This is a genomic window from Halorussus marinus (assembly GCF_004521895.1).
GTDB classification, from domain to species: Archaea; Halobacteriota; Halobacteria; order Halobacteriales; family Haladaptataceae; genus Halorussus; species Halorussus marinus.
The window spans coordinates 1-55668 of sequence record NZ_SBIR01000015.1 but is presented as its reverse complement, the minus strand read 5'-3'; the positions used below and the strand labels follow the sequence as shown (position 1 = coordinate 55668).

Genomic DNA, 55668 nt, shown 5'->3' with positions numbered 1-55668 from the left:
CCGCCTTCCTCGGCGGGATGCACGACCCAGAGATCCTTGACGAGAGCGACGAGACGCTCGGCGAGATCGCGGCCGCCGAGTTCGAGCAGGTGACGGGCGCGCCGACCGAGGTCGTCGAAGTCCATCGCCACCGGCGCGGGTTCCCGGCCTACGACGACTCGTGGACCGCGCTCGACCGGGTCGAACTCCCCGAGGGCGTCCGGCTCGCGACCAACTACACCGACCGGATGGGCGTGCCGAGCAGGGTCCGAGAGGCCGCCTCGCTGGCCGCCGAACTCGCCGGAGAGTGAGCTGCGCCCTTACTCGGGGGCCGCGTCGAGCGCGTCGGCGACCAGCCGTGACTCCGCCTTCCGAAGGTGCTCGGCGACCGTGCTCGGCGCGAGGTCGAGTTCGGCGGCGACCTCGTCTTGGGTTGCTCCCCGCGGGTTGTCGTAGTAGCCGAGGGCCGAGGCGGCCTCCAGGACCTCGTGCTGGCGATCGGTGAGGTGCCGACTCGGCTCGCCGCCGGTCCATCCGTCGCCGACGGTCGCCACCGTCACTTCCGCGAGGTCGCTTGCGCGCTCCACCGCGGAGCGGAGGTCGTCGCTCGCGCCGACGAGCGTGAGTTCGACCCGGCCGTCGGGACGGTAGCGAATCGGGAGCGTGGCGACCAGCGTTCCGGCGGTAAACAGCTCCGCGAACTTCCGCTGGTCGTCCCGTCCGTCCTCCCGAACGTAGACGTACGTCGCGTCCGCTTCGACCGTCGTCACGTCGAACGACCGAACCCTCTCGCAGTCGGCGAGGGCGGCCCGGACCGCGGCCTCCCCGCCCGCGATCGAGAACAACTCCGTGGGATCGTCGGGGTCGATGCCGCCCGAGAGCAGTGTCGCCACGCCGAGCCCGTCGGTCGATTGGACCGCGCCGTGGACCGGGCTGGTCGCCGAACGCGGCGGGCGGACGCGGAGTCGAGCGCGTTTCATCGGGCAACCCATCGTTGGATGTATATAAATAACCGGCTATACTCGGCAGCACGCCCTCCCACCGGACGCGATTACGTCCGCGTATGAGCGAGTCACGAGACGCCCCTCCCGGTCTCCCGGTGATCGGTCACGCCTACGACTACGCTCGCGACCCCCTCGGGTTCGTGGAGCGAACCGTCGCCGAGTACGGCGGCGCCGTTCGCCTGTCGGCGATAAAGCGGGACGCGGTGTTGCTCGCCGATCCCGCGGCGATCGAGCGCGTTCTCGCGAGCAACGCCGACAACTACCGCAAGGGCGAGTTCCAGAAGCGGGAACTGGAGGGACTGCTCGGGGACGGCCTGCTGATCAGCGAGGGCGAGCGGTGGAGCCGCCAGCGCGACCGAATTCAGCCCGCGTTCTATCCGGGTCGGATCGCGAGCTACGCCGAGACGATGGTCGAGTGCACCTCTCGTCACCTCGACCGATGGGCCGATCGCGGCTCGATCGACGCGACCGAGGCGCTGCCCGCCCTCACTCTCGACGTGCTCGGGCAGGTTCTGTTCGGCGCCGACCTGCGGGACGCCACCGAGGTCAGAGAGGCCGCGGCGGCCGTGACTGACCGGTTCGCGCCCGATTCGAGGACGCCGTTTTACGTCCCCGACTGGGTGCCGACGGCGCGGAACAGGCGCTACCGTAGGGCGGTCGCGCGCCTCGAATCGTTCGTCGCCGACCTCGCGGACTCCCGTCGGAGCGGCGAGGGGGACGACGACCTGCTCTCGACGCTCGTCGAGTCCGGCGCGGGCGACGAAGAGATCCGCGACCAGTTGATAACGTTCCTGCTCGCGGGCCACGAGACGACGGCGCTGGCGCTGACGTACGCGCTGTTCCTGCTCGGGACCCATCCCGACGAACAGGCCCGGGTCGCCGACGAGATCCGCGACCTCGACCGGCCACCCGCGCTCGGCGACGACCTGCCGCGGACCGATCGTGCGATTCGGGAGGCGATGCGGCTCTATCCGCCGGTCCCCGTGGTGATGCGGGAAGCGGTCGGCGACGACGCGGTCGCGGGGTGCGACGTGCCCGCGGGCGCGTTGGTCCTCTGCTCGCAGTGGGCGACCCACCGTCGACCGGCGTTCTACGACGACCCGGAGGCGTTCCGACCCGAGCGGTGGATCGACGACGAGCGGCCGGCGTACGCCTACTTCCCGTTCGGCGGCGGCCCGCGCCAGTGCATCGGCCGCCGGTTCGCACTGGTCGAGGCCCGCCTCGTGCTCGCGAGTGTGCTCCGGCGGTTCCGAGTCCGAACCGCGGCGCCCGCGGAACTGGATCTCGTGGCGTCGATGACGCTGGCCCCCGCCGACACTGTGGAACTCGCGCTCCGCGAGCGGGGGTAATTACCGGTCGACTTCCTTCGCGGTCTCGACGAACGCCGTCGCGTTCTCGACCGGCGTGTTCCGGTTGATGCCGTGGCCGAGGTTCAGGATGTGGCCCTCGGGGCCGGCCTTCTCGATGACTTGGCGGGTCTTCTCGCGGACGAACTGCTCGTCGCCGAGCAGATACGTCGGGTCGAGGTTCCCCTGGACGGGCACGTCGCCGAGTTCCGCGCGGGCGTCGGCCACGTCCACGGTCCAGTCGAGGCTCACCACGTCCGCGCCCGAGTCGGCGAGCAGATCGAGCTTGCCGCCGGGGTTCCGCGAGAAGACGATCGACGGCACGTCGACGGCCTCGAAGATGCGCCGGTGGAGCGGCTGGACGAACGCGGCGTAGTCGTCGGGGGTCAGCAGGCCGGCGTAGGTGTCGAACAGCTGGATCACGTCGGCGCCCGCCTCGACCTGAAACTCCAGATAGTCGACGACCACGTCGGCGAAGCGTTCGAGCAACTCGGCGAACGCGTCGGGGTGTTCGACCCGGAAGCGCCGGATCGGGAGCTGTTTCTTGCCGGCTGGCTCGCCGGCAACCGCGTAGGCCGCGAGCGTGAACGGCCCGCCGGCGAAGCCGATGAGGCTCGTCCGGTCGCCGACGCTGTCATCGAGGCGTTCGAGGAGCGCACCGACGTAGTCGAGTTCCTCGCGGACGTCGGCGTGACCCGCGGGCACGTCGTCGGGACCCTCGACGGGGTCGGCGATCACCGGGCCGACACCGCTCTCGATGCGGTAGTCGAGCCCGAGCGGTTCGAGGACGGTCAGGATGTCCGAGAACATCACCAGCCCGTCGGGCTCGAAGATCTCCCACGGGAGCAGGGTGATTCGCTCGGCCACCTCGGGGGTCGAGATGGCCTCCTTGAACGTGTAGTCGGCGCGAATCTCGCGGTACTCGGGGATGTACCGGCCGGCCTGTCGCATCAGCCACACCGGCGGGCGTTCGGTCCGCTCGCCGCGAGCGGCCCGGACCAGAAGGTCGTTCATGGTTCCGACGTTGGCTCGGCGGGGGCTAATGGCTTCTGCATTCGGCGCCAGACGACACGACCTCGCGGGGGCGACCCCGCCGAACGGCGCCGAGGGGCTCTCAGTCGGTCGTCTGGCTGTACGTCCGGACCCACTCTTCGAGCGTGATCCCCATCGCCGACTGGGTGATCGCGTTCGAACTCGCGGCGTTGGCGCTCTTGACCAGTTCGGCTTCGAGGGTGCGGTCGGGGACTTCCCCGAGGAAGTGTGGGATGGCACGCTGGACCGCGAGCGGACAGCCGACCTCGTGGGCCAGCGCGTACCCCGACAGCGAGTGGGGGATCTCCTCGCCGGCGTAGGTCGGGTCCGGCTCCCCGAGCGTCTCGTCGTCGACGTGGTCGACGTACTCGTAGCACTTGCCCACGTCGTGGAGCAGACAGGCCGCACGGATCACGTCGAGGTCGGGGTCCGCGCCGTGGAACTCCCGCTGTTCGGCGGCCGACGCGACCGCGATGCGGGTCACCCCGCGGACGTGCTCGACGTTCGAGACCTCCTGAATGTTCCACGCGTAGGGGACGTCGTGAACGTCGCGCCAGCCGCCGCGTTCGAGGCCGAGCGTCCACGCCTCGACGACTCGGTCGCGGAGCGCCGGATCGTCGATGTCGGCGAGCTCCGGGAGCGCGGAGCGGACCTGCGCGTCGTAGTCTGGCTCTGCCATGTGCCCGAGTCGTCGCGTCGGACCGTAAGCGTTGGCCCGGCCACAACCGTTTCCCGCGACCGCGCCGTCTCTCCGGTATGCGAACCGTGTTCCACCTCATCACCGGCGAGGAGGCCCAACAGCAGACTGCGCTCACCGTCGCGGAGAACCTCTCGAAGGACGAAACCGTCGAGATGGACGACATCGCGGTGGTCGCGCAGGCGGAGGGCATCGAGCCGCTCACAGCGGGCGGGGACGGGAGCGAGACGGTCGCCGACCTGCTTGCGGCCGGGATCTCGTTCAAGGCCTGTTCGAACACCCTCGACACCATGGACCTCTCGGAGTCCGATCTCGTCGACGGCGTCGAGACGGTGTCCTCGGGCGTCGGCGAGCTCACCCGACTCCAAGACGACGGGTACGCCTACATCCGGCCGTAGCCGGTCGTCGACACCGACGAACCTACGAGCGGTCGTCTTTCTGGACCGTCTCTCGACCGATGAATCGGGGTCGCTCCTCGACGGCCAGGAAGTTGTCGACGTCCTCGCGGGCCGCCTTCGCGGTCCCTTTCTCGGGGTCGTAGTCCCGCGAGCCCTCGCTTCCCAGCGCGTCGTGGAGCGCATCGAGGTCCTCGAAGTAGAGTTCGGCGACGCCGTCGAACTCCGCGTTCTCCGGGTCCGTCGGCAACACGGTGGCGTACCGGACCACGCCGTCGATCTCGCGGGCGATCGGGGTGTGTTCGGTCTGCCAGTGGTCGACGAACTCCTCGTGGGTCAGCCCCTCCTTGCGGACGAGAAACGCCGAGTGCTTGTAGAGGCCGTCGGTGTCGCCGTCGACGTCGTCTCTCTGGACGACCTCCTCGCCGACGAATCGGGGCCGCTTCTCGACGGCCAGGAAGTTGTCGACGTCCTCGCGGGCCGCCTTCGCGGTCCCTTTCTCGGGGTCGTAGTCCCGCGAGCCCTCGCTCCCCAACGCGTCGTGGAGCGCGTCGAGGTCCTCGAAGTAGAGTTCGGCGATCCCGTCGAACTCCGCGTTCCCCGGGTCCGTCGGCAGGACGGTCTGATAGCGCCTGACGCCGTCGATCTCGCGGGCGATCGGGGCGTGTTCGGTCTGCCAGTGGTCGACGAACTCCTCGTGGGTCAGCCCCTCCTTGCGGACGAGCAGGGCGACGTGTTTGTACATAATTCGGTGGTCGTCGGGAGCGGTGTTAAAACTACGCGCGAACCCGACTCCGCGTGTGCAGTGGACGCGTCCGGCCCGGACGGCCACTTACTTTCATTACAGACCTCGGCGTACGGACGGTCATGGGTTTCTATCAGCGCGATTTCATGGAAGGCACGCGGGGCACGATGGCGGTCGACTGGGAGGAGCGCATCGACTTCCAGCGACTGCGCCGCGAGCGCAAGGCGCGGGCGCTCGAACGGATGCGGGAGGCCGGGCTCGGGAGCATGCTGTTGGTCGACGATCCCAACGTCCGGTACGTCACCGGCCTCGCGATGACCGGCGGGTCGGGCGCCGACCACTACACCCTCCTCACCGAGGACGGCGACGTCGTCCACTGGGACACCGCCGACCACGCGAGCAACCAGCGGTACAACTGCCCGTGGCTCGACGACGTGCGGTACGCCGCGCCCGGGCTGGGCAACGTCCCGCGGGCGTCGGGGCGCGAGTCGGCCCGCGACTGGCTCGCGGGCAAGATGGCCGACCTCGTCGTCGAGGCGGCCGAGGAGTACGGCGTGAAGAACGAACCGATGGGCATCGACGTGGGCAACCGCTCGCTCATCGGGAAGTTCGAGGACCGCGGCGTGGACGTTCGGCCCGACGAGTGTACGCAGGCCATGGCGGACGCCCGGAAGATAAAGACCCGCGACGAGATCGAGTGTCTCCGGATGGTCGCCGCGCTCTGTGAGGCCGGCTTCCAGCGGATCACCGAGACCGCAAAGCCCGGCGCGCGCGAGTCGGAGGTGTGGGGCGCGGCCACCGAGGAGCTCTGGGGGCTCGGTGCGATGGTGCAGGGCGGCTACGTCACCTCCGGGCCGAACACCTGGCCCAAACATCAGGCCAACACCACCGACCGCGTGATGCGGCCCGGCGACCTCGTGTACGCCGACTTCTACAACGTCGGGTTCAACGGCTATCGGTCGTGTTACTACCGGACGTTCAGCCTCGGCGACCCGACCGCGGCCCAGCGGGAGGCCTACCGGAAGGCCCGCGACGACCTCTACGACGTGCTCGAACGCATCGAGCCCGGCGCGACCACCGACGAGATCTGTCGGGGGTTCCCCGACGAGGACGGCGAGCAGATGGAGTGGTACGGCGCCGAGGAGTTCTGGGAGATGACCACGAACCACTGGGCCCACGGGCTCGGGCTCCAGCTCTACGAGGTGCCGCTGATCTGGCGCGGGCTCTCGCCCGACCACCCGATCGAGATCGAGGAGGGGATGACGATGGCCGTCGAGACGATGCGTCCGGCCGACCGGCAGGGCGTCCGTGTCGAGGAGATGGTGGTGGTGCGCGAGAGCGGGGTCGAGATCCTGAGCCAGTGGCCCGTCGAGGAGATCACCACAATCGACTACTAGCCGGTCCCGACAAACTAAGTCGACGGCCAGCGACCACGGGGTATGGAGATCGGCACGGGGCTTTTCACCTGTCAGCGCCGACCCGACGACGACAGATCGACGAGCGACATCTACGAGGAGATGCTGACTCTCGGCCGGGCGGTCGACGACGCCGGCCTCGCGAGCGCGTGGGTCTCCGAACACCACTTCGCCGAGGACGGCTACCTCTCGGCGACGATGCCCGCACTCGGCGCGCTGGCGACCGCGACCGACGACGTCGAGGTCGGGAGCTGTATCGCGCTCGCACCGCTGTACGACTCGGTCCGGCTCGCCGAGGACGCCGCCACGGTCGATCTGCTCGCGGACGGTCGGCTGACCCTCGGGCTCGCCATCGGGTCGAATCCCCGGGAGTTCGAGGAGTTCGGCGTCCCCCGCGAGGAGCGCGTCGACCGGCTCCGGGACGCCACCGACCTCCTGCGCGCGGCGTGGTCCGACGGCCCGCTCGAGTACGACGCGCAGTTTCACGAGGTCTCGCCCGACGCGACGGTCACCCCCAAACCGGACGAGTCGATCCCGATCATGTACGGCGGGGCGGCCAAGCCGGCGGTCCGGCGGGCCGCCCGCGTCGCCGACGCGTGGTGTGCGCCCTCCGCGCTCTCGATCGGAGGGGTGCGAAAGCGCGTCGAGGACATCCGGCGGGTCCGCGACGAGGAGGGCCTCGACGGGGAGTTCGACGTCTACGTCCTCCAGCACGGCTTCGTCGGCGATTCCCGCGAGGAGGCGTGGGCGACGATGCGGGACGGCTACCTCTATCTCCAGCGCCGGTACGCCGAAATCTTCGGCGACGAACCGGTCGCGGAGCTGTCCGACGAGCGCCGAACCGAACTCCGCGAGCAGGCCATCTACGGGTCTCCCGAGGACGTCGTAGAAGAGCTGACCGCGTACCGCGAGGCGCTCGGCGACGACGTCCACTTCATCTTCCGGACCTACCACCCCGGGATCGGCACGGACGCGATGGTCGAGTGCATCGAGCGCCTCGGCGGCGAGGTCGTCCCCGCGTTCGAGTGACCGGGCGGGCCGGCGACCCACGCACGTTTAACATCTCAGGGACCTTCGACAGTCGTATGACATCGAAGTGGCGACAGCTCCTGCCGCAGTTCGTGGCGATGATGCTGCTGTACTTCGCGTCCGTCGTCGTCCTCGCAGCGGTCGGCGTCGACGGGTTCGTCCCCCGGATGATCGCGGCGCTGACCATCGCCTTCGGCTACCCCTCGGTCCTGCGGCGGTTCGACCTCGAACCCGAGGTGTGGAGACGGGAGTGAGTCCGGGGCGTCGAGCTCCACGCCGACGCGGCCGGCGGTCAGGTCGAGAGCACCGCCACGGCCCCGACCGCGAGCGCGATCCCCACCGCGTCGCGGGCGCCGAGCGACTCGCCGAGAAACAGGACCCCGAGCACCGCCGCGACGACGAAGTAGAGGGCGGTGATCGTCGAGACGACCGACGCGTCGCCGTACTGGAGCGCGGCGTAGTAGCTCACGCCCCCGACGCCCGAGAACAGCCCGCCGGCGAGCGCGTAGCCCGCGCCGATCCCGGTGACCGCGGGCGCGCCGCCCTGCGAGAGGATGTACGCGACCGCGACGCCGGCGCCCGCGAGATACGAGATCGCCATCGCGATCTCGGGTTCGAGCGTCCGGGTGGCGAGGTCCGCCAACACCACCCACGCGCCCCACGTTACCATACCGACGCCGGCCAACAGGAGAGCCGTCCGGGACATGGCCGGACGCTCGCAGGGAGTCAGTTTACGCTTTTGGATGCGACAGGCTCCGCCTACGCCCGTACAGCCGGCCCATAACAAACACCGTCGAGCGTCGAGTGACGCGCATGAGACTGCTCACAGCGGTGCTGACGGCGCTCGTCGTCGGCGCGGGGCTGGCCGCCGCCCTGCCCGCGATCGCCACGAGCGCCGCCGACGCCGGCCACGGAGACGCCGAGACGCTCGCCCGCCCCGACCTCCCCGAACAGTGGCAACGGACCCACGGGGGCGAGGGCGACGACACCTTCGCGGACCTGGTCCGAACCGACGACGGCGGCTACCTCGCGGTCGGGTGGGCCAGCGGCGAGGACCGCGACGGGTGGGTCGTCAAGACCGACGCCGAGGGCGAGATCGAGTGGGAGCGCACCTACGGCGAGTCGGGCACCGACCGCTTCTACGGGGTCGCGCGAGCCGAGGACGGCTACGTTCTGGCGGGCCGGACCGATCGAGAGGGGAGCCCGCGGGGCTGGATCGTCGAGGTCGGGCCCGACGGCGAGGTCGTCGCGGAACGGACGCCGTCGGCGGGCGCTTTCTACGCGCTCGAAGCCGACGATTCGGGCTACCTCCTCGCGGGGTGGACCCGGAGCGACCGCCGCGAGGGCGTGGCGCTCAGGCTCGACGAGAACCGATCGACCGAGTGGACCGAGGCGTACCCGACCCCCGAGCGGTACGGCGACGGCTACCTCCGCGCGATCGTGCCCCGTGAGTCGGGGTACTACCTCGCCGGCAAGGTCGAGGGCGAGACCGACGACGGGTGGGCGCTCGCGATCGGCGCCGACGGCGCCGAGCAGTGGCAGACGACCGCGGGCGGGGCCAGCAGGGACGACGTGTGGGCGGCCGCGCCCGCCGACGGCGGCTTCGTGTTCGCCGGCGAGACCGAGAGCAACGCCACCGGCCCGCGCGACGGGTGGCTCGTGAAGGTCGGCGCGAACGGCTCGGTCGCGTGGGAGCGCAGGCCGGGCGGGAACGGCACCCAGTGGCTCGACTCGGCGATGCGGACCGAGGAGGGCTTCCTGTTCACCGGAAGCTCGAACGCGGGTCCCGACGGGAGCGCGGACGGCTACGTGGTCGCGACAGACGCCGACGGTCGGGTCACAGACGAGTCGTACTACGGCACCTCGGGGTGGGACAAGCCGTGGCCCGCGATCCGCGGCCACGACGGCGGCTACCTGCTCGCGGGCCAGACCGGCGGCGCCGACGCCGACGGCCGGGACGGCTGGCTGGTCCGGATCGGGTCGCCGAACGCGACTGACGCCGAGACGACCGAGCGAGCGACGACCGACACCCCGGGCGGCGACGATCCGTCGACCACGGCGCTCCGGGCCGAGACGGCGACCGCGACCGAGACGCCCTCGACCGGCGTCCCCGGGTTCGGTCCGGTCGTCGCGGTGGTCGGGGTCGTCCTCGCGGTGCTGATCGCGCGACGGTAGACCCCCGATCGTCGGGGCCCAACGCCGGGGTGTTCGGTCGCGACGGCGGCCGTCATCGATCCGACTCACCGCCGCCGTTTAACCGTGGGGCGGCCGTAGCGGCGGGCATGGCCGACCCCCTCGATCCGTTCCCCGACGTCGACGACGAGGCCGACCGTGCGCTCGTCGCCCGCCATCAGGAGGCCGTCCGGGCGCTCCCGGCTCTCTCGGTCGAGGATCTCGTCTACGACTACCGGACCCAGTTCCACCGTGACCCGCTCGTGGCCCGGACCGACGCCGCGTACTACCTCTCGGTCCGGAGCCACGTCTGGGCCGAGTTCGGCGAGCGGCTCGACGCCGGACCCGACGGGCTCTCGCGGCTGAAGGCGATCCACGCCGAGCAGTTCCGCGAGCACGTCGGCGAGCAGGCGGCCGACGACGCGATGATCCTGACCAGAGAGTGAAAGGCCCCGAGTCGATGCGCTGACAGCCTCGGAGTCGACGGGCTGAGTGGTCCAGAGTTAGCGCGCGAACCCCGGCCGCCGGCACGCTACCGGCAGTAATTTCCGGTGGTGAGCCGATAACGGTAAACGCGAACCGAGGGTTTTTTATCAGATACCGTAGTTCTCAGATGCTACGGAATCGGGAGTTCGGCTGTCCGTATCTAACTATGAGAGACGCGACGACACACTACGTGGAACGCGAACCGTCGCTCGACCGCGGCGAGCGGCCGGCGTACCGAATCGCAACCGACGCCGACGATCCGGCCGTCAGCGTCCCGCGGGCGGTCGCGGCGATCACCGACTGCGAGCCGACCGACGAGGAGTTCGTGCTGTACGACGTGATCGATCCGGACGCCCTCAGGCGGTTGTTCGACGACCGGTGCGACGGACGGCCGCGGACTCGGGGACGGGTCGTGTTCGAGTTGCGGGGGTGCCGGGTCGAGGTCCGGGCCGACGGGAACCATGTCGTTCACGGACCCCGTCCCGACGTCGAGGAGTCCGAGACGGTCGCCCCCGAGTCGGCGTGATCTGACCCGCGTCTCTGACGCGTCGACCTACGCGTCGGGGTCGTGGCGCTCGAACCAGTCGGTCAGCTCTTCGAGCCGGTGGATCGCCCGGTCGGGGTCGCCGATGGCGTGGTGCTCGTCCGGGTAGACGACGAGTCGAGCCGGCACGTCCTGTTTCTTGACGCTGACGTAGAGCTGTTCGGACTGGGAGGGCGGACACCGCCAGTCCTCGCCGCCCGCGGTCACCAGCAGGGGGGTGTCGATCTCGCCCGCGTCGACGAGGCTGGAACTCGCGTCGTAGCCCTCGGGGTTGTCCCACGGCAGGCCGTAGTCGTTCTCCCACCAGACGTGGCTGTCGTCGGTGCCGAACGACGACCGGAAGTCGTAGATGCCGTGCTCGGCGGCGGCCGCCGCAAACCGGTCGCTCGCGGTCACCAGATACCCCGTCGTCATCGCGCCGTAGGAGAACCCGGTGGCGAAACACCGCTCGTCGTCGACCCAGCCCCGGTCGACCAGTTCGTCGACGGCCGCGAGCACGTCGTCGCGCTCGCGGGGCCCCCACTCGCCGCGGATCTGCTCGCTGAACTCGCGGCCGTACGAGGAGCTCCCGCGGTAGTTCGTCCGGGCGACGACGTACCCCTGACCGGTCAGGTGAGCGTAGTCGAACGAGAACGTCGGCGCATCGTACGCGATCGGGCCACCGTGGATCGAGGCGACCAGCGGGCGGGGGTCGGCGTCTGGGTCGTCGAGGTCGTACTCCGGGGGCAGGTAGGCCAGCACGTCGATCTCGGCCCCGTCGGATTCGACGGTGATGCGACGACACTCCGGCGTCCGAGCGGCCCCGACGAGGTCCTCGTTGACCGCCGAGACGCGGGTCGGCTCCGCCGAGTCGAGATCGACGGCGGGCGCGCTGAACACGTCGGTTCCGGCCGCCGGGTCCGAGAGCACGACCGCGGCGCGACCGCCCCGGAGGTCGAACCCCTCGATCGTTCGATCCCGGCCCTGCGCGTCGAACGTCCGCTCGGGGTCGCCCTCCGGGGTGAACCGTGCGAGTCGGGTCAGTCCCTCGTCGCCGATCGGCACGATCACGTCGTCGCCGTCCCAGCCCGGCGAGCCGTAGCGGGCGACGGTGCGGTCGAGGTCGCCGGATCGCGACGCCGGCGCGCCGAGCCGACCCGCGTCGGTCTCGCCCGAGGCGTCTGCCGGGGCGTCGCGCTCGGCGACGTAGACCCGGTCGGGGTCGTACCAGTTCTCGGGGTCGCCGCCGACGAACGCGAGCCGGTCGCCGTCCGGGTGCCACCGGAGACGCGACGCGGTGAGGTCGCCGTCGGTCACCCGCCGGAGGTCCTCGCCGTCGGGTGCGATCGCGTACACGTCCATCACGTAGTTGTCGTCGGGGCGGTCGGTCCGGTTCGAGAGGAAGGCGATCGTCGATCCGTCGGGCGACCACGCCGGTTGGAGGCCGATCGCGGGCTCGTGGGCGCCCCCGCCGTAGGCGTCGTCGAGCCGGTCGGCCTCCCGGCTCTCACAATCGACCACGAACAGATAGGTCCGCACCTCGTCGAGCCAGCCCTTCCCGTCGTACTTGTGCTGGAGGCGCTCGGTCTCGATCGGGGCGTCGTCCTCGCGGCGGGCAGTCAGGTACTCGCGTTGGTCCTCTGTCGGGTCACGGGCCGCGACCGCGAGCCGCTCGCCCGCGGGTCCCCAGTCGAACGACTCGACGCCCTCCTCGAAGTCGGTGAGCTGGCGGGCGTCCCCGCCGCGCTCCAGATCGAACGCCCAGACCTGCGGTTTCGGCTCGTCGGCGCCGGCGTCGACTCGCTCCTCGTCGTCCGACGGCTCGTCGTCGTCACCGTCGGCCCGCGAGACTGCGAGTTCGGCGTCGGTCTCTCGGGCCGCGACGAACCCCAGTTTCGTGCCGTCCGGGCTCCACGCGGGAGCGCTCGCGTCCGACGCCCGCGAGAGCCGCGTGGGGTCGCGTGCGCCGTCGGCGGGCGCGACGAAGAGCGAGCTCCGGCGGTCGTCTTCGGCGCGGTCGAACTCGTCGGCGACGAACGCGACGCGCTCGCCCGTCGGCGAGACGGCCACGTCGGTCAGGAGGGTCAGCCCGTAGAAGTCCTCGACGTCGAGGGGTTCGCTCATACCGATCCGTGGGATGCGTGCCACATCAGCGTACGGGCACGAGCAAACGCCGCCGGGGAGCTTCCGTCTCGCTGTCTCCCGGGCCCGGCGTCGCCCCCGAAACCGACCGCCTGCACCGCCGACGCTCCGTGGGCGGGGTCGGGACCACCATCGGCGATCGTCAGTATTGCAGGAAATTTGCACAACAGTTAATGCCGTCGGGCGACAAGTACGGACGATGACCGACGACGAACTCGAAGCCATCCGCGAGCGAAAGCGCGAACAGCTCGCCGGCGAGCGCTCCGACGCCGGCTCCGAGACCCGAACCGATGCGACCGACGGGGTGGGATCGACCGACGAACCCGTCCACGTCGAGAGCGTCGAGCAGTTCTCCGAGATCACGAGCGGCGACGGCGTCGTGCTCGTCGACTTCTACGCGGACTGGTGTGGCCCGTGCAAGATGCTCGAACCCGTCGTGGCGTCGGTCGCCGAGACCACCCCGGCCACGGTCGCGAAGGTCGACGTCGACCAACACCAGGGGCTCGCGTCCCAGTACGGCGTCCGGAGCGTTCCGACCCTCGTCGTGTTCGCCGACGGCGAGCAGGTCGAACAGCTCGTCGGGATGCAGGACGAACAGAGCCTGACCCGGGTAGTGGAGCGCCACGCCTGAGATGGGGTTCCACACGTTCGACGCCGACCGTGCCGACAAGCTCGAAGACGAATCGCGCTACCGCTACCTCTCCCGCGAGGAACTGGTCGAGGCGATCGACCCCGAGCCGGACGCCGCGCTCGCGGACCTCGGGAGCGGGACCGGCTTCTACACCGACGACGTGGCCCCGTTCGCGGGAGAGATCCGCGCGGTGGACGTCCAGTCCGCGATGCACGACGCCTACCGCGAGAAGGGCCTCCCGGAGGACGTCTCGCTCGTGACGGCCGACGTCGCGGACCTGCCGTTCAGCGACGGCGACCTCGACGGCGCGTTCTCGACGATGACGTTCCACGAGTTCGCGAGCGAGGCCGCCCTCTCGGAAGTCGCACGCGTGCTCCGGGACGGCGGGCGATTCGTGGTCGCCGACTGGTCGGGGGCGGGCCGCGGGGAGAGCGGGCCCCCGGTCGCGGAGCGCTACGATCGCGACGAGGCGGTCGAACTGCTCGAATCCGCGGGCTTCGACGTGGAGCGGGCGGACGAACGTCCCGAGACGGTGCTGATAGTCGCGTCGCGGTAGCCGACCGATCGGCCCTTTTGTCCCACCGTGTCACGACCCCGCCGTTTCCGCTGTCTCGAAGCGATCGGAGCCGTTCGGACCGGAGCGATCGAAGCCGAACGTAACCCCACGATTTCCGCTGTTTTGGGACGGTTCCGTGTGTCGTGCCAGTTGGCTTACGGCGTCGAGACCGGACGTTCAGCCTCGCGATTTCGACACTATCGAGGCTACCCACCCGACGATACGACGAGGAACGCCGCCAACTGAGGCGGAAGATCGGCGGCGCGTCGGTCTCCACGGGTCACGGTAACACCACCGTTTCCGGTGTTTCGGTCACGAGACGAGCCTCGTTTTGGGTCCGACTCACGGCCACCAACACCGCGGTTTCCGTTGTCTACGGTCGCTCGTTCGAGACCCACTGGCCGGCTGAGCCCGATTTCGGCCGGGAAAGACGTCGAGAGAGGTCGACAGTTGGTCGTGGGACTGACGCTCACTCCGTCGTTTCCGCTGTCTCGGGGCGGCGGGTGCGGAGACGGGGCGAAAGGGCGGCCACACACCCACCCCACTGTTTCCGCTGTTTTCCGCGAGAACAGTGGGGAGGGGGTTGGGACGCCACAATCGGCCCGCCACGATCCGACGGCTGTTCGTCGGAGATCAAATACTGTCAATATTAGCGAGGTATCGTCTTCGCTTCCTAGAAAATACGTACAGCAAACCGAGAGATATAATAGTCTATTTGACTAATTGTACTACGGATATCTTTTGTTGTCTTGGGTAATAAAGGTTCCCAAATTAAATACCGACTCGAACCCCCTCCTACCGATCCCGTCGAAGACTCCGGAAACGATGGGGTGGGTGTGTGTTTAAGTCAGATCCGACAACGGAAACTACGGCCTCCGGGAACGACGCCCCAACTTAAAAAGAATCGAACAGAAGAAACAGCGGACACCGCAGTCGCCCTGTGGATTTATGTGGTCGTCCACCCAACGACAGTTCATGTCATCGTTCAGTTTCGATCGGGACAACTCCCTCTACAAGAACCGCGACGCCTTGCTGGAGGAGTACACCCCGAACAACCTCGTCGGTCGCGACGACGAGTTGGAGGAGTACCACGCCGCACTCCAACCCATCATCAACGGCGAGGCCCCGTCGAACATCTTCCTCTACGGCAAGAGCGGCGTCGGCAAGACCGCCGCGACCCGATTTCTCCTCAACCGTCTCCAGGACGACGCCGCCAAGTACGACGACATCTCGTTGAACGTGATCGAGATCAACTGCGACGGTCTCAACTCGAGCTATCAGGTGGCAGTGCGACTCGTCAACACGCTCCGAACCCCGTCCGAACAGATCAGCAACACCGGCTACCCACAAGCGCAGGTGTACAGTTTCCTCTGGGAGGAACTCGACAAGGTCGGCGGAACTATCATCGTGGTCCTCGACGAGGTCGATCACATCAACGACAACTCCATCCTCTATCAGATCCCGCGCGCACGGAGCAACGGCTACCTCGAAGACGCCAAGATCGGGCTCATCGGCATCTCGAACGACCTCTCGTTTCGCGACTCGCTTTCCGCGAAGGTCCGGTCGTCGCTCTGCGAGAAGGAGGTGTCGTTCCCGCCGTACGACGCCACCGAACTCCAGAAGGTGTTGAGCCAGCGCGAGCAGGTCGCCTTTCACGAGGCGGCGCTCGCCGAGGACGTGATCCCGCTCTGTGCGGCCTACGGCGCACAGGACGCGGGCGACGCCCGACAGGCCCTCGATCTCCTGCTGGAGGCCGGCGATCTCGCCCGGAAGGAGGCCGTCGAGCAGGTCACCGACGAGCACGTCCAAGAGGCACGCGAGAAGCTCGAACGCGACCGCATCATGGAGGGGGTCGCCGACCTGACCGAGCACGCCCGACTCATCCTCTATGCGCTCACCTCGCTCGAGGCCGAGGAGACGACGCCCGCTCGTTCGCGCGACATCCGACCCCGGTACGAACAGCTGTGCAACCACGTCGGCACCGAACCGCTCACCAGCCGTCGGATGCGCGACCACCTCGCCGACCTCGCCATGCTCGGGGTCATCTCCTCGACCGAGAAAAACGAGGGGATGTCCGGGGGCAAGTACCGCGAACACGCCCTGAAACAGGACCTCCAACTGGTGGTCAGCGCGCTCGAAGAGACGATCGAGTTCGCCGGCGTCCACGACAGCATCAGGCCGTACTACCAGACCACGTTCGGCGACATCGAGGAGTGACCCGCGAGCGACCCCGAAAATCACTCGTCGGCCTCCCCGTCGCCCCAACCCCACGATTTCCGCTGTTTCGATCGCCGAACCGAACCCCACCGTTCCGCCGTGTCCACGACCCGTCAATTACCCCGGCGTTTCCGCTGTGCCCACGACCCATCAATTACCCCACCGTTTCCGCTGTTCGACGCTCTCGACCCCGTATCGGTCCGGGAGTCTCGTCGACCGCGCCGAACGCCGGTCGCGCTCGCGGAGTTCGGCTCTCGCCGTCCGGTCGCGTTCGGCCGGGCGAAACAGCGGAAACTGCGGAGTGATCGGGTCGCGGAATAAACACCGGAAACATCGGTGTCGCGACGAACCGCAGACCCGCCGCGGGCCCGGCGACGAAACAACGGAAACATCGGTGTGGACCGGCCGCACGCCCCGTGAGGGCAGACAGCGGAAACGACGGGGTCGCGGGCGACCGCCCGACTCGGCGACTCGACCGGACCGATCAGAACTCCGGGGTCCGGTCGCCCGCCACGCTCGCGTGCTGGAGTCGCAGAATCACCGCACTCCCGTCGGTCCGGTCGTCGTCGAACGCCAGTTCGCCGCCGAACTTCTCGACGATCCAGTTCGCGAGCCAGAGCCCGAGGCCGCTCCCGTGGTGGAGCGCGGTCTCTTTACCCTCCGAGAGCACCTCCTGTTCCTCTTCGGGGATGCCCGGTCCGTCGTCGAGCACCGCCAGCTCCACCCACCCGCTCTCGTCGACGGGCCGGGAGACGCACACGGTGACCGACGGGGACTCGCAGTCGGTGTGTTCGATGGCGTTTTCGAGGACTTCGCTGATCGCGGCGTCGATGGTTTTGTCGGCGTACGCGTAGACGGAGTCGGGACAGTCGACGAGTATCTCCGTCTCCGGGTACGACTGGCGAAACTCCTCGACGGTGTGTTCGATCGACTCGGCGAGGTCGATCTGGGTCCGGGTCTCGTCCTCTCGGTCGAGGGTCTTCCCGACCTCCCGGGCCTTCTCGCTGATCTCGATGAGTTCGATCACCTTCCGCTTGATCACGTCGACGTCGGCTTCCGAGCCCGGATTCTCCTCGAGGAGGTTCTCGGCGTGGCCCAACACCACGTTGAGGTCGTTGCGGAGGTTGTGCCGGAGGATCCGGTTGAACACCTGAAGTCGCTGTTCGCGTCTGACGAGTTCCTTTCGGGTCCGGACCGAGTCGATCGCGTAGGCGACGCTACTGCCGAACTTCGAGAGGACGCGCCGCTCGGTCTTCCCGAACGCGCCTCGGGTGACCGACCACAGGCTCAGCGTGCCGTAAATCGTGCTCTCGTACACCAGCGGCACCACGGCGACGACCGCCGATTCGCCGTCGGCGTCTTCCGAGCCGTTTCGATCGGCGCCGCCTCGGTCGTCGGCGTCCGGAACGGGCCGCGTCGCGACCTGAACGGTCTCGGTGGCGATGGCCTCTCGTATCAGCCGAGGATTCGACACCGACGCCGCCCCGTCGGTACTCCGGGGCTCCGACGGCGCGTCGTCTCGATCGGCGGCCAACGCGATCGGTTCGAGGGCGGCCACGTCGATGCCCGTCGCGACCTGCGGATGGATCACGTTCGCGTTCGCGTCGGTCTTGCCCACCCACGCGACCGAGTAGGGCTCGGTCCCGGCGAGTTGCTCGCAGACGATCTCCTCGATCTCCTCGCGCGAGGACGCCCGAAGGACCGCCTGACTCACGTCCCAGATCCGGTCGTTGACCTCGATCTGGCGGTCGACGCGTCGCTCGGTCCGCCGCCGGGAGATGGCGTTCTCGATGCGGTTTGCCAGCACCGTGAACTGCTCTTTCCCGGTCGCTTTCTTGAGGTAGTCGGTGACCCCCGCCGAAATCGCTCTGCTCGCGATCTGCTCGCTGCCGCCGCCGGTCAGCAGGATGAACGGGAGGTCGGGATACGATTCGTGAACCTCGTCGAGAAGCTCCAGCCCGTCCATCCCCGGCATCTCGTAGTCGCTGACCACGCAGTCGAACTTCTCGGCGGCGAGTTTGTCGAGGGCGGCGTCGGCACTCCCCACGGTGCAGACGTCGATGTCGTAGTCGCCGAGGACGTCGGCGGTGATTCTCGCGAAGAAGTCGTTGTCCTCGACGTGGAGCACGCGGGGCGGTGCGTCTACCATGCTTCGTGTGGTCGGATTCAGGGCTTCCTAATAAGTGGTTTCATTCCTTTAAATTCCCAGATCAAAAATACGAACGGACGCGAACCCGAGCGGCGCCACCGACTCGGCTCCGGCGTCGCCCGACCGATCCGACCTACTCGGAGTCGACGGCCACGTCTTCGGCGCCGAACACCGCGTCGAGGTCGGGGTCGGTTCGGAGTTCGTACCCCGAGTCGGTGTTGGCCACCACGCCCTCGCGTTCGAGCCGATCGAGGTGGGCGTACGCCTCCCCGGGCCCGTGAAGGATGTGGATGTTCGACAGTTCGCCGAACAGGTCGGCGCTCACCGTCCAGGCGTCGGCGGCGCCGCGCTCGCGCAGGACGGCGACGACTCGCTCGGTGCGCTCGCGGTGGTGGTCGATGATCTCGCGGGCCCGCTCGGTGGGGTTCGAGATGGGGTCCCGATGGCCCGGCCACGCCCGGACGTACTCGCCGTCGACGATCCGGTCGAGCGAGCCGAGATACGCCTTCAGTGGGTCCTCGACTCGCGGGTCCGCGCCGCCGACGTTCGGGGTGTACTTCGGCAACAGCGCGTCGCCGGCGAACAGCTCCGGGCCGTCCTCGCCGTCGAACCGGAACCCCGTCAGCCCCGCGGTGTGGCCGGGCAGGTGGACGGCTTCCAGTTCGAGGTCGCCCACCGAGAAGCGCTCGCCGTCGGCGAACGTCTCGACGGTCGGGGCCCGTCCCCTGATCTCCTCGTGGCGACCCAGAAACGCCAGTAGCTCCTCGGCCTTCTGCTCGGGGACGCCCCACCGATCGAAGAGGTCGCGTCGCTCTATCTCCTCGACGTGTGTCGTTCCGCCGGCCTCGATCATCTCGGCGTCGGCCTCGTGGACGTGGACAGTCGCGTCGCTCTCGGCCTGAATCTCGCCCGCGAGCCCGGCGTGGTCGTGATGCCAGTGGGTCAACAGGACGGCGTCGACGTCCTCGAACCCGAGGCCGTGGGACGCGAGTCCCGACCGTAGCTGTTCGCGCGTCGCCGAGTCCGCGACGCCGGTGTCGACGAGCGCGGTCGTCTCTGCGTCGGCTCCGAGGACGTAGACGGCGTTCTCGCCCTCGAAGACGGTGTTCCCGAGCTGGATCCGTTGCACGGTCCCACTCGGCGGCGTCGGAATAAGTCGTTTTCCCTCCCGCCGGTCGCCGCCGGCGCGTCGGGCGCCCTGCCGCCGGTTTACCACGCCCGTAGTAAATATTATCACGGAACTTTTATGATAGATACCGATCGGGGTTCACCTACGCGATGAGCGACCGAACCGAGTCACGGGGGCGCGACGAGGAGGCCGTCAACTGGACGCGGACCGACGGCGGCGTCGAGATCTACGACGAACGGAACCCCGACGCGTGGGTCCGGATGGAGTTCGTCAGCGGTCTCGACCCCGGCAAGCGACTCTACGGCATCTGTGACGACTGCGGGCTGGTCACCCCACAGCGGGGTCTCCCGGCCGACAGCATGGTCTGTGCCGACTGCGGGGCGGAGTTCGACGCCGAGTCGCACCCGAGCCGCGCCGCCGACCCCGGCCCGGAGTGCGATCCGGATCGGTAAGTAGCGACGCGGTCGGGTCGGCGACGCCCGGACGGACCCACACCGAGCTTTAACACCGATGGCGGCGTCGGCGTACGCATGGCGGTCCCTCGTCCCGAGACGCCGGTACAGATCGCGCTGGTGGCCGTCGGCGCGGCGGTCGCGTTCGTCGTAGTCTTGCCGCTGGTTCCGACACTTCTCGATCTCCTCGCGGGGACCGTCCGCGGGGTGGTCGACGCCGTCGTTCCCGGCGGCCCAGACTACCGCACCTCGTAGGTCTCGTCGCCCCGGCCCGACTACCGCACCTCGTAGGTCTCGTCGCCCGCGAGAAACCGACTCAGGTCGGCGGTCTGGCGGTAGTCCGAGTCCAGTAGCTCCGACAGCGACGCCGCCAGTCGCTCGCGATCGGCGTCCGTCCACTCGGTCGGCTCGCGGATCGGAACGACGAGGAAGCCGCTTCCGGGGACGTGGTCGGCGTGGAGTTCGGCCATCCCGCGGTCGTCGACCAGCGCCGCCCGGGCGCCGTAGGTGGCGAGGACGTGTCGGGTCGCGGCCTCGCCGACCGGGAGCAGAACGTGGGCGGCGATCGCCCGGAGTTCGGCGTCGAAAAACGGTTCGAGGTCGTCGTACTCGCGGTCGGTGGGCGCCCGATCGTCCGCCAGACAGCACATGTACCGGTAGCTCAGAAAGAGGTTCGCGACCGCGGGCCCGTCGCCGTCGCCGTCTCGGTCGGCTACGAGGCCGACCTCGTTCAGCACGGACCGGAGTCGCTCGCCGGCGGGACTCCCCGTGAACGGAACGCCCGTCTCGCACCCGCCGTGGACGCCGGGGTGGTCGCCGACGACGTGGAAGTCGGCGTTCGCGTCGCCGTACCCGAAGACGGCCGCCTGCTCGCCCTCCGCGCCCGGACAGGGCGGGCGCATGTCGAACGGGTTGGTGATCCTGTCGGTGACGTTCTTCACGCGCCACCGTAGCGCGTACCGCGTTATATTCGGCCCGGTTCGCGCCCCCGACTCGGGATTTCCGCCGTCTCCGGGGCCGTCGCGCGCCCGCGACCGGGCTCACACCTTCCTCCCGAACTAACATAACAAAATAGGCAAAAAAGTTCTTATCCGATATAGTAAAACATTGGTGGTGGAATGGTGGGGGAAGACAACGACGCGATACTCGAATCGACAGGACGGCGACGGTTTCTCAAGGCGACCGGCGTCGGTTCGGCGGTCGGACTCGCCGGACTGACAGGTCTCGGCGCCGCACAGGAGTACCCGAGCGACGACATCGAACTGATCGTTCCGTGGGCGGCCGGCGGCGGCACCGACCGCACCGCCCGCCAGCTCGCCTCGCTGGCGGAGAACGAACTCGACACGTCCGTCTTCGTGACGAACCAGACCGGCGGGAGCGGGAGCGCGGGCTTCCGAGCGGCCGCCAACGCCGAAGCCGACGGCCACACGGTGGGCGTGCTGACGGTCGAGATCGCCACGATCTCGCACCTCGGGATCGCCGACATCACGCCCGACGACTTCGACGCCGTGATGCAGTACAACTTCGATCCGGCGTCGCTGACCGTCCACGAGGACGCTCCGTACAGCACGATCGAGGAGTTCGTCTCCTACGCCGAGGACAACCCCGGCGAGATCCGGATCTCGAACTCGGGGATCGGCGCGATCTGGCACCTCTCGGCGGCCCAGATGGCCCAGCAGGTCGGCATCGACGTCGAGCACATCGGCTACGACGGCGGCGCGCCCGCGACCCAAGCCGTGGTCAACGGCGAGGTCGAGGCGACCACCGCGAGCGCCGCGGAGGTCGCCCCGCAGGTCCAGGACGGCCCGCTCAACATGCTCGCGGTGTTCGGCGAGGAGCGCAACGACCTGTTCCCGGACGTGCCGACTCTCCGGGAGAAAGACATCGACGTGACGATCGGCGCGTGGCGCGGGCTCGGGGTCCCGTCGGGCACGCCCGACGAGCGAGTCCAGACGCTCAACGGCGCGTTCCAGTCGGTGTACGAGTCCGACGACTTCCAGTCGTTCCTGGACGAGAACGGCTTCGGGCTGGTCAACCGCGGCCCCGAGGAGTACGGCGAGTTCATGGCGTCCGAACTCGACCGCTTCGAGGAGATCGTCGCCAACCTCGGTCTCGGACCGGGCGGCGACGGCGGCACCGAAACCGAGTCGGGAACCACGACAGCGTCTGAGACGACGAGCTCGTAATCCGGTCGGGACGCGACCGGGCCACTCCGAGTTTTTCAATGGCTATCGACATTCGACACACCGATAAAGTCGGCGCGGCGCTGCTGGTAGCGCTGTCGGCGGGCGTGTTCGTCGCGAGTCGCGACTTCCCGAGCGGGTTCGGCGAGACCCCGGGCGCGGCCTTCTTCCCCCGAGTCATCGCGGCGACGATCGCTCTGCTGGCGGCCGTACTGCTCGTTCGAAGCGTGGTCGCTCGCGACCCTCGAACCCACAGTGTGGGGACCGAAGCGGTGGTCCGGTTCGCGGTCCCGGCCGGGTTCCTGCTTGCCTACGTGCTCGTGATGCCGGCGGTCGGGTTCGTCCTCGGAACGCTGGGGTTTCTCGTCGGGCTGATGTGGTACTCCGGGGTGAGGCGGCTCCGCACGTCGGTCCCGCTCGGGGTCGCCATCGCGGTGGTACTCCACTACGTGTTCCGGGCGTTCCTGCGCGTTCCGCTCCCGGAGGGGAGCGTCGTGTCGCTCTCGGAGTTTCTCCCGTCGCTCCCGCTGGTTCTGGGGGTGGCGTAGATGAGCGTCGTCGGCAACCTCCTGCAGGGGGCCGCGATCGTCTACCAGCCGTTCGCGCTCGCGCTCATCGTGGCGGGCGTGCTCATCGGGATGACGATGGGGTCGCTCCCCGGGATGACCGCGACCATGACCGTCGCGGTGCTCGTCTCGTTCACGTTCGGCATGGAGGCCGCCGAGGGGATGATGCTCCTGCTCGGCATCTACGGCGGCGCGCTGTACGCGGGCTCGATCCCCGCGATCTTGATCCGGACGCCCGGGACCCCGAGCGCGGCCGCGACCGTCTTCGACGGCTTCCCGCTGGCCGAACGCGGACTCGCGGGCCGGGCGATCGCGGTGGCGACGGTGGCGTCGTTCGTCGGCGGCGCGGTCAGCGTCGTGTTGCTCGCGGCGTTAGCACCACAGATCGCGAGCGTCGCCATCGAGTTCGGCTCCGCGGAGTACTTCGCGCTTGCGGTGTTCGGGCTCACGATCATCGCCAGCGTCAGCGGCGACTCGCTTCTCAAAGGGCTCGTCTCGGGCCTGCTCGGCATGCTGCTCGCGACGGTTGGCCTCGACCCCGTACTGGCGTATCCCCGCTTCTCGTTCGGCTTCGAACCGCTCACCTCCGGCATCCAGTTCATCGCGGTGATGATCGGGCTGTTCGGCATCGCGGAGGGGTTCCTGCGCTACCAGCGCGGCATCGAGACCGAGCAGGTCTCCCAGGAGTTCACGAACGTCATCCCCTCGCGGGCGGACCTCTCGAAGATCAGCAACGTCGTCGTCGGATCGAGCGTGGCGGGGGCGTTCATCGGCGCGATCCCGGGCGCTGGCGGCGACATCGCGTCGTTCGTCACCTACAACGAGGCCAAACGCTGGGTCGAGGGCGCGGCCGCGACGTTCGGCGACGGCGACATCCGCGGGGTGGCGGCGGCCGAATCGGGCAACAACGCCTCGACCGGCGGCGCGCTGATCCCGACGCTGACCCTCGGTATCCCCGGCGACTCGGTGACCGCGATCCTGATCGGCGCGCTGATGGTCCACGGCATCCGGCCCGGCCCCGGGCTGTTTCAGGACGAACCCGAACTCGTCTACGCCATCTTCGTCGGCTTCTTTACCGTGTACGTCGTCATCCTGGTGTTCGGGCTGGTCGGCGCCCGCTACTGGGCTCGGCTCATCGACTTCCCGGGGAAGTACCTCTGGCCCGCGATCTTCGTGCTCTCGATCGTGGGAGCGTTCGCGCTCCGGGGTAACGTCCTCGACGTGTGGGTCGCGCTCGGTGCGGGCGCGCTCGGCTACGTGATGCGGGTCGAAGACTACCCACTCGCGCCGATGGTGCTCGGGCTCATCCTGGGGCCGATCGCGGAGGTGAACCTCCGGCGGTCGCTCAAGCTGTCGGGCGGCTCGTTAGAAATCTTCTACTCCGAACCGCTCACGCTCGGCATCTTCGCGCTGGCGGCGGTGTCGCTCGTTGTCCCGTTCGTGCAGGCGTGGCGCGGGTCGAACACGGAGTCGGCGTAGGTCGGCGCGACCTGAGTGGTCGCCGGCCGCTACTCCTCGTCGGCGCCCTTGATCTCGTCGAGCTTGTCGAGGAGCTCGTCCTGAGAGGCCTCCGAGTCGAACGAGACCTCGCCGTGGTGGTCGTTCTCGTGGACGTTGACCGCGGCGTCCTCGTCGATGTCGTTGTCCTGATCCTGCTGTTCGGACTCGTCGTAGCTACCAAAACCCATGTGTAGACCGACTCCGCTCGGACAGTAAAATGAACCGATGTGGCCGCGCGAACGCGGGCGCGCTCGACGCGATTTCCCCTACCCTTCGTTGACTTCCAGCACGCGGCCCGCCGCGATGGTCTGGCCCATGTCCCGCACCGCGAAGCTCCCCAGTTCGGGGATCTCGCTCGAGGACTCGATCGAGAGGGGCTTTTGCGGGCGAACCGTGATGACCGCGGCGTCGCCCGACTGGATGAAGTCGGGGTTCTCCTCCTCGACCTCACCGGAGGCCGCGTTGATCTTCTGGTCGATGGACTCGATGGTGCAGGCGACCTGCGCGGTGTGGGCGTGAAAGACCGGCGTGTAGCCGTCGGTGATGACCGACGGGTGTTGCATCACCACGATCTGGGCGGTGAAGGTCTCGGCGACCGACGGCGGGTCGTCGGCGGGACCACAGACGTCGCCCCGGTGGATGTCGTCTTTGCCGACGCCCCGGACGTTGAACCCGACGTTGTCGCCGGGCTCGGCCCGCGGCACCTCCTCGTGGTGCATCTCGATCGTCTTGACCTCCCCGCCCACGTCGCTTGGCTGGAACGAGACGCTGTCGCCGGTGTTGAGGACGCCGGTCTCGACGCGGCCGACCGGGACGGTTCCGATGCCCGAGATGGTGTAGACGTCCTGAATCGGGAGTCGGAGCGGCGCGTCGGTCGGCGGCTCCGGGGCTTCGAGGCCGTTGAGCGCTTCGAGCACGAGTTCGCCGTCGTACCACGGCATCTCGTCGCTTCGCTCGACGACGTTGTCGCCCTCCAGCGCCGAGATCGGGATGAAGCTCGCGTCGGCGGTGTCGAACCGGACCTGATCGAGCAGGTCTTTGACCTCCGCGATCACCTCCCGATACCGCGTCTCGTCGTAGTCGGCGGCGTCCATCTTGTTGACCGCGACGATGAGTTCGTTGATCCCCAGCGTGCGCGCCAGGAAGACGTGTTCTTGGGTCTGGGGCGCGACGCCGTCGTCGGCCGCGACGACCAGGACGGCGTTGTCGGCCTGCGAGGCCCCCGTGATCATGTTCTTCACGAAGTCGCGGTGGCCGGGCGTGTCCACGATGGTGAAGTAGTACTCGTCGGTCTCGAACTCCTGATGGGCGATGTCGATGGTGACACCGCGCTCGCGCTCCTCGGCGAGGTTGTCCATGACGTAGGCGAACTCGAAGCCGCCCTTGCCCTTCTCCTCGGCCTCCTCGCGGTGCTGTTCGATGACGTGGTCCGGGACGCTCCCCGTCTCGAAGAGGAGTCGCCCGACCAGCGTTGATTTGCCGTGGTCGACGTGACCGATGATGGCCAAGTTCTGGTGCGGTTTGTCTGCCATATGTTCCCACCCTCCGGCTCTAGTCGTCGGGAGCCAGCGCCATTAGCGTTTCCGGCCACCCGGCCCGCCCCGACCCGGAATCCGCGGGCAGACCGCCTCAGCCTCCGGTCGGCGTCTCCGAGGTGGGCGCGCGCCACGCGATCACCGCGCCGAGCGCCCCGAGGGCGGCCGCGAGGCCGAACGCCGGTAGGTAGCCGGCCCGCTCGATGACGGCGCCCCCGGCGATGGGTGCGGCGAAAGCGCCGAACAGCCCCACGCTCGTCAGCATCGAGACCGCGGTCGTCCGGACCGCCGGCGCGACGACCTCCGCGACGTAGGTGTAGAGCAGGCCGAGCGCGAGCTGGACCGCGAACCCCGAGACGACGATCAGCGCGACCACGACCGGCACCGCCGAGAAGACGACGAAGCCGGCGATCGCGGGCGCGGCGACCACGAACGAAAGCACCGCGACCGGCCGCCGGGCGCCGCCGAACAGCCGGTCGGAGAGGACGCCCCCGCCGGTCCGCGAGACGACGCCGACCGCCGGGAACACCGCGGTGAGCGCCCCGCCGGCCGCGAGCGAGACGCCGAGCCCCTCGGTCAGGTAGCTCGGGAGCCAGCTGTTGAGAAAGAGATACAGCGAAAAGCCGAGGAAGCTCAGCGTACAGAGCGTCCAGGCCGCCCGGTCGGTGAACAGCGCGGCGAACTCCGCCCGGTCGGGCTGGCCGGTCTCGACCGCGAGCCGGCGGTTCCGGGTCGCAAGCAGGAAGACTCCGACCCCGACCGCCGCGATGGCCGCGAACGCCGGCAGCGTGGCCGGCCAGCCGAACGGCTCGGCCAGCAGCGGGCTCCCGAACTGTCCCAGCGTGAACCCGACCGGGGCGCTCGCGGTGAACAGCCCGACCGCGGTCGCCCGCACGTCGGGTTCGACCGCCTGTCCCGCGAGGTTCGCGCCGGCGTTCCACACGATCACGTAACACAGCCCGCCCAGCATCCGGGACGCGAACAGCCACCAGTAGGCCCCCGCGACCGCGGCGGCCCAGCCCCACGCGCCCGCGATCAGGAGCGCGACGCCGGCGGCCGCGACCGCCCTGCGGACCGACACCCGGTCGAGCGCGATCCCGACGGGGACGCTGGCGACGACCGCGGTCAGGTACATCACGCTCACGAGCCACCCCGCGGCGGTCGCGCCGATCCCGAGCGACTCTCTGACCAGCGGGAGCACGCTCGCGGGCGCGATCTCGTAGGCGCCGGCCGCGGTCGACAGCAGGAACACGCCCGCGACGAGCCCGACGGTGCTGGACCGCGAGGGCTCGTCCGGGTCGGCGTCGCTGGACACGCGAGTACGTTTTCGGGACGGGTATAAAACTCCGAGCGTGCCGGAACCCGGCGCGGCGGGCGCCCACGGCGAGCCGGCGCCGTCCTACTCGGCGGCCGCCGCGATGCGGTCGTACTGGTCGTCCGAGATGTCGATCTCCGTCGCGCCGAGGTTCTCTTCGAGTTGGTCGGTCGTCCGCGCGCCCACGATGGGGATACACTGGAACTCGCGCTGGTCGGCCAGCCACCGGAGGGTCACCTGCGCGGGCGTGGCGTCGACCGCCTCGGCGATCGCCCGGATCGCGTCTAAGACCGCCCACTGACGGTCGTCCCACCGGTCGTCCCACTCGTAGAGGTCGCCCCGGGACCCCTCGGGCCCGGCGGCGTCGCGCTCGTACTTGCCGGTGAGAAAGCCGCCTTCGAGCGGCGAGTACGGACAGACCGCGAGCCCCCGGTCGGCGCACACGTCGAGGTAGTCCGCGACCGGCTCCCGGTAGGCGGGGTTGAACCGCGGCTGGGTCACTTCGAACCGCTCTAGGCCCTCGACGTCGCTGGTCCAGAGGGCCTTCGTGAGCTTCCACGCCGCCATCGAACTCGCCGCGAGGTAGTTGACCTTCCCCTCCCGGACGAGGTCGTTCAGCGTCCGGAGCGTCTCCTCGATCGGCGTCTCGTCGTCCCACCGGTGGATGTAGTAGATGTCGAGGTACTCCGTGCCGAGGCGGTCGAGCGTGCCCTCTATCTGGGCCCGGATGTGCTTGCGCGAGAGCCCCCGATCGTTCGGGCCGTCGTCGAACCCGAAGTACACCTTCGAGGCGAGCACGAACTCCTCGCGGTCGTGGTCGGCGAGCCAGTCGCCGATCCACTCCTCGGCGGTGCCGTTGGGGTCGCCGTAGACGTTCGCGGTGTCGATGAAGTTGACCCCGCGTTCGTACGCGGTGTCGAGCAGGTCGTGGGCGGTCTTGCGGTCGGTCTCGACGGTGCCGTTCGACTCCTTGCCGAAGCGCCACGTTCCGAAACAGATCTCCGAGACCTTCGTTCCGGTGGACCCGAGGCTGACGTACTCCATACGCCTCGTATCTTCGCTTCGAGCCTTAACTGTGTGCGTCGCGGAACCACGCGTCGGCCGGTGTGGTTCCGAGTCTCGGGCTCTCTCCCTCTTCTCCCTCTCTCGGGCTCTCTCCCTCTTCTCCCTCTCTCGGGCTCTCTCCCTCTTCTCCCTCTCTCGGGCTCTCTCCCTCTTCTCCCTCTCTCGGGCTCTCTCCCTCTTCTCCCTCTCTCGGGCTCTCTCCCTCTTCTCCCTCTCTCGGGCTCTCTCCCTCTTCTCCCTCTCTCGACTACTCCCCGCCGTCAGCGCCGGTGGACTCCCCCGGCGGATCGCCGCCGAGCGACGGGGCGGCGTCGACCGCGGAGGTGAGGCGGTCGCCGTGGAGCAGGTCGGTCAACACGATGCGGACCGCCTGAAGCACGAGCACGGCGAAAAGCGGGAGCAGGAAGAAGCCGTACCACCCGAACAACAGCGGACCGAGCAGGTACGCGAACATCATGATGCCGGTGTGTATCTGTCGCCCCGAGATGTACGGCTGGAGGAACGTCTGGGGTAAGATGTCCAGCACGAGAAACGAGACCACGAGGAGGCCGACGGGAAACACCAGCGCCACCCCGCCGGTCCGGAACGCGACCGTCCCGAGGTAGATCACCAGCGGGATGTACACCAGTTTGCTGACGACCAGCGGGATCAGGCTCGTGATCCCGGTCAGTAGCGCGAGCAACACGGGAAACGGGATTCCGAGCGGGTCCGGGGCGACGAGGTTGAAGCCGTAGTAGATCACCGCCGCCAACACCGCCATCGTGAACACGAACACCACGTTGCCGAAGAAGACGGTTTCGAGGTCGTCGTCGACCGCCTTCGCGTAGGCGTGGCCGGCCGAGTCCGGCGGGGCCACGTTGCGCCGGAACCACTCGGCGACGCTATCGCCGTCCCGGAGCAAGAAGAACGCGAGTCCGAACGCGAGCGTGACGTGAACGAGGGCGTTGATCGCCGACCCGAGCACCGCGAGACCGCTGGTCAGCAGGCTCCGGAGCCGATCGAACGGGAGCGACCGGAGTCGCCCCGGCTGATTCAGGAGGGTCGCGAGCGCGTCGCGCTGGCCCTCGCCGAGCGCTCCGAGGTTCACGAACGGCGAGAGCAGTTGGACGTACTCGTCCGGACCGACACCCGACAGCGACGCGACGTCCCGGAGTCCGGCCGCCAGAACGTACCCGACGATCAGCAACACCGGGACCACAAAGCCCAGCAGGGTCACAGCCGCCGAGGCGCCGTCGCGCCCGAGCCGCGATCGCACTCGGCCGAACACCGGCCGCGACGCGTAGTAGACGAACACGCCGAAGACGAAGGTGCCCAGAAACGAGTAGCCGAGGAAGGCGACGCCGAGCCCCAGAAAACCGATGTAGAGCCACCACGCCGCGCGGTTCCGGTCGCGATCGAGCAGTGACGCGAGGCTCACTGTTCGCGCGGGGTCGGCCCCGCCCCGGCCGACGGTGCGGTTCCCGTCCGGTTCCCGACCCCGTCCCACTGCCCCGCTCGCGTCGTCGTCGCGTCCGAGCCGTATTCAGCCATGGTACACACGTCACGACAGCCGTCGTGATAACTGCTGTTGCCGAAACGCCGCCGATCGGCGTCGCTCGGCGTGTTCGGCGGGTTCGACTCGGCCGGCCGTCCCGCGTCGGGGCGATCGACACGAGTTATCACGCGAAACGTTAATAATCCTCACTACGTGACTCTACTGGATGTTCCGCGCCAAGCTCTATCTCGATCTCCGGACCGACTGCGTCCTGAGCGAGGTCACCGATCGGTGGAACACGTCGTTCACGGTCAACCACGAGGAGGTCCTCGACGACGAGCACATCTCCTTCGTGATCGACGCCGAGGACAAGGTCGCGGAGTTCGTGGCGGCGTTCGAGGACTCCGAGCAGGTCTCGAACGTCGAGCGAGTCGACGAGACGCACATAAAGCTCACCAAGCGGGCCTGCGGCGCGCTCCCGATCATCCGGTCAAACCACGGCATGATGCAGTGGTGGGACCGGGTGGACGGGACCCAGCGGGCGTTCGACATCGTCGTCTTCCGCCGGGAGGACCTCCGGAACATCGTGGCCGAACTCCGGGAGATCGGCTCCGTGCGGCTCGCCCAGCTCACGCCGTACCGGGCCGCCGAGACGATGCTCTCGGACCGGCAGGCCGAGGTGGTCGCGCTCGCGCTGGACGCCGGCTACTACGAGTGGCCCCGCGAGACCGACGCCGAGACGCTGGCGGCGGAACTCGAGATCAGCCACGCCACGTTCCTCGAACACCTCCGAAAGGCCGAGCGCGCGCTCCTGCGCAACGCGCTCGACGGCGGCGACCGACGGGGCGCGTTCTCGTCGGACGACTCCGGGTCGGCGCTCGACGCGGCCGAGACCGGCGCCGACTGAGCCGGACTATTTAAAGAGCCTACTGGTGTAGGGCGAAGACATTCCACGCCTTAGTATGGTATGTATTCACATGGCTAGACAGCACTCGACGAGGCGCAAGTTCCTGACCGCGGCCGGCGGGGCGACGGCGGTCGCCGTGGCCGGCTGTACGGGCGGTTCCGAGTCGGACTCGGAGGGCGACTCCGCGACGACCGTCGGCGAGGTCGAATCGGGCGATGCGACCCAGACCACGATCAAGTACCTCTCGGACCGGGGCGACTCCAAGCAGGTCATCGACCAGATCATCTCGGAGTTCGAGAGCGAACACGACTACACGGTCGACGTCACCTACACGTCGAAGGGGACCTCGACCGACGAGCAACTCCAGAAGATGCGGGCCGCGGGCAACCCCCCGGACGTCGTCTTCGACACGTCCGCGGACGCCTACCGCTACCAGCGAGACGGCGACGCCGCGCCGGTCAGCGAGGCGGTCCAGGGGACCGGCCTGCCCGATCCGGTCAACGTCGACGGCGAGTCGTACTTCGTGGCGACGATGGTCGAGCCCCTGATGGGGTGGTACCGAAACGACATCTACGAGGAAAACCCCACGACGTGGGAGACCTGGCAGTCCGAGGCCCAGCGCGTCTCCGAGGAGGAAGACATCAACGGCTACGTCGTCCAGTCGGGCCAGACCAACAACGCCGACACGTCGATCACCCAGTACCACTGGCAGAACGACGTCGACATCTACAGCGGCCCGTCCGACGACATTCAGGTCACGATCGACGACGAGGACAACCGTCAGGGGGCCATCGAGACCTACGAGTGGGTCCAGCAGATGGCCGAGTACGCGCCGAACGGCTCCGGCTGGGAGTGGGGCGACGCCATCGCCGCGCTCCAGCAGGAGAACGCCGCGGCCGCGATGAGCGTCGGCGGGCTCCCGATTCTCACCATCTCCGCGAACCGTCCGGACCTCGTCGAGAAGCTCTCGCCGACCGCGTTCCCGGTGCCGGACGGCAACGGTCAGGACAAGTGGTGGGCGTACATGGAGGGTCACGTCGTCTGGAACTCCGGGGGCGCGACCGACGGCGCCCGGCAGTTCGTCGACTTCTTCAGCAAGTCCGAGCGGTTCATGGACTTCGTGCTCTCGGCGCCGCTGTTCCAGTTCCCGCCGACCCGCGAGGGCCTCGACAGCGAGGCGGTCCGGAACAACGAGACGATCCAGAACCACCCCGACGTGATGGAACTCGTCCGGGACAACTGGGACGCGTTCACCTCGGTCCTCGCGACCGGCGACGACGGCGCGCCAAACATCGTCGCGGCCGACGCCTACGGCCAGCAGGTGTTCGGTCAGTCGGCCGAGCAGCTGCTCGTCGGCGGTCGCTCGCCCGAGGAAACCGTCGACTGGGTCGCCGAAGAGCTCCGGGGCCTCCAGGACTGAGACGCCTCCTCTCCCACCACTATGAGTACGGTCACGTCCGTCAGGTCCTCGCTCGCCGAGTTCGACGAGCGACGGCTCTTGTTGCTCGCAACGTTCCTCCCGCTCGCGGCGTTTTTCACCCTCGTCTGGGCGATCCCCATCGCCTACGCCCTCGGGATGAGTCTCTTCGAGAACCCCACGCGGGCGGCCTCGTTCGCCGGTCTCTCGAACTACGTCGAGATCCTGACCGCCGAGCAGTTCCCGCTTTTCCTCTGGAACAGCGTGCTCTACGCCGTCTCGACCACCGTCTTCAGCCTCCTGCTCGGGCTCGGGCTCGCGCTGGTGGTCAACCAACAGATCCGGGGCGGGAGCGTCCTCCGGACGATGATGATCTTTCCCTATCTCCTGCCGACGCTCGTGGTCATCTTCATCTGGCAGTTCCTCTTCGACCCGAACATCGGCGTCGTCAATCAGTGGCTCGTCGACTTCGGGGTGGTCGCCGACCCCATCGCGTTCTTCTCGACGATCGAGTGGGCGATGGCGGCGGTCGCGGTGACCAGCGTCTGGAAGTTCGGCTCGTTCGCCTTCTTCATCCTGCTCGCCCGGCTCCAGGCCATCGACCCGAACCTCTACGAGCGCGCCCGCGTCGAGGGCGCCTCGACGTGGCAGGCGTTCCGCGACATCACGGTGCCCCACCTCCGGGGGGCGATCCTCATCATCCTCCTGGTGCGGGGCATCTGGATGTTCAACAAGTTCGACATCATCTACCTCTCGACCCGCGGCGGGCCGCTGAACGCGACCACCACCCTCCCGATCCGGGTGTACGAGCTCGCGTTCAACGAGGTGAACTTCGGCGCCGCGACCGCGCTCGCCGGCATCATGTTCTTCCTGCTCGCCGGCGTGGCGGTCGTCTACTTCAGGGTCTTCGAGCCCGAGAAGGAGGTGACCCACTGATGGCGCTCGGCGAAGGTGCCGCCGGCTCGGTCGTCCCCCAGCGGCTCCAGACTCGCATCAAGCGGATCGCGCTCGTCCTCGTCGCGGCGCTGGTCGCGGTGTTCGTCACCGTCCCGGTGTACGTGATGGTCGCGGTCGCGGTCCAGTCGCCCGCGGCGGTGTTCCGCGGCGGCGACGTGAACCTGCTGATCGACTCGCTGACGCTCCGGAACTTCCGGGTCCTGATCGAGGACACGAACACGATCCAGTACTTCGCCAACAGCCTCATCGTCACCGCGAGCTCGACCGTCCTCTCGACGGCGCTGGCGGTGGCGGCCGGCTACGGGCTCACGCGCTTCGAGTTCACCGGCAAGACGGTCGCGGCCCGCGCGGTGCTGTTCGCGTACATGTTCAGCCCGATCGTGCTCGCGATCCCGCTGTACGTCATCTTCTTCTCGCTCGGCCTGCTGAACAGCTACTTCGCGCTGACGATGGCGCTGACCGCCATCTCGGCGCCCTTTACCATCTGGCTGATGTGGCAGTACTTCCAGACGGTGCCGATCTCCTTGGAGGAGTCGGCGTGGGTCCGGGGCGCGAGTCGGACTCGAACCCTCTGGGACGTGGTACTGCCGGTCGCGCGCCCCGGCTACATCTCGGCGGCGATCTTCTCGTTTGCGGTCGCGTGGAACGACTTCACGATGTCACGGGTCGTGATGAGCAACGACGAGATGTACACCATCACCGTCGGCGCCAGCCTCTTTCTCGACCGCGTCACCATCGGCTGGGGCGAGACGATGGCGGTGTCGCTTCTCATCTGCATCCCCCCGTTCCTCATCGCGGTTTTCCTCCAGAACTACCTCCTGCAGGGCTTTAACGTCGGAGGACTCGAATAATGGCACGTCCGATCCACCTCGACTCGGTTCGCAAGGAGTACCGATCCGCCGGCTCGGTCCACGTCGCGGTCGACGACCTCACGCTGTCGATCCCCGAGGGGTCGTTCACCACGCTCGTCGGCCCGTCCGGCTGTGGCAAGACGACGACGCTCCGGATGATCGCGGGGCTGGAGACCCCCACCGAGGGCCGGCTCTCGTTCGGCGACGAGGACGTGACCGGCCAGTCGCCCCAGGACCGCAACTGCGCGATGGTGTTCCAGTCCATCGCGCTGTACCCTCACATGACGGTCCGCCGGAACATCGGCTACGGGCTCAAGGTCCAGGGCGTCCCGAAAGACGAGCGCGACCGCCGGATCGACGAGGCGGCCGAGACGCTCCAGATCACCGAACAGCTCGAGAAGATGCCCGCGGAGCTGTCGGGCGGCCAGCAACAGCGGGTCGCGCTCGGCTCGGCGTTCGTCCAGGACCCCGACGTCCTGTTGCTCGACGAGCCGATGAGCGACCTCGACGCCAAGCTCAAGGCCGAACTCCGGGTCGAGGTCCAGCGCCTCCACCAGGAGCTCGACGCGACGGTCGTCTACGTCACCCACGACCAGACCGAGGCGATGACGATGAGCGATCAGGTCATCCTCCTGAATCAGGGCCGGCTCGAACAGTTCGCCCCGCCGGGCGAGCTGTTCGACGCCCCCGTCTCGGAGTACGTCGCCCGGTTCATCGGGACGCCGTCGACGAACCTGTTGCCCGCGACGGTCGCCGAGACCGACGACGGCTACGCGCTCGCGGGCGACGGCTTCGGGGTGCCGGCGCCGGCCGACCGCTTCGCCGACCGGGTCGGCGACTCGATCACGGTCGGGATCCGCCCGCAGTACCTCTCGGCTGACGGCGGCGACTACGAACTCACCGTGATCGCGGGGGTTGTCGAACAGCTCGGCACCGAGTTCGTCGTCCACGGTCACACCCCCGACGGCACCGACGTCGACGCGGTCTCGACGGCGTTCGGCGCGGTCGAGCACGGCGACGAGCTCGTCGTCGGCTTCGATCCCGGGGACCTGTTCGTCTTCGACGCCGACGGCCGGACCATCTGTCACGGCGACGCGCTCGCGGGCGAGACGCCTCGCCAGTCGCCCTGACCGCCTCGCATCCACACCACCACTCGCCTCACCGACACCACACCACCTCATACGATGACGAACGACACGACTCTCCCCGCGAACAGCGTCTCGGCCGACCGACGACCCGCCCGCGACGGGCCGGCGGGTGCCGATTCGACCGGCTCCGACGACCGCACTGCAGGCGCCGACTCGACCGGCTCCGACGACCGCACCGACCGCCGACCCCCCGAAGGCCCGGCCCGATCGGGCTCCAGAGCCCTCGACGACGATCGGCTCCGCGCCGACGGCGGCCGGGTGGCGCCCGGGCTCTTGCCCGGCGGGGAGGGCCGCCCGCTCTCGGACGTGACGGTCCTCGAACTCGGTCACATCATCGCCGGCCCGTTCTGCTCGATGGTGCTCGCCGACCTCGGGGCGGAGGTCATAAAGGTCGAACATCCCGAACTGGGCGACGCGGTCCGGGATTCGAGCCCGATCGGCAACAGCTCGTTCAACTACGTCAACCGGAACAAGCTCGGGGTCGCCCTCGACCTGAAGTCCGAGGAGGGCCGGGCCGTGTTCCACGACCTCGTCGAGGAGGCCGACGTGCTGGTCGAGAACTTCGCGGCCGGCACCGCCGACCGCCTCGGGGTCGGCTACGACGACCTCGCGGGCGTGAACGACGAACTGGTGTACTGCTCGATCAAGGGGTTCAATCCGGGCCCGTACGAGTCGTTCCCCGCGCTCGACCCCGTCGCGGAGGCGCTCTCGGGCGTGATGAGCGTGACCGGCCACCCCGGGGAGCCGCCGGTCCGGTCGGGCACCAGCCTCTCGGACATGGCGGCGTCGCTGTACGCCGCGGTGACGGTGCTCGGGGCGGTCCGCCAGCGCGACGCGACCGGCGAGGGCCAACACGTCACGGTCCCGCTGTTCGAGAGCACGGTCGCGCTCATGGGCTACTGGCTGGCGTACACCCAGGCGTACGACGACGTGCCCGAGCCGATGGGCGCGAGCCACCCCGGCTGGGCGCCCTACGACGTGTTCGAGTCGGCCGACGACGAGTGGGTGTTCGTCGGCCCGTCGTCGGACCGCCAGTGGCGGCGGTTCTGCGACGCGCTCGACCTCGACGTCGCCGCCGACGACCGGTTCGCCGAACTCGCCGACCGACTCGACAACCGCGAGGAACTCCACGGGATCGTCGCGGCGACCTGCGCGGAGTTCGGGACCGACGAGATCGTCGCCCGACTCCAGGACGCCGGCGTCCCGGTCGCGCCCGTCAACGACACCGAAGACGTCTGTGGGGACCCGCATCTCCGGGCGACCGAAGCGCTGGCCGAGGTCCGGGCCACCGAGGGCGAGGGCGGTCGCGTCCGGACGCCCCGGTTCCCGGCGCGGGCGTCGGGGTTCGACCGCGTCGAGTCGTCGGACCCCCCCGCGCTCGGCGAGGACACCGGGGCGGTGCTCGAAGCGCTCGGCTACGACCGCGAGGAGATCGACCGGCTCCACGAGGAGGGCGTGGTGTGAAGCTCCTCGATCTGACGCTCAGGGAGGGCGAACAGCGTCCCGGCGTCGAGTACTCGGTCGACCGGAAGGTCGCGGCCGCCCGCGAACTCGACGCGCTCGGCGTCGAGTACGTGCAGGTCGGCTTCCCGGTCGCGGACGATCGGACCGCCCGGGTCTGTGACCGCCTCGACCTCGACGCGGCGACGACGGGGATCGCTCGCGCGGTCCCGGGCGACGTCGACGCGGCGATCGAGGCCGGCGTCGACGTCGTGAACGTCTTCGCCCCGACCAGCGACCGACAGCTCGAACACGTCCTCGGGAAAGATCGCGTGGAGCTGACCGCGGCCGCGACGGCGGCCGCGGACCGCGCCCGCGAGGCCGGTCTCGGCGTCCACTTCGACGCGATGGACGGCTTCCGGACCGATCCGGGCGCCCTCGACGACCTGTTCGGGGCGGTCGACGCGGACCTCTACACCGTCGCCGACACCGTCGGGAGCCGGACGCCGACGGGGGTGGTCGAGCGCCTCGACGCGCTCGATACGGACCTCGAACGGGTCGGGGTCCACTTCCACGACGACCTCGGGGTCGCCACCGCGAACACGCTGGCGGCCGCCCGATGCGGGGTCGCGAAGGCCGACGTGTCGGTGGCCGGGCTCGGCGAGCGCGCGGGCAACGCCTCGCTGGAGGCGGTCGCCGCGTCGGCGCTGGCCGGCGACGAATGCGTCGACGTCGGGCTCGACGAGGGGTCGCTACTGCCCGGCGCGCGCGCGGTTCTCGACGCGCTCGGCGAGGACGTGGCCCCGACCGCGCCACTGCTCGGCGAGGACGCGTTCGCCCACGAGTCCGGGCTCCACACCGCCGCGATGCTGGCCGAGCCGAGCGCCTTTGAGCCGTTCGACCCCGCGCGGTTCGGCGGCGAACGCCGGCTCCTGTTCGGCGCCGCGACGGGCCGCGGTGGGGCGCGCCGGTTGCTCGAACGGGCCGGCCGAGAGCCGACCGACGAGCGCGTCCGCCGGCTCCTCGACCGGCTCGATGCGGCCGACCGCGAACTCGGGCTCGACGAGGCGGTGGCGATCGCCGACGAAATCGCCTGACACGGCGGTGCGTAACTGGTTCGAACTCGCCGGTTCGTCGACGCCGCCCGGCGACCAACCGGCCACGCGGTGCTAACGGCCTCGAAACGGGCGCCTCGAAGTCCCCCGTTCATCCGTCCAGTCCTCTGGCACGGAGTGTATTATCTCGTCTGATACTTAGGTCCAAAAGTTTAAAAGTTGCATTTGGGAATACGGCTTTGGCAAATGACGACTGTATCCGTAGACTGGATCTTGCAGAAGTACAGCCGCCGAATCGGCGCGGCGCTGGGGGTCGCGCTCGGGGCGACCGTCGTGTTCGGCGTCCTCTTCGCGATGGACGTCTCGCGGATCGGCGCGACCGGGGGGCAGGCGGTCGCCGCCACGCTGTTCGTCCTCGCGCTTCATATCGGTCTGCTCGGTATCGTTCTGGCCGGGAGCGTCGGCGTCGAACTCCGGAACCTCACCGCCGCGGCCGAAGCCATCGAGTCGGGCGATCTCGACGTCACCCCCGAGAGCGACCGCCCCGACGAGTTCGGCCGTCTGGCGGCGTCGTTCGACAGCATGCGGCGATCGCTCGACGAGGCGTTCGCGGAGTCCGAGACCGCCCGCGAAGAGGCCGAGCGCGCTCAAGAGCGCGCGGAGGCCGCCCAGCGGGAAGCCGAAGAGCGAAGCGAACGCCTGCTCGAACGGGCCGAGGACGTCGGCGACGCGATGGCCTCGGCCGCCGAGGGCGACTTCAGCCACCGCCTCGACACGGACACCGACATCGAGGCGATCGAACGGATCGGCGCCGCCTACGAGGAGATGGCGACCGATCTGTCCGCCACCGTCGAGGAGATCATCGCGTTCGCCGCCGAGGTCGAGACCACGAGCACCGCGGTCGCGGACGACGCCGCGGCGGTCGAGCGGCGCCACGAGTCGCTCGCCGCGGACATCCGGTCGCTGGCCGACGACGTCGCGAGTCAGGCCGACCAGCTCGAAAGCGCGGTCGAGGAGGCCAACGACCTGTCGGCGACGATCGAGGAAGTCGCCTCGACGACCGACGAGGTCGCCGACCGAGCGACCGACGCCGCCGAGGCCGGCGAGGCCGGCGCCGAGCGCGCCGAGGAGGCGATCGACGCGATCGACCGGATCGAGGAGGCGGTGACCGAACTCGGACGGCTGGTCGACAACCTCGACGAACGGATGGAAGAAGTCGGCGAGACGACGGGACTCATCGACGACATCGCCGAGCAGACCGGCCTGCTGGCGCTGAACGCCAACATCGAGGCCGCCCGCGCCGACGCTGAAGGCGACGGCTTCGCGGTCGTCGCGGACGAAATCAAGCAACTCGCGGCCGAAACCCAAGACGCGGTCGATCAGATAAGCAGTATCATCGAGACCGTTCGGGGCGACGTCACCGACGTGACTCGAGAGATGGACGACACCAGACGTCGCATCGACGAGAGCGTCGAAACCGTGACGGCGACGGGCCAGACCCTGCAGGGACTGACCGACACGGTCACCGACGTCGACGACGCGATGGCGGAGATCAACCGCGCGACCGACGACGGTGCGGCCGCGACCGAGGAGGTCGCGGTCGCGGTCGAGACCGTCCGCGAGGTCGCCGTGGAGGTCGCGGACCGATCCGAGGACCTCGCGGCGACCGCCGACGAGACCGCGGCGACGATGGCCGACGTCCGCGAGCGAACCGATACGCTCGCCGACCGGACCGCGGACCTCCGCGAGATGCTGAGTTCGTTCGAGACCCAAGACTCCGGCGACGAAGACGACCCGATCGCCGCGTCTCCGTCCGGCGCGCCAGTGGGGGGAAGCGATGATTGACGAACCGACCCTGTACGCGGTCGGCGGCGTCGCGTACGCGGTCACCCTCGCGGTCTTGCTCCTGTGGCTCCGCCGGATTCCACAGCGGCTCCATCACTACTGTCGGCTCGTCGTGGCGGTCATGGCCGTCAGTACCGTGTGCAGTTTCCTCGCGGCCGCCGGCGTGGGCGCGTTTTCGGCTCACGGCTACTTTTTCGCCCTGCCGAACGTCGCCAACGACGTGTTCGCCTACTCGTTACTGTGGTTCGTCACCGCGAAGCTCGCCGGTGCGAAGCGCCGGAACCTCGCGATCGTGACCGCCGCCCCCGCAGTGCAGGTCCTTGCGTTCAACTTCGGCGCCAGAGCGGGCGGTCTGGTGACGCTCGTCTCGACGCTGATCGTCATTGGCGGGCACGTTTTCGTCGCGTACCTGTTCGTGGGGCCGATCTGGGAGACGGCCCAAAACCGCTCGGCCGATCGGCGACTGCTCCACTGGAAGGCCCGAAACCTCCTGCTTTTCCTCCTCGCGATGCTCATCGCGTACGCGTTCATCTCGGACGCGGGAGCGTTCACGAAGTTCGGAGACATTCTCATCAACCACTACATCTCGGTGCTGATCCGCGTCGGCTTCGCTGGCTTCCTGTTCGCGAACATCCGGGCGCTGGACGAAGCCGAGCGCGCCGACGACCGCGCCGACCCCGTTCGGTCGCCCGAGTTCGACGGTCCGACCCCCGAAGCGACCGGCGACTGACGCCGGGCGCGGGGCCGCGGCCTCCGCGATTTTCCGCGAGTCGACCCTACAGGAGGTGGACGTAGTCGTCGAGCGCGAGCGCGAATTCCTCGTCGGCCGGGAGGTCGACCCACGAGAACTCGAACTCCGCGCCGACCTCCTCGCCCGACCCGGTCACGGTGTGAGTCCACCGGTCGCGGGGGTCGTGGACGGTCGCGTGGAAGAAGTGGCGGACGTACCGCCGCGCCGGCCGGCGGCGCCACACGTCGGTCGCGAGGTGGCGCGTGTCGGCGAGCGCGCCGAGCCCGCTCTCCTCGGCGACCTCCCGAAACACCGCCTCCCGGGGCGTCTCGCCCGCCTCGATGGTCCCCTTCGGGATCTGGAGGCCGTCGTGGCCCGGGCCCTCGAACGCGAGCAGTTCGCGCTCGCCCCGGGTGATGTACGCGCACGCCTTCTGGACGTACGTCATGTCGTCGGCCGCGGCTCCGTCGATAGACATGTTTACCATTCGACGACGTTTCCCCTCAAAAGCGTTTCTGCAAGGAGTATTAAGGAGAGTAAGGGGATCGCCGGGACGCCCCCGTCCCGCGCCGATCGCGCCCCGGACCGGGTCGGGGCCGCGGCGCCGAAACATGTTTGACGGTGGACACGCGAGTGCGTACCAATGAGGGAACTCGACGAAACCGACCTCGAAATTCTCCAGTTGCTCGTCGCGAACGCCCGCCGACCGTACAACGAGATCGCGGACGCTGTAGAACTCTCGCCGCCGACGGTCTCCGACCGCATCGACCGCATGCGCGAACTCGGCGTCATCCAGCAGTTCACCGTCGATCTCGATCGCTCGCTCCTCTCGGAAGGGATCGCGGTGCTCGTCGACCTCCGGATCGAACCCGGTCGGGTCGCCGACGTCCGCGAGCGCGTCGAAGCGCTCGACTCGGTCGAACACGTCTTCGTCACCGCCGACGGCCGGGTGGTGTTCCACGCCAGACTCGAAGACGGCGCGGTCGAGCCGCTACTCGCGGACTCGCTCGACACCGACGCGATCCGGTCGTACGACGTCGACCTGCTCTCGGAGTCGTCGTGGTCGCCAGAACCCGAGGGCGCGGAGTTCGCCCTCGAGTGTGACGAGTGTGGCAACACCGTCACCAGCGAGGGCGAGTCGACCCGGATCGACGGCGACCTCTACCAGTTTTGCTGTTCGTCCTGTCTGGCGCGATTCGAACAGCAGTACGAGGAGATGAGAGAGGCGGCCTGATCCGGCCGCCGGCCCCGAGTTCGCCTACTCGACCGACTCGAAGACGAGCAGTATTGTGACCCCGTTCGACCCGAGGCCGATCTCCTGATCGACGAGGTCGTAGCCGTCCTCTTCGTACGCTCTGATTCGGTTGTTGGCCGTGCTCTCGGCCTGCTTCTGGCTCCCCGACTCGACTATCTCTAGCTGTTTGCTCACGCTCCCCGTTCGACGGTGAGGACCGTAAATGGGGAGGTCGGTTTCGCGGGGCACTCGCCCGGTAAATCTAACTTGTACTTCTGAAAGTAGTGTTGGAAAGCTTTATCCGGGTCGGGGCGAACACCAACTGGTACGGCCGGAAATCGGACGAGTCAGCCGCTCGACGCCGAACAGTGGCGACGCTGTCGCTCGCCGTATCGACGCCGACGTCCGGTCCGGCCGACCACCCATGAATCAGACGACGACTTCCACCACCGAGACGATCCGCGCGGTCCTCGACCGCGCACGAACGGGACGCGAGGACGTACTCACCGACCCGGTGTTCGACGACCTCGCCACCGAGATCGAACGGAACCTCTACGAGGACGCCTCGATCGAGGAACTGTACGACGCGGTGATCGACGCGCTGACCGCCCGGATCGAGCGCGATCCTGCCTACAAGCGGATCGCGGCCGCGGCGTTCCGCGAGCGCTACTACCGCGAAGTCGTCGGGACGGTTCCCGACGACTTTGCGGCGGCCGCCCGCGAGAGCTTCGCCGAGAACGTCGAGAGAGGCGTCGAAGACGGCCTGCTCGACGAGCGCATGCTCGCCTTCGACCTCGAGGCACTCGCGGAGTCGCTCGCGGTCGAGCGCGACGAGCTGTTCGACTACATGGCGCTGGACACTCTCTACCAGCGGTACTTCCTCCAGACCGCCGACGGCGAGCGCCTCGAACTCCCGCAGGCGTTCTGGATGCGCGTGGCGATGGGGCTCGCGCTGGCCGAACCGGTCGCCGACCGCGAGGCCCGCGCCCGCGAGTTTTACGAGCTCATGTCGACGCTCCGGTTCGTCCCGTCGAGCCCGACGCTGTTCCACGCCGGGACGACCCACGCCCAACTGAGTTCGTGTTACCTGACGACGGTGCCCGACGACCTCGACGGCATCTTCGACGCCTACAAGGGCCACGCTCGGCTCTCGAAGTGGAGCGGCGGGCTCGGCAACGACTGGACGCCGATCCGGGCCGCCGGGTCGCTCATCGAGTCGACCGGCGTCGAGTCGACCGGCGTCGTCCCGTTCCTCAAGATCTCGAACGACGTGACCGCGGCGATCAACCGCTCGGGCAAGCGCCGCGGCGCGGCCTGCGCGTATCTGGCGTGCTGGCACCTCGACTTCCCGGCCTTCGTCGACCTGCGACGCAACACCGGCGACGAGCGCCGCCGGACCCACGACATGAACATCGCGGCGTGGATTCCGGATCTGTTCATGAAGCGGGTGCGGGCTGACGAGCAGTGGACACTGTTCTCGCCCGACGAGGTGCCCGAACTCCACGACACGTACGGCGAGGAGTTCGAGGAGCTATATCGCGAGTACGAGCGGAAGGCCGAGGCCGGCGAGCTCCGCCAGTACGAGACGGTCGACGCCGCCGAGCTCTGGCGCGAGACCCTCACCAGGCTGTTCGAGACCGGCCACCCGTGGATCACGTTCAAAGACCCCTGTAACGTCCGGTCGCCCCAGGACCACGAGGGCGTCGTCCACTCCTCGAACCTCTGTACGGAGATCACGCTCAACACGAGCGAGGACGAACAGGCGGTCTGCAACCTCGGGTCGGTGAACCTCTCGAAGCACGTCGAGCCGGCGGCCGAGCGCGTCCCGGCATCCGCGGCCGAGGGCGACGTCGAGACCGACTCGGAGGCCGGGTTCGGCCTCGACCGCGAGAAGCTCCGGGAGACCGTCGAGACCGGGATGCGGATGCTCGACAACGTGGTCGACCTCAACTTCTACCCCACCGACGAGGCCGAGCGCTCGAACATGCGCCACCGCCCGGTCGGGATGGGCGTGATGGGGTTCCACGAGGCCCTGCTCGAACGCGGGATCCCGTTCGCTTCGGAGGCGGCGGTCGAGTTCGCCGACGCGTCCCAGGAGCTGGTCTCCTACCACGCCATCCGGAGCTCGGCGGAGCTGGCGGCCGAGCGCGGTGCTTACCCTTCGTTCGAGGACTCGAAGTGGGATCGGGGTATCCTCCCCCAGGACACTCTCGACCTGCTCGAAGAAGAACGCGGCCGCGAGATTCCCCTGCCTCGCGAGGAGCGCCTCGACTGGGGGCCGGTGCGGGAGGCGGTCGCCGACCACGGGATGCGGAACTCGAACACGATGGCGGTCGCGCCGACCGCGACCATCTCGACCATCGCCGGCACCACGCCGTCGATCGAGCCGGTCTACTCGAACCTCTACGTCAAGTCGAACATGAGCGGGGACTTCACGGTCGTCAACGACCGCCTCGTCGCGGACCTCGACGAACGGGGCCTCTGGGACGAGGAGATGGTCGACCGGATCAAATTCCACGACGGCTCGATCCAGGAGATCGAGGCGATCCCCGAACCGATCCGAGAGCTCCACCGGAGCGCGTTCGAGATCGACCCGCGCCACCAGCTCCGGCTCACCGCCCGCCGGGGTCGGTGGATCGATCAGTCGGTCTCGCACAACGTCTTTTTCCCGTCCACCGACGGTTCGCTGCTCGACGACGTCTACCAGACCGCGTGGGAGCTCGGGCTGAAGACGACCTACTACCTGCGGACGCTCGGGGCCTCACAGATCGAGAAGTCCACCGTCGACATGGCGGAGTACGGGAAGACTCAGACCCGGGATCAGTCGAGCGCCGAGTCGAACCGCGAGCGAACCGACCTCCCGAACGTCGAGGACCCGACCTGCGACGCCTGCCAGTGATATGATACTGAACGACGACAAGACCGACCCGAACAAGATACTGCCGATCGAGTACGACTGGGCGCGCGAGTACTACCGCGCCGGCGTGAACAACAACTGGGTGCCCGAGGAGATTCCGATGGGCGAGGACGCCAATCAGTGGAACGGCGACGCGCTGACCGACGCCGAGCGCCAGCTCGTCGAGTGGAATCTTGGGTTCTTCTCGACCGCCGAATCGCTGACCGCCAACAACATCGTGCTGGCGCTCTACGAGTACGTCACCAGCCCGGAGTGTCGTCAGTACCTCCTCAGGCAGGCCTACGAGGAGGCCATCCACACCGACACCTTCATCTACTGCTGTGACTCGCTCGGCCTCGACCCCGACTACGTCTACGGCATGTACGAGGAGGTGCCGTCGATCGAGGAGAAAGACGCGTACGTCGTCGATTTGACCGAGGACATTCTCGACGACGACTTCGAGCTTCGGACCGACGCGGACGTCCGGTCGTTCCTCCGGGACCTCGTCGGCTTCTACGTCATCATGGAGGGCATCTTCTTCTACGCCGGATTCGCGATGATGCTCGGGCTCAAGCGACAGAACAAGATGGTCGGTATCGGCCAGCAGTTCGAGTACATCATGCGCGACGAGTCGGTCCACCTCGCGTTCGGGGTCGACCTCATCAACACCGTCCGGGAGGAACACCCGGGCGTCTGGACCGACGAGTTCGGCGCCGAGATCGCGGCGCTGATCGAGGAGGCGGTCGAGCTCGAACAGCTCTACGCCCGGGAGGCCTGTCCGGAAGCGATCCTCGGGATGGGTCCCGAGCAGTTCGCGGAGTACGTCGAGTACGTCGCCGACCGTCGCCTCCGCCAGCTCGACCTCCCGGCGTCGTACGGCACCGACAACCCCTTCCCGTGGATGTCGGAGGCGACCGACCTCAACAAGGAGAAGAACTTCTTCGAGACCCAGGTGACCGAGTACCGGTCGGGCGGCTCGCTCGACTGGTAGCTACTCGGTCTCGGCCAGCGCCGCCCTGCGCCGGGACCGCTCTTCGAGCGCCTCGCGGCGCTTTCGCTCCTGTTCGTCGGTCGGACACCGGAGATCGGGCACGGCCGCCGCGTTCTCGTCGCCGTCGAGCGCGACGAAGGTGAAAAACGAGGTGGCGGTCTCGCGGCGCTCGTCGTCGCTCGGCCGCTCGGCGTACACGTCGACTTTCGCTTCCATGCTCGACTCGCCGGTCTCGAAGACGTAGGCCTCGGTCACCACGACGTCGCCGAGGTCGATCGCTTCGAGGAAGTCGACGTGGTCCATCGACGCCGTGACGACCTGCCGCCGCGAGAACCGCCGCGCGGAAATCGCTCCACAGATGTCCATCCAGTGGAGGACCGACCCGCCGAGCGCCCGACCGAGGTTGTTGGTGTCGTCGGGCATCAGGATCTCGCTCATTTCGGTGTGTGACTCGTCCAGCGTCGCGGTCTGCACCGTCTCGGTCTGCTCCATGTCGCGGGATTCGGCGCCGCCCGAATAAAACTACTAGGATTTCACTACACAAAGCGAGCTTTCATAAATCGCGCACCGTGGGCAGTCCGAGCGCCGCCAGATCCACATGCTTGCGAACGAGTTCGGCCGCGGCGTCGTGGGGCGAGGCCGCCTTCCCGCCTGCGTCCGGCGGCGTCTTCCCGCTCGCCTCGAAGACCCGCGCGACGAACGCCGAGCGGGCGTTCTCGTTCTCGAACAGGCCGTGGAGGTAGGTCCCGAGCACTCGGTCGGTCGCGGCGCTGGCGGGGCCGACCGGCCGGTCGACCGGCGCCGTGGGCGTCGACTCGCCCATGTGTATCTCGTAGCCCGAGACCGTCCCGGACGCGCCGGCGATGGGGCCGGTCCCGTCGACCGATCGGGTCACCTGCGCGACGCGCTTGTCGGCCGAGAAGTTGGTCTCGACCGGGAGCAGGCCGAACCCCGGGACGGTCCCGCGCTCGGCGGTGCTCTCGACGCCCGCGTTCCGGATTCGCTCGCCGAGTACCTGATAGCCCCCACAGAGGCCGACGATCGGTCCGTCGAACTCGGCCAGCGCCTCCCCGAAGCCGGCTTCCCGGAGCGCGAGCAGGTCGTCGACGGTGTTTTTCGTCCCCGGGAGGACGACCGCGTCGGCCTCCCCGAGGTCGGCGTTCGGGGGAACGTACGCGACCCGAACGCCGGGCTCGCGTTCGAGCGGTTCGAGGTCGGTGCCGTTCGAGACCCGCGGGAGCCGGACCGCCGCGACCGTGACCGCCCGGTCGTCCGGGACGCCGTCGTCGTCGCCCCGGACCGCCCGCTCGCCCTCCGCGGGCAACGAGACGCTGTCCTCCTCGGGGAGTCCGGGGTCGTCGTACGGAAGCACGCCGAGGATCGGGACGCCGGTTCGGTCCTCGAACTCCGCGATCCCCGGGTCGAGGATCGACCGATCGCCCCGGAACTTCGTGACGAGCGCGCCCACCACTCGCTCGCGGACGTCGTCGGGCATCAGTTCGAGCGTGCCGTAGAGGCTGGCGAACGCGCCGCCGCGCTCGATGTCGGCGACCACGATCACGTCGGTGCCGTCGGCGAACCGGGCGGTCTCGACGTTCGCCAGATCCCGGTCGTGGAGGTTGATCTCGGCGATACTGCCCGCGCCTTCGGCGACGACCACCTCGTGGTCGGCGGCGAGTCGCTCGAAGGACTCGACCGCGGCGGCTCGGGCGCGCACCCAGTGGTCGTCGTAGTACGACCCCGCCTCGAAGTGGCCGACGGCCTCGCCCTGAACGACCAGTTGGCTCTCGCCGTCGCCGCGGGGCTTGAGCAGGACGGGGTTCAGATCGGTCGTCGGCGTGATCCGGGCCGCCCGGGCCTGAACGTACTGGGAGACGCCGATCTCGCCCTCTCTCCTCTCTCCCTCCCCCAGACCCCCTCCCTCTCTCCTCGCACCCGATTCCGCCGCCGCGCGCTCGCCCGCCCCGCGGTCGCCGCCGGCCGCGGGCGCGAGGACGGCCCGAGCGTTGTTGCTCATGTTCTGGGCCTTGAACGGCGCGACCGAGACCCCGGCGTCGGCGAGGTGCCGACAGAGCCCCGCGGCGACGGTGCTCTTGCCGACGTGGCTCGCGGTCCCGGCGACCAGCAGCGTGCGGGTCATTCAGTACTCCGTGCCCTTCCGAGCGGCGTGGCCCGACTCGATGGGGTGGGCCTCCTTCCGGACGTTGGTGACGAGGTCCGCGCGCTCGCACGCGAACTCGGGGCGGTCGTGGCCGCCGGTCAGGACCAGTTCGAGGTCGTCGGGTTTGGTCTCGACGAGGTCGATCACCGCCTCGGGGTCGATCAGGCCGCGGTTGGCGGCGTAGAGCACCTCGTCGAGGATCAGCATGTGGACGCCCGCGTCGGCCGGCGCGTCGGTGGCGACCGGTTCGTCGCCGGTCGACTCGCTGGCCTCCACTATCTCTCGCGCCCGCGCGAGCGCGGCGGCGGCCTTCGCGTCGTGCTCGTCGTCGTCCGAGCCGTCGAGGAAGCCGTGCCAGCCGTAGTGGCCGGTGTTCTCGTAGGTGAACCCGAGGACGCGTTCGATGGCGTTGTACTCGCCGCGCGTGTCCTCTACGGTGCCGGTCCCGCCCTTCATGAACTGGAGCATGTGGACGCGGTAGCCGTGGCCGGCGGCCCGAAAGCCCATCCCCAGCGCGGCGGTCGTCTTGCCCTTCCCGTCGCCCCACCAGACCTGCACCAGTCCGAACTCCTCGGGGGTCGACGGTTCGATGGCCTCTGCGGTCGGCGCTCGGTCGCTCGCTGTCTGTTCGCCCGTGCTCCGGTCGGTCGATGTGTGGTCGTCTGTCATAGGTGGTCGATGAATGTGTCGAACGCGCCGCTCTCGGCGTGGACGTGGCAGTAGGTGCCCAGCGTCCGGTACTCGGTCAGTCCGTCGCGATCGCCGTCGATCCCCTCGCCCCGCTCGACGTCGAAGGCGAACCGGGCGTCGGTCGCGGGGTCGGCGGCGGAGTAGTGGAACTCGTGGCCCCGGAGGCGGTCGCCCGCGCTCGCGGTGAGGGTCCGCTCGCGCGCCCGGAGTTCGACGTGGTCGAGCGCCTGATAGCGCTCGCGCATCTCCACGTCCGCCGGGAGGACGCCCGCCATCTCGTAGCTGTCGCCGTCGGTCGTCGTGAGCGACTCCGCGAGCGCCATCAGTCCGCCACACTCCCCGAACACGGGGAGTCCCTCGCTCGCGCGCTCGCGGAGGGTCGCCAGCGCCGGGCTCGTCGCGAGGTCTTGGGCGTACAGCTCCGGGTAGCCACCCGGGAGGTAGACCCCGTCGCAGTCGGGCAGGTCGTCGCCCGCGACCGGCGAGAACGTCCGCACGTCGGCCCGCGCTCGGAGCCGCTCGACGGTCGCGGGGTACCGGAAGCTGAAGGCCCCGTCTCGGGCGATCGCGATCCGCTCGCCGGTCGCTCGCTCGCTCGGTCGGGAGTCGGGGTCGGGCCGCGGCGGCTCGCGGGCCGTCGCCAGTAGTCGCTCGACCCGGACGTGTTCGGCGGCCGCCGACAGGGCCTCGTCGCTCAGGGGCCGCTCGTCGCCGCGTTCGAGCCCGAGGTGGCGCTCGGGGACTTCGAGGGCGGGGTCGGGCCCGATCCGTCCGAAGTACGCGAGGTCGTCGGGGAGCGCTTCCCGGACGCCCTCGGCGTGACGACCGCCGTGGGCGCGCTGGGCGAGGACGCCAGCGACCTCGACGTCCCGACCGACGCGCTCGGCGTACTCCCGGAAGCCGAGCGCGGTCGCGGCCACGCTCTCCATCCCGGCCGCGGCGTCGACCACGAGGACGACCGGGAGGTCGAGCGCCTCGGCGACCATCGCGGTGCTGGAGCCGTCGCCGTCGTACAGCCCCATCACGCCCTCGACGACGCAGACGTCGCCGTCGCCCCGGTAGTAGTTGCGTCGCAGGCCCTCGCGGCCCTCCAGCCAGCAGTCCAGCGTCCGCGACGGGCGACCGGCGACTCGCTCGTGGTGGCTCGGGTCGATGAAGTCGGGCCCGGCCTTCGCCGGCTGGGGGTCCCGGCCCGCCTCCGCCAGCGCCCGGAGCACCGCGAGGGTGGCGACGGTCTTGCCGACGCCCGAACTCGTCCCACCGAGGACTACGCCCTTCATGGCTCGGCCTCCCGAGGGTCGTCGTCCGGGTCGGCGTCGCGGCCCTCGCCCGGCCGGCCGTCGCCGGTAATCCGGTCGTAGACGACGCCGATCTGCTCGCGGATCGCGGCCGGCGACGCGCCCGCCCGGTCGGCGAGCGCGAGCGCGCCGCCCATGCCGACCCCTTCTTTGGCCTCGCCCGCGAGGTAGGCGTCGGTCGCGGGGTGGTCGCCGGCCTCGAACTCGGGGTCGGTCACGGTCAGCGAGAGGTCGAGATCGTCGGCGAGCGCGCCGATCGCGGCGGTGTCGTCGTCGGCGACGAAGCGCGTCGTGGCGAGTTCGAGCGGCGCCTCGATCCCCGCGTGGCGGACGAGCGCGCCCGCCGCGGCCAGCTGGGTCCCGCCGGCGAGGGTCACGTCGGTCCCGGCATCGAGTGCGCCCCGCGTCAGCCCCGCGACCGCGGCGAGTACCGGGTCGCCCATCCGGCGGACGGCCCCGCGGGGATCGCCTCGACAGTCGCCCGCCGAGAGGTCGCTCGCGGCGAGCGCGTCGGCGACGACCTCGCGTTTGAGTCCCATCGGATTGTCGGGTAGCGACGAGGACACCGACGCGCGTTCGCCGAGCGCCGAGAGGACGCCGAGCGCGGTGGTGGTCCCGCCCGGAACCGTCTCGGCGACGACGAGCTCCTCGTCGGGCAGTGACGCGCCGAGGTCGCGAGCCGCGGCGAACGTCTCGGAAGCGTCCGCCACCGGCTCGGGCTCGCGCACGTCCCCACCGGGGCCCGATCCCACCTCGACGGTCGGCGCGCCGGTCGGCGCGGCGAGTCCGGCGTCGACTATCAGCGTCTCGAAACCGAGCCGCTCGCGGACCGCGCGAGTGACGACCGCGGGCGTGGGACATCCCGTGGGACTGACCGGGACGACCGGCGCGTCGACCGGCCGGCCGTACTCCACGATCTCGGCGTCGGCGCTCGGGGTGTGGGCCATCAGCGCGGGATCGGCGCCTGCGGCGCTGATGCCGTCTATCTCGGCGGTCCGGGTGGCGCCGGAGACGAGGACGAACCTCATCGGCCACCCCGGCCCGACCCGCCGGTCCGCAGTCTCTCGGTCGCCGGTTCGCTCGCGGCGTGACGAAACACCATCGTGGCGTGATTAGGACAAGCTGGGTTTAACTACTTAGTGGTTCGGTCGGCCCTGACGACCAGCACCGAGAGGTCGGAGTACGGGGAGTCCGAGCCGCCCGCCGAGTCGGCGAGCGCGCCAAGCGTCGTGCGCGTGATCGTCTCGTCGTCGTGAGTGAGTCGCTCGCAGACGAGCGCGTCGAGGCACGTCGGCGCGCCGCTCTCGACCAGTTCGCGAGCCACGTCGCCCGGCATCCAGTCGAACGGGCGGGGCAACACCAGCAGGTGGCGGTTCCCGACCGCGGCCCGGAGCCTGTCGAGGTCGGGGTCGATCTCGCCGCTCTTGTGGAGGGTCACGAACACCGACTCCTCCATCGGCGTCCGAGCCCTGCTCGCGGCTACCTGAAGCGACGAGACCCCCGGGACAACCCGGACCGGTCGCTCGACCGCCGCCTCGACCTTCCCGACGAACTGGTAGCCCGAGTGGTTCGGGTCGCCCATCAGCACCGCGGTCCCGGTCTCGCCCGACGCGACGCGGTCGGCGAACGCCGCCAGCGTCTCGGCTTCGTCGGCGTAGCCACACGCCAGGAGGTCCGCGTCGGTGCGGTCGGCCACGTACTCGATCACCGTCTCGAAGCCGACGACGACGTCGGCGTCTCGGATCGCGCGCTCGCCCCGGGGCGTGAGGTACTCGAGGTTCCCCGGTCCGATCCCGACCGCGCGGACGGGGTCGTCCGGACCGTCGGGTTCGGGGTCGGCGGCCGCGACGCCGGCGGGGTCGGGCCCCGCATCGAGGTCGTAGTCGTCGCTCACGGTTTCACCTCGCCGCCGGGCCGGCGTCTCTCGGTCGACATCACTCGGGACGTTCCGCGCGAGCGGTAAAACCGTTCGGTGGCGCGCTCGGGGGCGATCGCCCCGCGTACAAATTTAGGAAACAAAAGACGCACACCGGCTGAGTTTACTTATGATCGTATTCGGCACCGCGATCGTCGGCTCGAAAAGGGAAAATCCGCATAAACGTGGGTCCCGTAGTACACGACAACGAGACACCTATGGCCCAAACCGCACACCTCGAGATACGGGGTATGAGCTGTGCCAACTGCTCGGGGACGGTCGAAGACGCCCTCGGGCAACTCGACGGCGTTCGGGAGGCGAACGTCAACTTCGCCACCGACGAAGGCACCGTCGAGTACGATCCCGACGCGACCTCGCTCGCAGATATCTACCGGGCGATCGAGGACGCCGGCTACGAGCCGGTCGCCCGGCAGGTGTCGGTCGGCATCTCCGGGATGTCGTGTGCGAACTGCTCGGAGACTAACGAGAGCGCCCTCGAAGCGACGCCCGGGGTGATCGAGGCCGACGTCAACTACGCGACCGACGAGGGGACGGTGCGGTACAACCCGCAGGACGCCGCGCTCGGCGACCTCTACGACGCCATCGAGCGGGCCGGCTACGAGCCGATCCGCGACGACGACACCGACACCGACGGCGCCACCGACGCCGACCGGCGAGACGAGGCCCGCCAGGCCGAGATCAGCCGACAGCTCCGGCTGACGCTGTTCGGCGCGGTCCTCTCGCTCCCGCTCGCGTTCTTCATGCTCGAACACTACCTGTTCGACGACCTGCTCGGTGAGGCGGTCCTCGGCGTGCCCCTCGGGTGGGTCATGTTCGGGCTGGCGACGCCCGTCCAGTACTTCCTCGGCAGGGAGTTCTACGAGAACTCCTACACCGCGGTCGTGCGCAACCGGACCGCGAACATGGACGTGCTCATCGCGCTCGGCTCCTCGACCGCGTACTTCTACAGCGTCGCGGTCCTGTTCGACCTGCTCGCGGGGAGCCTCTACTTCGACACCGCCGCGTTCATCCTCGTGTTCATCACGCTGGGCAACTACCTCGAAGCCCGCTCGAAGGGGCAGGCCAGCGAGGCGCTCCGGCGACTGCTGGAGATGGAGGCCGACACCGCGACGGTGATCCGGGACGGAGACGAGACCGAGATCCCGGTCGAGGACGTCGAAGTCGGCGACGTGATGGTCGTCCGGCCCGGCGAGAAAGTCCCCACCGACGGCGAGGTGGTCGAGGGCGAGAGCGCGGTCGACGAGTCGATGGTGACCGGCGAGTCGGTGCCCGTCGAGAAGCGCCCCGGCGACGAGGTCGTGGGCGCGACCGTCAACGAGAACGGCGTCCTGAAGGTCGAGGCGACCAAGGTCGGCGCCGAGACCGCCCTCCAGCAGATCGTCCAACTGGTCAAGGAGGCCCAGAGCCGCCAGCCCGAGATCCAGCAGGTCGCCGACCGGATCTCGGCGTACTTCGTGCCCGCGGTCATCACCAACGCCCTGATCTGGGGGCTCGCGTGGTACGCCTTCCCCGAGGCGCTCGCCGGGTTCGTCTCCGGCCTCCCGCTGTGGGGGCTGGTCGCCGGCGGGCCGGCGGTCGCGGGCGGCACCGTCACCGTCTTCGAGTTCGCGGTAGTCGTGTTCGCCTCCGCGGTCCTCATCGCGTGTCCCTGCGCGCTCGGACTGGCGACGCCGGCCGCGACGATGGTCGGGACCTCGATCGGCGCCCAGAACGGCGTCCTGTTCAAGGGCGGCGACGTGCTCGAACGCGTCAAGGACGTCGACACGGTGGTGTTCGACAAGACCGGGACGCTGACCGAGGGCGAGATGCGATTGACCGACGTGGTTCCGGTCGCTCCCGATAGCGACGGCGCTGGGGCGGCCACGGACGGCGGCGAGCCGACCGACGGTGAGCGCGAGCCGCGCCAGACGGAGTCCGCCGGTGGTCCGGGAGCCTCCTCGGGCCCTCGATCCGACGGCGGAACGCTCGAAGCGCCCGCGGAGATCGACGAGGCGTTCGTGCTCGGCGCCGCCGCCAGCGCCGAGAAGGGCAGCGAACACCCCCTCGCGGAGGCCATCGTCGAGGGCGCCGAGGAGCGCGGCATCGAGGTCGAGGACCCCGAACGCTTCGAGAACGTCCCCGGTCACGGCGTGAAGGCCGCCACCGGCCACGGGGAGGTGCTGGTCGGCAACCGAAAACTGCTCGAAGACGAGGGCGTCGACCCCTCCCGGGCCGAGGCAACGATGGAGCGACTCGAACGCGAGGGTAAGACCGCGATGCTCGTCGCCGTCGACGGCGAGCTCGTCGGAGTGGTCGCCGACGCCGACACGGTGAAAGAGACCGCGAAAGACGCTGTGTCCGGCCTCCGGGAGACGGGCCGGGACGTGATGCTCATCACCGGCGACAACGAGCGGACCGCCCGCGCGGTCGCCGACCGGGTCGGCATCGACCCCGAGAACGTCCGGGCGGAGGTCCTGCCCGAGGACAAGGCCGAGGCGGTCGAGTCGATCCAGTCGGCGGATCGCCGCGCGATGATGGTCGGCGACGGCGTCAACGACGCGCCCGCGCTCGCGGCGGCCTATGTCGGGGCCGCGATCGGGAGCGGTACCGACGTGGCGATCGAGGCCGCCGACGTGACGCTGATGCGCGATGACCCGGCCGACGTGCTGAAGGCGATCCGCGTCTCGGAGGGGACCCTCTCGAAGATCAAACAGAACCTCTTCTGGGCGCTCGGCTACAACACCGCGATGATCCCGCTGGCCTCGCTCGGACTGCTCCAGCCGGTGCTCGCCGCCGGTGCGATGGCGTTCTCCAGCGTGAGCGTGCTGACCAACAGCCTCCTGTTCCGGCGATACACCCCCGATCACGACTACGAACTGCTCGGGTTCCTGCGGTGAACGCCGCCTCGTCGCGGGCCTCGGGGCGCCGCCCCTTCGGAAAGTCGGGTTTTCGACCGGGGCTCGCCGACCGCCCTGTCGGAACCCCGACCGCTATCGGAGCGCGACTTGGACGCCCTCGTAGGCGAGTCCGCCCTCGAAGACGAGCAGGAGCGCGACGAGCGTGACGGTGAGCCCGGTCAGTTCGAACCACTCGAACGCTCTTGCGGCCAGTACCACCAACTGGACGGTGAGCAGGACGTAGATCACGGTCGGAACCAGTGCTGCTTCGTCCATCGGTCCCACCAGTCGAACGGTGGTCGCGCGGAAGACAAAAAATTGACGTTTAAAGGAGCCCGGAGACGAAGCCGACCCCCCATCCCGACCGGTATCGCGGCCGCCCTCCTCGCGTCCCGACTGTGACTGTCGTCGTGGTGGCCGTAACTACGCACGCAGGCTCGGCTCCGTGCCCAACGAAAACACACAAGCCGTTCGCGAGCAAGCCCAAGGCATGCGCACGAGTCTCACTGTTCCCGAGGACGTGCTGGCGGCGTTCGACGAGACGTGGCAGGCGGAAGGGCTCGACTCGCGGTCGCGGGCGGTCCGCGAGGCCATGCGCGAGTACGTCGAGTCTCACGACGAACTCGAAGCCACCGCCGGCGAGGTCGTCGCCGTGCTCGCGTACGACTACGAACACGAGTCGGTGATTCACGACCTCCACGACGTCCAGCACGAGTTCGGCGACGTCATCGCCGCCACGAGCCATGTCCACCACGGCGAGTGGTGTCTCGAAACCGCGTTCTGCCGCGGTCCGGCCGGCGACGTCCGCGAGCTCGCGTACCGCCTCCGGAACTTCGACGCGGTCGCGAGGGTGAAAGTCATGGTTCTCGGAACCGACCGGGAGTAAGTCCGGGCGGGGCTGGAATCACGATAACGCGACCCATTGGACTTACGGTTCGACGGCCTTAAGTGTAACCCGGCCATTCGTGGTAATGTGAACGAAGTCCGGTGGTTCGGGCTTCCGTGAGCCGGCGAGAATCGGCGTCTTTTTAAGACGCCTCGGCTGGCTGACGTTCAAAATCCGATCCGACGCCCTTAAGTGAAGTCGGGTGCTCGGTGTTGGATGTGCACGAGCCTTCGGGGGTCTTCCCGCCGAAGGCCGGCCCGGTTCGACGCCCTTAAATGAATAGGGCGGTTCGAATCGTAATGCAGTAAACGACACAACGTGATTCGGGACGCGTTCAACTCGCGTCGCGATCTCGGACCGAACTCGCTTCGATGGGTTTAAGACCGATCGAAGCAAACGTTCAGGTCCGAAGGAAATGAGGATTCCACCCCTGCGGTCCGCCGTACACGATGGGATCTGATGTTAGCCCTGGTAGTTCGGTGACACCCGGTCGGACGTCGGCCAGTGTCGTCGAACTGACGGACATTTAGCATTCAGTTGCTTCCGCCAGAGACCCACCGAACCCTTCGTGGTTCGGCAACCATTCCGGTTGATCCTGCCGGAGGCCATTGCT

54 protein-coding genes (1 of these 54 only partly in view) are annotated in these 55668 nt (G+C 68.8%); 31 read left to right on the top strand and 23 right to left on the bottom strand.

The window, feature by feature from the left end:
• Positions 1-290, top strand: partial view of a protoporphyrinogen oxidase gene (gene hemG / locus EPL04_RS17020; RefSeq protein ID WP_245154605.1) — the 3' portion only. The gene continues 1033 nt to the left of window position 1, outside the view; only the last 290 of its 1323 coding nucleotides appear in the window; the start codon falls outside the window, past its left edge; its stop codon occupies positions 288-290.
• 9 nt (positions 291-299) lie between these two features.
• Here hemG and EPL04_RS17015 read toward each other — a convergent pair whose 3' ends face one another.
• Entirely contained in the window at positions 300-959 is a 660-nt protein-coding gene (locus tag EPL04_RS17015; protein WP_134672377.1) for a helix-turn-helix domain-containing protein, read from the bottom strand.
• Between the two features lie 83 nt (positions 960-1042).
• On the opposite strand from EPL04_RS17015, the gene EPL04_RS17010 reads away from it, so the two are divergent.
• Complete coding sequence (locus EPL04_RS17010; RefSeq protein ID WP_134672376.1) at positions 1043-2332, top strand: cytochrome P450; 1290 nt, start codon at positions 1043-1045, stop codon at positions 2330-2332.
• Here EPL04_RS17010 and hemE read toward each other — a convergent pair whose 3' ends face one another.
• Both hemE and EPL04_RS17000 read right to left on the bottom strand, forming a co-directional pair.
• Positions 2333-3343: a uroporphyrinogen decarboxylase gene (hemE, locus tag EPL04_RS17005; protein WP_134672375.1), complete on the bottom strand. Its 1011-nt coding sequence runs from the start codon at positions 3341-3343 to the stop codon at positions 2333-2335.
• Between the two features lie 100 nt (positions 3344-3443).
• Positions 3444-4040 carry an HD domain-containing protein gene (locus EPL04_RS17000; RefSeq protein ID WP_134672374.1) on the bottom strand — a complete coding sequence of 199 codons (597 nt, stop codon included), beginning with the start codon at positions 4038-4040 and terminating at the stop codon, positions 3444-3446.
• Between the two features lie 77 nt (positions 4041-4117).
• On the opposite strand from EPL04_RS17000, the gene EPL04_RS16995 reads away from it, so the two are divergent.
• Positions 4118-4456, top strand: coding sequence for a DsrE family protein (locus tag EPL04_RS16995; RefSeq protein WP_134672373.1), 339 nt, complete (start codon positions 4118-4120; stop codon positions 4454-4456).
• Between the two features lie 22 nt (positions 4457-4478).
• On the opposite strand, the gene EPL04_RS16990 is transcribed toward EPL04_RS16995, so the two are convergent.
• Complete coding sequence (locus EPL04_RS16990) at positions 4479-5198, bottom strand: EthD domain-containing protein (RefSeq protein WP_134672372.1); 720 nt, start codon at positions 5196-5198, stop codon at positions 4479-4481.
• A 122-nt stretch (positions 5199-5320) separates the two neighbouring features.
• Here EPL04_RS16990 and EPL04_RS16985 point away from each other — a divergent pair, with 122 nt between their 5' ends.
• Genes EPL04_RS16985 through EPL04_RS16975 form a run of 3 tightly spaced genes read left to right on the top strand, consistent with a single transcriptional unit; the run spans position 5321 to position 7896 of the window.
• Positions 5321-6595, top strand: a complete 1275-nt coding sequence (locus tag EPL04_RS16985; RefSeq protein WP_134672371.1) for a M24 family metallopeptidase — start codon at positions 5321-5323, stop codon at positions 6593-6595.
• 42 nt (positions 6596-6637) lie between these two features.
• Positions 6638-7642 (top strand): LLM class flavin-dependent oxidoreductase, encoded by a 1005-nt coding sequence (locus EPL04_RS16980; RefSeq protein ID WP_134672370.1) that lies wholly within the window; start codon positions 6638-6640, stop codon positions 7640-7642.
• Positions 7643-7698: 56 nt separating this feature from the next.
• A complete protein-coding gene (locus EPL04_RS16975) occupies positions 7699-7896 on the top strand; it encodes a hypothetical protein (protein ID WP_134672369.1) in 198 nt (65 codons plus the stop codon).
• 38 nt (positions 7897-7934) lie between these two features.
• Here EPL04_RS16975 and EPL04_RS16970 read toward each other — a convergent pair whose 3' ends face one another.
• Positions 7935-8348, bottom strand: a complete 414-nt coding sequence (locus tag EPL04_RS16970; protein ID WP_134672368.1) for an EamA family transporter — start codon at positions 8346-8348, stop codon at positions 7935-7937.
• Positions 8349-8455: 107 nt separating this feature from the next.
• On the opposite strand from EPL04_RS16970, the gene EPL04_RS16965 reads away from it, so the two are divergent.
• The 3 genes from EPL04_RS16965 to EPL04_RS16955 all read left to right on the top strand — a co-directional run bounded on the left by EPL04_RS16965 (position 8456) and on the right by EPL04_RS16955 (position 10826).
• Positions 8456-9817 carry a PGF-CTERM sorting domain-containing protein gene (locus tag EPL04_RS16965; protein WP_134672367.1) on the top strand — a complete coding sequence of 454 codons (1362 nt, stop codon included), beginning with the start codon at positions 8456-8458 and terminating at the stop codon, positions 9815-9817.
• A gap of 107 nt (positions 9818-9924) precedes the next feature.
• Positions 9925-10260: a hypothetical protein gene (locus tag EPL04_RS16960; RefSeq protein ID WP_134672366.1), complete on the top strand. Its 336-nt coding sequence runs from the start codon at positions 9925-9927 to the stop codon at positions 10258-10260.
• Positions 10261-10490: 230 nt separating this feature from the next.
• On the top strand, positions 10491-10826 hold the full coding sequence (locus tag EPL04_RS16955; RefSeq protein WP_134672365.1) for a HalOD1 output domain-containing protein: 336 nt from the start codon (positions 10491-10493) through the stop codon (positions 10824-10826).
• A 27-nt stretch (positions 10827-10853) separates the two neighbouring features.
• On the opposite strand, the gene EPL04_RS16950 is transcribed toward EPL04_RS16955, so the two are convergent.
• Positions 10854-12947: an alpha/beta hydrolase family protein gene (locus EPL04_RS16950; protein ID WP_134672364.1), complete on the bottom strand. Its 2094-nt coding sequence runs from the start codon at positions 12945-12947 to the stop codon at positions 10854-10856.
• Between the two features lie 217 nt (positions 12948-13164).
• On the opposite strand from EPL04_RS16950, the gene trxA reads away from it, so the two are divergent.
• From trxA to EPL04_RS16935, 3 genes are all read left to right on the top strand, one after another.
• Positions 13165-13596 (top strand): thioredoxin, encoded by a 432-nt coding sequence (gene trxA / locus EPL04_RS16945; RefSeq protein WP_134672363.1) that lies wholly within the window; start codon positions 13165-13167, stop codon positions 13594-13596.
• A gap of 1 nt (position 13597) precedes the next feature.
• Positions 13598-14152, top strand: coding sequence for a class I SAM-dependent methyltransferase (locus EPL04_RS16940; protein WP_134672362.1), 555 nt, complete (start codon positions 13598-13600; stop codon positions 14150-14152).
• A gap of 975 nt (positions 14153-15127) precedes the next feature.
• Positions 15128-16369 (top strand): orc1/cdc6 family replication initiation protein, encoded by a 1242-nt coding sequence (locus tag EPL04_RS16935; protein WP_134672361.1) that lies wholly within the window; start codon positions 15128-15130, stop codon positions 16367-16369.
• Between the two features lie 484 nt (positions 16370-16853).
• On the opposite strand, the gene EPL04_RS16930 is transcribed toward EPL04_RS16935, so the two are convergent.
• A complete protein-coding gene (locus EPL04_RS16930; RefSeq protein WP_134672360.1) occupies positions 16854-18518 on the bottom strand; it encodes an ATP-binding response regulator in 1665 nt (554 codons plus the stop codon).
• A gap of 133 nt (positions 18519-18651) precedes the next feature.
• Positions 18652-19647 (bottom strand): MBL fold metallo-hydrolase, encoded by a 996-nt coding sequence (locus EPL04_RS16925; protein WP_134672359.1) that lies wholly within the window; start codon positions 19645-19647, stop codon positions 18652-18654.
• A gap of 149 nt (positions 19648-19796) precedes the next feature.
• Between EPL04_RS16925 and EPL04_RS16920 the strand changes: the two genes are divergently transcribed.
• Together EPL04_RS16920 and EPL04_RS18900 are read left to right on the top strand one after the other, a co-directional pair.
• A complete protein-coding gene (locus EPL04_RS16920) occupies positions 19797-20099 on the top strand; it encodes a hypothetical protein (RefSeq protein ID WP_134672358.1) in 303 nt (100 codons plus the stop codon).
• A gap of 78 nt (positions 20100-20177) precedes the next feature.
• Complete coding sequence (locus EPL04_RS18900) at positions 20178-20354, top strand: hypothetical protein (protein WP_167599508.1); 177 nt, start codon at positions 20178-20180, stop codon at positions 20352-20354.
• Positions 20355-20374: 20 nt separating this feature from the next.
• Here EPL04_RS18900 and EPL04_RS16915 read toward each other — a convergent pair whose 3' ends face one another.
• Positions 20375-21040 (bottom strand): uracil-DNA glycosylase family protein, encoded by a 666-nt coding sequence (locus tag EPL04_RS16915; RefSeq protein WP_134672357.1) that lies wholly within the window; start codon positions 21038-21040, stop codon positions 20375-20377.
• A gap of 177 nt (positions 21041-21217) precedes the next feature.
• Between EPL04_RS16915 and EPL04_RS16910 the strand changes: the two genes are divergently transcribed.
• Genes EPL04_RS16910 through EPL04_RS16900 form a run of 3 tightly spaced genes read left to right on the top strand, consistent with a single transcriptional unit; the run spans position 21218 to position 24327 of the window.
• Positions 21218-22285 carry a Bug family tripartite tricarboxylate transporter substrate binding protein gene (locus EPL04_RS16910; RefSeq protein WP_134672356.1) on the top strand — a complete coding sequence of 356 codons (1068 nt, stop codon included), beginning with the start codon at positions 21218-21220 and terminating at the stop codon, positions 22283-22285.
• Between the two features lie 38 nt (positions 22286-22323).
• Positions 22324-22830 (top strand): tripartite tricarboxylate transporter TctB family protein, encoded by a 507-nt coding sequence (locus tag EPL04_RS16905; protein WP_134672355.1) that lies wholly within the window; start codon positions 22324-22326, stop codon positions 22828-22830.
• Positions 22831-24327 carry a tripartite tricarboxylate transporter permease gene (locus tag EPL04_RS16900; RefSeq protein ID WP_134672354.1) on the top strand — a complete coding sequence of 499 codons (1497 nt, stop codon included), beginning with the start codon at positions 22831-22833 and terminating at the stop codon, positions 24325-24327.
• Between the two features lie 29 nt (positions 24328-24356).
• On the opposite strand, the gene EPL04_RS16895 is transcribed toward EPL04_RS16900, so the two are convergent.
• The 5 genes from EPL04_RS16895 to EPL04_RS16870 form a co-directional block, all read right to left on the bottom strand.
• A complete protein-coding gene (locus tag EPL04_RS16895) occupies positions 24357-24536 on the bottom strand; it encodes a DUF5786 family protein (RefSeq protein WP_134672353.1) in 180 nt (59 codons plus the stop codon).
• A 78-nt stretch (positions 24537-24614) separates the two neighbouring features.
• Positions 24615-25880: a translation elongation factor EF-1 subunit alpha gene (gene tuf, locus EPL04_RS16890; RefSeq protein WP_134672352.1), complete on the bottom strand. Its 1266-nt coding sequence runs from the start codon at positions 25878-25880 to the stop codon at positions 24615-24617.
• 97 nt (positions 25881-25977) lie between these two features.
• On the bottom strand, positions 25978-27198 hold the full coding sequence (locus EPL04_RS16885) for an MFS transporter (RefSeq protein ID WP_134672351.1): 1221 nt from the start codon (positions 27196-27198) through the stop codon (positions 25978-25980).
• 84 nt (positions 27199-27282) lie between these two features.
• Entirely contained in the window at positions 27283-28242 is a 960-nt protein-coding gene (locus EPL04_RS16880) for an aldo/keto reductase (protein ID WP_134672350.1), read from the bottom strand.
• A 268-nt stretch (positions 28243-28510) separates the two neighbouring features.
• Positions 28511-29749, bottom strand: a complete 1239-nt coding sequence (locus EPL04_RS16870; RefSeq protein WP_167599507.1) for an AI-2E family transporter — start codon at positions 29747-29749, stop codon at positions 28511-28513.
• 214 nt (positions 29750-29963) lie between these two features.
• Between EPL04_RS16870 and EPL04_RS16865 the strand changes: the two genes are divergently transcribed.
• From EPL04_RS16865 to EPL04_RS16825, 9 genes are all read left to right on the top strand, one after another.
• The gene (locus EPL04_RS16865; protein WP_134672348.1) at positions 29964-30644 is read left to right on the top strand and encodes a helix-turn-helix domain-containing protein; all 681 of its coding nucleotides are present in this window, start codon (positions 29964-29966) and stop codon (positions 30642-30644) included.
• Positions 30645-30714: 70 nt separating this feature from the next.
• The gene (locus EPL04_RS16860; protein WP_134672347.1) at positions 30715-32064 is read left to right on the top strand and encodes an ABC transporter substrate-binding protein; all 1350 of its coding nucleotides are present in this window, start codon (positions 30715-30717) and stop codon (positions 32062-32064) included.
• Between the two features lie 21 nt (positions 32065-32085).
• Positions 32086-32997 (top strand): carbohydrate ABC transporter permease, encoded by a 912-nt coding sequence (locus EPL04_RS16855; protein ID WP_134672346.1) that lies wholly within the window; start codon positions 32086-32088, stop codon positions 32995-32997.
• Complete coding sequence (locus tag EPL04_RS16850) at positions 32997-33869, top strand: carbohydrate ABC transporter permease (RefSeq protein WP_134672345.1); 873 nt, start codon at positions 32997-32999, stop codon at positions 33867-33869. The genes EPL04_RS16855 and EPL04_RS16850 overlap by 1 nt, the downstream gene beginning before the upstream one ends.
• The gene (locus EPL04_RS16845) at positions 33869-34999 is read left to right on the top strand and encodes an ABC transporter ATP-binding protein (RefSeq protein WP_134672344.1); all 1131 of its coding nucleotides are present in this window, start codon (positions 33869-33871) and stop codon (positions 34997-34999) included. Before EPL04_RS16850 ends, EPL04_RS16845 begins: the two co-directional genes overlap by 1 nt.
• A gap of 54 nt (positions 35000-35053) precedes the next feature.
• Complete coding sequence (locus EPL04_RS16840; protein ID WP_134672343.1) at positions 35054-36481, top strand: CaiB/BaiF CoA transferase family protein; 1428 nt, start codon at positions 35054-35056, stop codon at positions 36479-36481.
• Positions 36478-37554, top strand: a complete 1077-nt coding sequence (locus EPL04_RS16835; protein ID WP_134672342.1) for a LeuA family protein — start codon at positions 36478-36480, stop codon at positions 37552-37554. The genes EPL04_RS16840 and EPL04_RS16835 overlap by 4 nt, the downstream gene beginning before the upstream one ends.
• 204 nt (positions 37555-37758) lie before the next feature.
• On the top strand, positions 37759-39357 hold the full coding sequence (locus EPL04_RS16830) for a methyl-accepting chemotaxis protein (protein ID WP_134672341.1): 1599 nt from the start codon (positions 37759-37761) through the stop codon (positions 39355-39357).
• Positions 39350-40087: a bacteriorhodopsin gene (locus EPL04_RS16825; RefSeq protein WP_134672340.1), complete on the top strand. Its 738-nt coding sequence runs from the start codon at positions 39350-39352 to the stop codon at positions 40085-40087. Before EPL04_RS16830 ends, EPL04_RS16825 begins: the two co-directional genes overlap by 8 nt.
• 46 nt (positions 40088-40133) lie before the next feature.
• Here the strand turns inward: EPL04_RS16825 and EPL04_RS16820 are convergent, their stop codons facing one another.
• Positions 40134-40565 carry an NUDIX hydrolase gene (locus tag EPL04_RS16820; RefSeq protein ID WP_134672339.1) on the bottom strand — a complete coding sequence of 144 codons (432 nt, stop codon included), beginning with the start codon at positions 40563-40565 and terminating at the stop codon, positions 40134-40136.
• 165 nt (positions 40566-40730) lie between these two features.
• Here EPL04_RS16820 and EPL04_RS16815 point away from each other — a divergent pair, with 165 nt between their 5' ends.
• The gene (locus EPL04_RS16815) at positions 40731-41321 is read left to right on the top strand and encodes an AsnC family transcriptional regulator (RefSeq protein ID WP_134672338.1); all 591 of its coding nucleotides are present in this window, start codon (positions 40731-40733) and stop codon (positions 41319-41321) included.
• 24 nt (positions 41322-41345) lie between these two features.
• On the opposite strand, the gene EPL04_RS18895 is transcribed toward EPL04_RS16815, so the two are convergent.
• On the bottom strand, positions 41346-41516 hold the full coding sequence (locus EPL04_RS18895) for a hypothetical protein (RefSeq protein ID WP_167599506.1): 171 nt from the start codon (positions 41514-41516) through the stop codon (positions 41346-41348).
• A gap of 229 nt (positions 41517-41745) precedes the next feature.
• Between EPL04_RS18895 and EPL04_RS16810 the strand changes: the two genes are divergently transcribed.
• Positions 41746-44220, top strand: coding sequence for a ribonucleoside-diphosphate reductase subunit alpha (locus EPL04_RS16810; protein ID WP_134672337.1), 2475 nt, complete (start codon positions 41746-41748; stop codon positions 44218-44220).
• Position 44221: 1 nt separating this feature from the next.
• Positions 44222-45208 carry a ribonucleotide-diphosphate reductase subunit beta gene (locus EPL04_RS16805; RefSeq protein WP_134672336.1) on the top strand — a complete coding sequence of 329 codons (987 nt, stop codon included), beginning with the start codon at positions 44222-44224 and terminating at the stop codon, positions 45206-45208.
• Here the strand turns inward: EPL04_RS16805 and EPL04_RS16800 are convergent, their stop codons facing one another.
• The 6 genes from EPL04_RS16800 to EPL04_RS16775 all read right to left on the bottom strand — a co-directional run bounded on the left by EPL04_RS16800 (position 45209) and on the right by EPL04_RS16775 (position 51251).
• Complete coding sequence (locus EPL04_RS16800) at positions 45209-45700, bottom strand: acyl-CoA thioesterase (RefSeq protein ID WP_134672335.1); 492 nt, start codon at positions 45698-45700, stop codon at positions 45209-45211. It lies immediately after the preceding gene.
• A gap of 61 nt (positions 45701-45761) precedes the next feature.
• Positions 45762-47348: a cobyric acid synthase gene (locus tag EPL04_RS16795; protein ID WP_134672334.1), complete on the bottom strand. Its 1587-nt coding sequence runs from the start codon at positions 47346-47348 to the stop codon at positions 45762-45764.
• Entirely contained in the window at positions 47349-48038 is a 690-nt protein-coding gene (locus tag EPL04_RS16790) for a cob(I)yrinic acid a,c-diamide adenosyltransferase (protein WP_134672333.1), read from the bottom strand. It abuts the gene before it with no gap.
• Positions 48035-49339, bottom strand: a complete 1305-nt coding sequence (locus EPL04_RS16785; protein ID WP_134672332.1) for a cobyrinic acid a,c-diamide synthase — start codon at positions 49337-49339, stop codon at positions 48035-48037. Before EPL04_RS16785 ends, EPL04_RS16790 begins: the two co-directional genes overlap by 4 nt.
• Complete coding sequence (locus tag EPL04_RS16780; RefSeq protein ID WP_134672331.1) at positions 49336-50385, bottom strand: nicotinate-nucleotide--dimethylbenzimidazole phosphoribosyltransferase; 1050 nt, start codon at positions 50383-50385, stop codon at positions 49336-49338. The genes EPL04_RS16785 and EPL04_RS16780 overlap by 4 nt, the downstream gene beginning before the upstream one ends.
• Positions 50386-50489: 104 nt before the next feature.
• Positions 50490-51251: a cobalt-precorrin-7 (C(5))-methyltransferase gene (locus EPL04_RS16775; RefSeq protein ID WP_134672330.1), complete on the bottom strand. Its 762-nt coding sequence runs from the start codon at positions 51249-51251 to the stop codon at positions 50490-50492.
• A 272-nt stretch (positions 51252-51523) separates the two neighbouring features.
• On the opposite strand from EPL04_RS16775, the gene EPL04_RS16770 reads away from it, so the two are divergent.
• Positions 51524-54169, top strand: a complete 2646-nt coding sequence (locus EPL04_RS16770; RefSeq protein WP_245154604.1) for a heavy metal translocating P-type ATPase — start codon at positions 51524-51526, stop codon at positions 54167-54169.
• A gap of 93 nt (positions 54170-54262) precedes the next feature.
• On the opposite strand, the gene EPL04_RS16765 is transcribed toward EPL04_RS16770, so the two are convergent.
• Entirely contained in the window at positions 54263-54445 is a 183-nt protein-coding gene (locus EPL04_RS16765; protein ID WP_134672328.1) for a hypothetical protein, read from the bottom strand.
• Between the two features lie 214 nt (positions 54446-54659).
• Between EPL04_RS16765 and EPL04_RS16760 the strand changes: the two genes are divergently transcribed.
• Positions 54660-55055, top strand: a complete 396-nt coding sequence (locus tag EPL04_RS16760; protein ID WP_134672327.1) for a CopG family ribbon-helix-helix protein — start codon at positions 54660-54662, stop codon at positions 55053-55055.
• The last annotated feature ends 613 nt before the right edge of the window (positions 55056-55668 follow it).

Excerpts from the sequence above, each read along its gene's own strand:
- EPL04_RS16950 (WP_134672364.1), bottom strand. The coding sequence starts at position 12,947 with ATGAGCGAACCCCTCGACGTCGAGGACTTCTACGGGCTGACCCTCCTG.
- EPL04_RS16800 (WP_134672335.1), bottom strand. The coding sequence starts at position 45,700 with ATGGAGCAGACCGAGACGGTGCAGACCGCGACGCTGGACGAGTCACAC.
- hemE (WP_134672375.1), bottom strand. The coding sequence starts at position 3,343 with ATGAACGACCTTCTGGTCCGGGCCGCTCGCGGCGAGCGGACCGAACGC.
- EPL04_RS16765 (WP_134672328.1), bottom strand. The coding sequence starts at position 54,445 with ATGGACGAAGCAGCACTGGTTCCGACCGTGATCTACGTCCTGCTCACC.
- EPL04_RS16880 (WP_134672350.1), bottom strand. The coding sequence starts at position 28,242 with ATGGAGTACGTCAGCCTCGGGTCCACCGGAACGAAGGTCTCGGAGATC.
- EPL04_RS16940 (WP_134672362.1), top strand. The coding sequence starts at position 13,598 with ATGGGGTTCCACACGTTCGACGCCGACCGTGCCGACAAGCTCGAAGAC.
- EPL04_RS16975 (WP_134672369.1), top strand. The coding sequence starts at position 7,699 with ATGACATCGAAGTGGCGACAGCTCCTGCCGCAGTTCGTGGCGATGATG.
- EPL04_RS16995 (WP_134672373.1), top strand. The coding sequence starts at position 4,118 with ATGCGAACCGTGTTCCACCTCATCACCGGCGAGGAGGCCCAACAGCAG.
- EPL04_RS16920 (WP_134672358.1), top strand. The coding sequence starts at position 19,797 with ATGAGCGACCGAACCGAGTCACGGGGGCGCGACGAGGAGGCCGTCAAC.
- EPL04_RS16905 (WP_134672355.1), top strand. The coding sequence starts at position 22,324 with ATGGCTATCGACATTCGACACACCGATAAAGTCGGCGCGGCGCTGCTG.
- EPL04_RS16815 (WP_134672338.1), top strand. The coding sequence starts at position 40,731 with ATGAGGGAACTCGACGAAACCGACCTCGAAATTCTCCAGTTGCTCGTC.
- EPL04_RS16930 (WP_134672360.1), bottom strand. The coding sequence starts at position 18,518 with ATGGTAGACGCACCGCCCCGCGTGCTCCACGTCGAGGACAACGACTTC.
- EPL04_RS18900 (WP_167599508.1), top strand. The coding sequence starts at position 20,178 with ATGGCGGTCCCTCGTCCCGAGACGCCGGTACAGATCGCGCTGGTGGCC.
- EPL04_RS16820 (WP_134672339.1), bottom strand. The coding sequence starts at position 40,565 with ATGTCTATCGACGGAGCCGCGGCCGACGACATGACGTACGTCCAGAAG.
- EPL04_RS16795 (WP_134672334.1), bottom strand. The coding sequence starts at position 47,348 with ATGACCCGCACGCTGCTGGTCGCCGGGACCGCGAGCCACGTCGGCAAG.
- EPL04_RS16825 (WP_134672340.1), top strand. The coding sequence starts at position 39,350 with ATGATTGACGAACCGACCCTGTACGCGGTCGGCGGCGTCGCGTACGCG.
- EPL04_RS16910 (WP_134672356.1), top strand. The coding sequence starts at position 21,218 with ATGGTGGGGGAAGACAACGACGCGATACTCGAATCGACAGGACGGCGA.
- EPL04_RS16865 (WP_134672348.1), top strand. The coding sequence starts at position 29,964 with ATGTTCCGCGCCAAGCTCTATCTCGATCTCCGGACCGACTGCGTCCTG.
- EPL04_RS16855 (WP_134672346.1), top strand. The coding sequence starts at position 32,086 with ATGAGTACGGTCACGTCCGTCAGGTCCTCGCTCGCCGAGTTCGACGAG.
- EPL04_RS16760 (WP_134672327.1), top strand. The coding sequence starts at position 54,660 with ATGCGCACGAGTCTCACTGTTCCCGAGGACGTGCTGGCGGCGTTCGAC.
- EPL04_RS17000 (WP_134672374.1), bottom strand. The coding sequence starts at position 4,040 with ATGGCAGAGCCAGACTACGACGCGCAGGTCCGCTCCGCGCTCCCGGAG.
- EPL04_RS16810 (WP_134672337.1), top strand. The coding sequence starts at position 41,746 with ATGAATCAGACGACGACTTCCACCACCGAGACGATCCGCGCGGTCCTC.
- EPL04_RS16900 (WP_134672354.1), top strand. The coding sequence starts at position 22,831 with ATGAGCGTCGTCGGCAACCTCCTGCAGGGGGCCGCGATCGTCTACCAG.
- EPL04_RS16850 (WP_134672345.1), top strand. The coding sequence starts at position 32,997 with ATGGCGCTCGGCGAAGGTGCCGCCGGCTCGGTCGTCCCCCAGCGGCTC.
- EPL04_RS16980 (WP_134672370.1), top strand. The coding sequence starts at position 6,638 with ATGGAGATCGGCACGGGGCTTTTCACCTGTCAGCGCCGACCCGACGAC.
- EPL04_RS16860 (WP_134672347.1), top strand. The coding sequence starts at position 30,715 with ATGGCTAGACAGCACTCGACGAGGCGCAAGTTCCTGACCGCGGCCGGC.
- tuf (WP_134672352.1), bottom strand. The coding sequence starts at position 25,880 with ATGGCAGACAAACCGCACCAGAACTTGGCCATCATCGGTCACGTCGAC.
- EPL04_RS16780 (WP_134672331.1), bottom strand. The coding sequence starts at position 50,385 with ATGAGGTTCGTCCTCGTCTCCGGCGCCACCCGGACCGCCGAGATAGAC.
- EPL04_RS17010 (WP_134672376.1), top strand. The coding sequence starts at position 1,043 with ATGAGCGAGTCACGAGACGCCCCTCCCGGTCTCCCGGTGATCGGTCAC.
- EPL04_RS16960 (WP_134672366.1), top strand. The coding sequence starts at position 9,925 with ATGGCCGACCCCCTCGATCCGTTCCCCGACGTCGACGACGAGGCCGAC.
- EPL04_RS16935 (WP_134672361.1), top strand. The coding sequence starts at position 15,128 with ATGTCATCGTTCAGTTTCGATCGGGACAACTCCCTCTACAAGAACCGC.
- EPL04_RS16840 (WP_134672343.1), top strand. The coding sequence starts at position 35,054 with ATGACGAACGACACGACTCTCCCCGCGAACAGCGTCTCGGCCGACCGA.
- EPL04_RS16830 (WP_134672341.1), top strand. The coding sequence starts at position 37,759 with ATGACGACTGTATCCGTAGACTGGATCTTGCAGAAGTACAGCCGCCGA.
- EPL04_RS16895 (WP_134672353.1), bottom strand. The coding sequence starts at position 24,536 with ATGGGTTTTGGTAGCTACGACGAGTCCGAACAGCAGGATCAGGACAAC.
- trxA (WP_134672363.1), top strand. The coding sequence starts at position 13,165 with ATGACCGACGACGAACTCGAAGCCATCCGCGAGCGAAAGCGCGAACAG.
- EPL04_RS16805 (WP_134672336.1), top strand. The coding sequence starts at position 44,222 with ATGATACTGAACGACGACAAGACCGACCCGAACAAGATACTGCCGATC.
- EPL04_RS16845 (WP_134672344.1), top strand. The coding sequence starts at position 33,869 with ATGGCACGTCCGATCCACCTCGACTCGGTTCGCAAGGAGTACCGATCC.
- EPL04_RS17015 (WP_134672377.1), bottom strand. The coding sequence starts at position 959 with ATGAAACGCGCTCGACTCCGCGTCCGCCCGCCGCGTTCGGCGACCAGC.
- EPL04_RS16790 (WP_134672333.1), bottom strand. The coding sequence starts at position 48,038 with ATGACAGACGACCACACATCGACCGACCGGAGCACGGGCGAACAGACA.
- EPL04_RS16965 (WP_134672367.1), top strand. The coding sequence starts at position 8,456 with ATGAGACTGCTCACAGCGGTGCTGACGGCGCTCGTCGTCGGCGCGGGG.
- EPL04_RS16985 (WP_134672371.1), top strand. The coding sequence starts at position 5,321 with ATGGGTTTCTATCAGCGCGATTTCATGGAAGGCACGCGGGGCACGATG.
- EPL04_RS16785 (WP_134672332.1), bottom strand. The coding sequence starts at position 49,339 with ATGAAGGGCGTAGTCCTCGGTGGGACGAGTTCGGGCGTCGGCAAGACC.
- EPL04_RS16770 (WP_245154604.1), top strand. The coding sequence starts at position 51,524 with ATGAGCTGTGCCAACTGCTCGGGGACGGTCGAAGACGCCCTCGGGCAA.
- EPL04_RS16970 (WP_134672368.1), bottom strand. The coding sequence starts at position 8,348 with ATGTCCCGGACGGCTCTCCTGTTGGCCGGCGTCGGTATGGTAACGTGG.
- EPL04_RS16990 (WP_134672372.1), bottom strand. The coding sequence starts at position 5,198 with ATGTACAAACACGTCGCCCTGCTCGTCCGCAAGGAGGGGCTGACCCAC.